Annotated in this window: 56 protein-coding genes and 1 tRNA gene (2 of these 57 only partly in view); 30 read left to right on the top strand and 27 right to left on the bottom strand. The window is 61.3% G+C overall.

Going from position 1 to position 57,235, the window contains the following annotated elements:
* Positions 1 to 169: the end of a TIGR02281 family clan AA aspartic protease gene (locus LB569_RS22610; RefSeq protein WP_140704240.1), read on the top strand. It extends 395 nt beyond the left edge of the window; only the last 169 of its 564 coding nucleotides appear in the window; its start codon lies beyond the left edge, outside the window; its stop codon occupies positions 167 to 169.
* Between the two features lie 108 nt (positions 170 to 277).
* Here LB569_RS22610 and deoA read toward each other — a convergent pair whose 3' ends face one another.
* The 6 genes from deoA to LB569_RS22580 are packed head-to-tail and all read right to left on the bottom strand — an operon-like array spanning position 278 to position 6,503.
* Positions 278 to 1,597, bottom strand: a complete 1,320-nt coding sequence (gene deoA, locus LB569_RS22605) for a thymidine phosphorylase (protein WP_224694156.1) — start codon at positions 1,595 to 1,597, stop codon at positions 278 to 280.
* Positions 1,597 to 2,406, bottom strand: a complete 810-nt coding sequence (locus LB569_RS22600; protein ID WP_224694155.1) for a purine-nucleoside phosphorylase — start codon at positions 2,404 to 2,406, stop codon at positions 1,597 to 1,599. Before LB569_RS22600 ends, deoA begins: the two co-directional genes overlap by 1 nt.
* 13 nt (positions 2,407 to 2,419) lie before the next feature.
* Entirely contained in the window at positions 2,420 to 2,812 is a 393-nt protein-coding gene (gene cdd, locus LB569_RS22595) for a cytidine deaminase (RefSeq protein ID WP_224694154.1), read from the bottom strand.
* 52 nt (positions 2,813 to 2,864) lie between these two features.
* Complete coding sequence (locus LB569_RS22590; protein WP_224542064.1) at positions 2,865 to 3,836, bottom strand: ABC transporter permease; 972 nt, start codon at positions 3,834 to 3,836, stop codon at positions 2,865 to 2,867.
* 1 nt (position 3,837) lies between these two features.
* Positions 3,838 to 4,977 (bottom strand): ABC transporter permease, encoded by a 1,140-nt coding sequence (locus LB569_RS22585; protein WP_140704249.1) that lies wholly within the window; start codon positions 4,975 to 4,977, stop codon positions 3,838 to 3,840.
* Complete coding sequence (locus LB569_RS22580; protein ID WP_224694163.1) at positions 4,974 to 6,503, bottom strand: ABC transporter ATP-binding protein; 1,530 nt, start codon at positions 6,501 to 6,503, stop codon at positions 4,974 to 4,976. The genes LB569_RS22585 and LB569_RS22580 overlap by 4 nt, the downstream gene beginning before the upstream one ends.
* A 233-nt stretch (positions 6,504 to 6,736) precedes the next feature.
* On the opposite strand from LB569_RS22580, the gene LB569_RS22575 reads away from it, so the two are divergent.
* Entirely contained in the window at positions 6,737 to 6,943 is a 207-nt protein-coding gene (locus LB569_RS22575) for a SlyX family protein (RefSeq protein ID WP_181173652.1), read from the top strand.
* A gap of 21 nt (positions 6,944 to 6,964) precedes the next feature.
* Positions 6,965 to 7,363, top strand: a complete 399-nt coding sequence (locus LB569_RS22570) for a hypothetical protein (protein WP_140704251.1) — start codon at positions 6,965 to 6,967, stop codon at positions 7,361 to 7,363.
* Here LB569_RS22570 and LB569_RS22565 read toward each other — a convergent pair.
* The 4 genes from LB569_RS22565 to LB569_RS22550 form a co-directional block, all read right to left on the bottom strand.
* Positions 7,342 to 7,818, bottom strand: a complete 477-nt coding sequence (locus LB569_RS22565) for a GNAT family N-acetyltransferase (protein WP_224694153.1) — start codon at positions 7,816 to 7,818, stop codon at positions 7,342 to 7,344. The two genes, LB569_RS22570 and LB569_RS22565, sit on opposite strands and share 22 nt — an antisense overlap.
* A gap of 100 nt (positions 7,819 to 7,918) precedes the next feature.
* Entirely contained in the window at positions 7,919 to 8,908 is a 990-nt protein-coding gene (locus LB569_RS22560) for a BMP family protein (protein WP_224694152.1), read from the bottom strand.
* Positions 8,909 to 9,159: 251 nt separating this feature from the next.
* A complete protein-coding gene (locus tag LB569_RS22555; protein ID WP_224694151.1) occupies positions 9,160 to 9,483 on the bottom strand; it encodes a hypothetical protein in 324 nt (107 codons plus the stop codon).
* A gap of 131 nt (positions 9,484 to 9,614) precedes the next feature.
* Entirely contained in the window at positions 9,615 to 10,334 is a 720-nt protein-coding gene (locus tag LB569_RS22550) for a DUF2569 domain-containing protein (protein ID WP_224694150.1), read from the bottom strand.
* A gap of 368 nt (positions 10,335 to 10,702) precedes the next feature.
* Between LB569_RS22550 and LB569_RS22545 the strand changes: the two genes are divergently transcribed.
* From LB569_RS22545 to LB569_RS22525, 5 genes are all read left to right on the top strand, one after another.
* Positions 10,703 to 10,792, top strand: a tRNA-Ser gene (locus LB569_RS22545).
* A 168-nt stretch (positions 10,793 to 10,960) separates the two neighbouring features.
* Positions 10,961 to 12,259 (top strand): tyrosine-type recombinase/integrase, encoded by a 1,299-nt coding sequence (locus LB569_RS22540; RefSeq protein WP_224694149.1) that lies wholly within the window; start codon positions 10,961 to 10,963, stop codon positions 12,257 to 12,259.
* A 122-nt stretch (positions 12,260 to 12,381) separates the two neighbouring features.
* Complete coding sequence (locus LB569_RS22535) at positions 12,382 to 12,555, top strand: hypothetical protein (RefSeq protein WP_224694148.1); 174 nt, start codon at positions 12,382 to 12,384, stop codon at positions 12,553 to 12,555.
* Positions 12,556 to 12,612: 57 nt separating this feature from the next.
* Complete coding sequence (locus LB569_RS22530; protein ID WP_224694147.1) at positions 12,613 to 12,930, top strand: hypothetical protein; 318 nt, start codon at positions 12,613 to 12,615, stop codon at positions 12,928 to 12,930.
* 14 nt (positions 12,931 to 12,944) lie between these two features.
* A complete protein-coding gene (locus LB569_RS22525) occupies positions 12,945 to 13,706 on the top strand; it encodes a hypothetical protein (protein WP_224694146.1) in 762 nt (253 codons plus the stop codon).
* A 2-nt stretch (positions 13,707 to 13,708) separates the two neighbouring features.
* Here LB569_RS22525 and LB569_RS22520 read toward each other — a convergent pair whose 3' ends face one another.
* The 9 genes from LB569_RS22520 to LB569_RS22480 form a co-directional block, all read right to left on the bottom strand.
* The gene (locus LB569_RS22520) at positions 13,709 to 17,968 is read right to left on the bottom strand and encodes a tape measure protein (RefSeq protein WP_224694145.1); all 4,260 of its coding nucleotides are present in this window, start codon (positions 17,966 to 17,968) and stop codon (positions 13,709 to 13,711) included.
* Between the two features lie 86 nt (positions 17,969 to 18,054).
* Positions 18,055 to 18,465, bottom strand: coding sequence for a hypothetical protein (locus LB569_RS22515; protein ID WP_224694144.1), 411 nt, complete (start codon positions 18,463 to 18,465; stop codon positions 18,055 to 18,057).
* A gap of 752 nt (positions 18,466 to 19,217) precedes the next feature.
* Complete coding sequence (locus tag LB569_RS22510) at positions 19,218 to 19,787, bottom strand: recombinase family protein (RefSeq protein WP_224694143.1); 570 nt, start codon at positions 19,785 to 19,787, stop codon at positions 19,218 to 19,220.
* A 405-nt stretch (positions 19,788 to 20,192) separates the two neighbouring features.
* Positions 20,193 to 21,590, bottom strand: coding sequence for a helix-turn-helix domain-containing protein (locus LB569_RS22505; protein ID WP_224694142.1), 1,398 nt, complete (start codon positions 21,588 to 21,590; stop codon positions 20,193 to 20,195).
* Positions 21,580 to 22,269: a hypothetical protein gene (locus tag LB569_RS22500; protein WP_224694141.1), complete on the bottom strand. Its 690-nt coding sequence runs from the start codon at positions 22,267 to 22,269 to the stop codon at positions 21,580 to 21,582. The genes LB569_RS22505 and LB569_RS22500 overlap by 11 nt, the downstream gene beginning before the upstream one ends.
* Before the next feature lie 83 nt (positions 22,270 to 22,352).
* Complete coding sequence (locus LB569_RS22495) at positions 22,353 to 23,210, bottom strand: RES family NAD+ phosphorylase (protein WP_224694140.1); 858 nt, start codon at positions 23,208 to 23,210, stop codon at positions 22,353 to 22,355.
* Positions 23,211 to 23,533: 323 nt separating this feature from the next.
* Entirely contained in the window at positions 23,534 to 26,626 is a 3,093-nt protein-coding gene (locus LB569_RS22490; RefSeq protein WP_224694139.1) for a primase-helicase family protein, read from the bottom strand.
* 363 nt (positions 26,627 to 26,989) lie between these two features.
* Positions 26,990 to 27,271: a hypothetical protein gene (locus tag LB569_RS22485; protein WP_224694138.1), complete on the bottom strand. Its 282-nt coding sequence runs from the start codon at positions 27,269 to 27,271 to the stop codon at positions 26,990 to 26,992.
* 77 nt (positions 27,272 to 27,348) lie between these two features.
* Positions 27,349 to 27,720 carry a hypothetical protein gene (locus LB569_RS22480; RefSeq protein ID WP_224694137.1) on the bottom strand — a complete coding sequence of 124 codons (372 nt, stop codon included), beginning with the start codon at positions 27,718 to 27,720 and terminating at the stop codon, positions 27,349 to 27,351.
* A gap of 367 nt (positions 27,721 to 28,087) precedes the next feature.
* Between LB569_RS22480 and LB569_RS22475 the strand changes: the two genes are divergently transcribed.
* The 7 genes from LB569_RS22475 (at position 28,088) to LB569_RS22445 (ending at position 34,746) form a co-directional block, all read left to right on the top strand.
* Complete coding sequence (locus LB569_RS22475; protein ID WP_224694136.1) at positions 28,088 to 28,291, top strand: hypothetical protein; 204 nt, start codon at positions 28,088 to 28,090, stop codon at positions 28,289 to 28,291.
* A 69-nt stretch (positions 28,292 to 28,360) separates the two neighbouring features.
* Positions 28,361 to 29,158, top strand: coding sequence for a hypothetical protein (locus tag LB569_RS22470; protein ID WP_224694135.1), 798 nt, complete (start codon positions 28,361 to 28,363; stop codon positions 29,156 to 29,158).
* Positions 29,151 to 30,500 (top strand): hypothetical protein, encoded by a 1,350-nt coding sequence (locus LB569_RS22465; protein WP_224694134.1) that lies wholly within the window; start codon positions 29,151 to 29,153, stop codon positions 30,498 to 30,500. Before LB569_RS22470 ends, LB569_RS22465 begins: the two co-directional genes overlap by 8 nt.
* A 10-nt stretch (positions 30,501 to 30,510) precedes the next feature.
* A complete protein-coding gene (locus tag LB569_RS22460; RefSeq protein ID WP_224694133.1) occupies positions 30,511 to 32,430 on the top strand; it encodes a competence protein CoiA family protein in 1,920 nt (639 codons plus the stop codon).
* A gap of 133 nt (positions 32,431 to 32,563) precedes the next feature.
* Positions 32,564 to 33,322 (top strand): nucleotidyltransferase, encoded by a 759-nt coding sequence (locus LB569_RS22455; protein ID WP_224694132.1) that lies wholly within the window; start codon positions 32,564 to 32,566, stop codon positions 33,320 to 33,322.
* A complete protein-coding gene (locus tag LB569_RS22450; RefSeq protein ID WP_224694131.1) occupies positions 33,319 to 34,041 on the top strand; it encodes a DUF6602 domain-containing protein in 723 nt (240 codons plus the stop codon). The genes LB569_RS22455 and LB569_RS22450 overlap by 4 nt, the downstream gene beginning before the upstream one ends.
* Positions 34,042 to 34,443: 402 nt before the next feature.
* Positions 34,444 to 34,746: a DUF982 domain-containing protein gene (locus LB569_RS22445; protein WP_140704254.1), complete on the top strand. Its 303-nt coding sequence runs from the start codon at positions 34,444 to 34,446 to the stop codon at positions 34,744 to 34,746.
* 112 nt (positions 34,747 to 34,858) lie between these two features.
* Here LB569_RS22445 and LB569_RS22440 read toward each other — a convergent pair whose 3' ends face one another.
* Complete coding sequence (locus LB569_RS22440; RefSeq protein WP_224694130.1) at positions 34,859 to 35,095, bottom strand: DUF6894 family protein; 237 nt, start codon at positions 35,093 to 35,095, stop codon at positions 34,859 to 34,861.
* Between the two features lie 211 nt (positions 35,096 to 35,306).
* Here LB569_RS22440 and LB569_RS22435 point away from each other — a divergent pair, with 211 nt between their 5' ends.
* The 8 genes from LB569_RS22435 (at position 35,307) to LB569_RS22400 (ending at position 44,577) form a co-directional block, all read left to right on the top strand.
* Positions 35,307 to 36,026 (top strand): Crp/Fnr family transcriptional regulator, encoded by a 720-nt coding sequence (locus LB569_RS22435; RefSeq protein ID WP_140704256.1) that lies wholly within the window; start codon positions 35,307 to 35,309, stop codon positions 36,024 to 36,026.
* Between the two features lie 369 nt (positions 36,027 to 36,395).
* On the top strand, positions 36,396 to 36,485 hold the full coding sequence (kdpF, locus tag LB569_RS22430) for a K(+)-transporting ATPase subunit F (protein WP_015315765.1): 90 nt from the start codon (positions 36,396 to 36,398) through the stop codon (positions 36,483 to 36,485).
* Between the two features lie 21 nt (positions 36,486 to 36,506).
* Positions 36,507 to 38,210: a potassium-transporting ATPase subunit KdpA gene (gene kdpA, locus LB569_RS22425; RefSeq protein WP_224694129.1), complete on the top strand. Its 1,704-nt coding sequence runs from the start codon at positions 36,507 to 36,509 to the stop codon at positions 38,208 to 38,210.
* Between the two features lie 7 nt (positions 38,211 to 38,217).
* Positions 38,218 to 38,433 (top strand): hypothetical protein, encoded by a 216-nt coding sequence (locus LB569_RS22420; RefSeq protein ID WP_224694128.1) that lies wholly within the window; start codon positions 38,218 to 38,220, stop codon positions 38,431 to 38,433.
* A complete protein-coding gene (gene kdpB / locus LB569_RS22415) occupies positions 38,430 to 40,523 on the top strand; it encodes a potassium-transporting ATPase subunit KdpB (protein ID WP_224694127.1) in 2,094 nt (697 codons plus the stop codon). Before LB569_RS22420 ends, kdpB begins: the two co-directional genes overlap by 4 nt.
* A gap of 11 nt (positions 40,524 to 40,534) precedes the next feature.
* On the top strand, positions 40,535 to 41,098 hold the full coding sequence (gene kdpC, locus LB569_RS22410; protein ID WP_224694126.1) for a potassium-transporting ATPase subunit KdpC: 564 nt from the start codon (positions 40,535 to 40,537) through the stop codon (positions 41,096 to 41,098).
* 57 nt (positions 41,099 to 41,155) lie between these two features.
* Complete coding sequence (locus LB569_RS22405) at positions 41,156 to 43,891, top strand: sensor histidine kinase (RefSeq protein ID WP_224694125.1); 2,736 nt, start codon at positions 41,156 to 41,158, stop codon at positions 43,889 to 43,891.
* Positions 43,888 to 44,577, top strand: coding sequence for a response regulator transcription factor (locus LB569_RS22400; RefSeq protein WP_224694124.1), 690 nt, complete (start codon positions 43,888 to 43,890; stop codon positions 44,575 to 44,577). Before LB569_RS22405 ends, LB569_RS22400 begins: the two co-directional genes overlap by 4 nt.
* A gap of 24 nt (positions 44,578 to 44,601) precedes the next feature.
* Here the strand turns inward: LB569_RS22400 and LB569_RS22395 are convergent, their stop codons facing one another.
* The 7 genes from LB569_RS22395 to LB569_RS22365 form a co-directional block, all read right to left on the bottom strand.
* On the bottom strand, positions 44,602 to 46,038 hold the full coding sequence (locus LB569_RS22395) for an MFS transporter (protein ID WP_224694123.1): 1,437 nt from the start codon (positions 46,036 to 46,038) through the stop codon (positions 44,602 to 44,604).
* 436 nt (positions 46,039 to 46,474) lie between these two features.
* Positions 46,475 to 46,957, bottom strand: coding sequence for a DUF992 domain-containing protein (locus LB569_RS22390; protein ID WP_224694122.1), 483 nt, complete (start codon positions 46,955 to 46,957; stop codon positions 46,475 to 46,477).
* Positions 46,958 to 47,047: 90 nt separating this feature from the next.
* Positions 47,048 to 47,524 carry a DUF992 domain-containing protein gene (locus tag LB569_RS22385; RefSeq protein ID WP_224539204.1) on the bottom strand — a complete coding sequence of 159 codons (477 nt, stop codon included), beginning with the start codon at positions 47,522 to 47,524 and terminating at the stop codon, positions 47,048 to 47,050.
* 208 nt (positions 47,525 to 47,732) lie between these two features.
* Positions 47,733 to 48,575 (bottom strand): tetratricopeptide repeat protein, encoded by an 843-nt coding sequence (locus LB569_RS22380; protein WP_140704270.1) that lies wholly within the window; start codon positions 48,573 to 48,575, stop codon positions 47,733 to 47,735.
* A 139-nt stretch (positions 48,576 to 48,714) separates the two neighbouring features.
* A complete protein-coding gene (gene rpsU, locus LB569_RS22375; RefSeq protein ID WP_010911429.1) occupies positions 48,715 to 48,981 on the bottom strand; it encodes a 30S ribosomal protein S21 in 267 nt (88 codons plus the stop codon).
* Between the two features lie 175 nt (positions 48,982 to 49,156).
* On the bottom strand, positions 49,157 to 49,543 hold the full coding sequence (locus LB569_RS22370; RefSeq protein WP_224539201.1) for an SET domain-containing protein: 387 nt from the start codon (positions 49,541 to 49,543) through the stop codon (positions 49,157 to 49,159).
* A gap of 128 nt (positions 49,544 to 49,671) precedes the next feature.
* Complete coding sequence (locus LB569_RS22365) at positions 49,672 to 50,430, bottom strand: SDR family oxidoreductase (RefSeq protein WP_224694121.1); 759 nt, start codon at positions 50,428 to 50,430, stop codon at positions 49,672 to 49,674.
* A gap of 247 nt (positions 50,431 to 50,677) precedes the next feature.
* Between LB569_RS22365 and LB569_RS22360 the strand changes: the two genes are divergently transcribed.
* The 7 genes from LB569_RS22360 to LB569_RS22330 all read left to right on the top strand — a co-directional run.
* Positions 50,678 to 51,931: a sarcosine oxidase subunit beta gene (locus LB569_RS22360; protein ID WP_224694120.1), complete on the top strand. Its 1,254-nt coding sequence runs from the start codon at positions 50,678 to 50,680 to the stop codon at positions 51,929 to 51,931.
* Positions 51,932 to 51,933: 2 nt separating this feature from the next.
* A complete protein-coding gene (locus LB569_RS22355; protein ID WP_140705023.1) occupies positions 51,934 to 52,356 on the top strand; it encodes a hypothetical protein in 423 nt (140 codons plus the stop codon).
* 11 nt (positions 52,357 to 52,367) lie between these two features.
* Positions 52,368 to 52,679 (top strand): sarcosine oxidase subunit delta, encoded by a 312-nt coding sequence (locus LB569_RS22350; RefSeq protein ID WP_224694119.1) that lies wholly within the window; start codon positions 52,368 to 52,370, stop codon positions 52,677 to 52,679.
* Entirely contained in the window at positions 52,676 to 55,669 is a 2,994-nt protein-coding gene (locus LB569_RS22345; protein ID WP_224694118.1) for a sarcosine oxidase subunit alpha, read from the top strand. The genes LB569_RS22350 and LB569_RS22345 overlap by 4 nt, the downstream gene beginning before the upstream one ends.
* The gene (locus tag LB569_RS22340; RefSeq protein WP_224694117.1) at positions 55,662 to 56,237 is read left to right on the top strand and encodes a sarcosine oxidase subunit gamma; all 576 of its coding nucleotides are present in this window, start codon (positions 55,662 to 55,664) and stop codon (positions 56,235 to 56,237) included. The genes LB569_RS22345 and LB569_RS22340 overlap by 8 nt, the downstream gene beginning before the upstream one ends.
* Positions 56,238 to 56,290: 53 nt before the next feature.
* Positions 56,291 to 56,515 carry a hypothetical protein gene (locus LB569_RS22335; protein ID WP_224694116.1) on the top strand — a complete coding sequence of 75 codons (225 nt, stop codon included), beginning with the start codon at positions 56,291 to 56,293 and terminating at the stop codon, positions 56,513 to 56,515.
* Between the two features lie 77 nt (positions 56,516 to 56,592).
* Positions 56,593 to 57,235 carry the 5' portion of a ThuA domain-containing protein gene (locus LB569_RS22330; protein ID WP_224694115.1) on the top strand. The gene runs 143 nt beyond the window's last position, so only the first 643 of its 786 coding nucleotides appear in the window; the start codon lies at positions 56,593 to 56,595; its stop codon lies beyond the right edge, outside the window.

Below are 57,235 nucleotides of genomic sequence, written 5' to 3'. Positions count from 1 at the left end.
AGCCGTGGTGACGATCGACCGCCTGCAGATCGGCAGCATAAGCGTCGAGGGCGTGCAGGCGATCGTGCTCGACGACAAGGCACTGCGCACCAATCTGATCGGCATGAGTTTTCTCAACCGGCTCGGCAAATACCAGGCCGAGAACGGCACATTGCTGCTGGTCCAGTAGGATGCCGCTGGCGCGGTTCAGTGTTAGATAGAATCGCTGATCCGCTCCAGCTCTTAGTTTCACGCAATTCCGGACGGAAAACCGTTACACACTTTTCCTGGAATTGCTCTAGCCCCGCGGCAGAATCCGGCGGATGACCGACTTGTCGGCGGCCGGCTTCGACGCACCGATCGCATAGGCTGAAAGCACGGTTGCGGCGGCTGCCTCCGCATGGGATGGCGAGCGCGAATGGATCAACGCCAGCGCATCGCCGGCGTTTACTTCCGCGCCTATGGGCAGCAGCCTGGTGATACCGACCGAGGGATCGATCTTGTCATCGGGCCGGGTGCGCCCGCCGCCCAGGCCGACCACGGCGAGGCCGATGTCGCGGGTGGCGATGCCAGTGACGAAACCCTGCGAAGTCGCCTTGACCGCGAATTCCGTTGCCGCCTCGGGCAGGTATTTCTCCGGCTTTTCGATGAAGTCCGCCGGGCCGCCGAGCACGGTCACCATGCGCGCGAAGGTGGCGGCGGCGCGGCCGCTGGCCAGCGTCTCGGTGGCGCGGCGCATGCCGTCCTGGTTGGACGATACCAGCCCCGCCGACTGGAGCATTTCGGCGGCAAGCGCCAGCGTCACGTCCTCCAGCCGCCGGTCACGCAAGCGGCCGGTCAGGAAATCGACGGCATTGCGCACCTCCACCGCATTGCCGGCGGCCGAGGCCAGCGGTTCGTTCATGCCGGTGATCAGCGCCGAGACCTTCAGCCCCGCACCGCTGGCGACCTCGACCAGGCTGTTGGCGAGCGCGGTCGCGTCGCGGGATTTCTCCATGAAGGCGCCGTTGCCGACCTTGACGTCGAGCACCAGCGATTGGAGGCCCGCCGCGAGCTTCTTCGACAGGATCGATGCGGTGATCAGCGGCACCGATTCCACGGTTCCGGTCACGTCGCGGATGGCGTAGAGCCGGCGATCGGCAGGCGCCAGATCGGCGGTCTGGCCGATGATGGCGCAGCCGGTTTCCAGCACCGCCTTGCGGAACAGCGCGATGTCGGGCTGGCTGGTATAGCCGGGAATGGCATCCATCTTGTCCAGCGTGCCGCCGGTATGGCCGAGACCGCGTCCCGAGATCATCGGCACATAGGCGCCGCAGGCGGCGACGATCGGCGCCAGCATCAGCGAGACATTGTCGCCGACACCGCCCGTCGAATGCTTGTCGGTGACGGGGCCTGGCAAATCCGACCAGTCGAGCACGTCGCCGGAATCGCGCATGGCAAGCGTCATCGCCACCGACTCGTCGCGGGTCATGCCGTTGAAGAACACCGCCATGGCGAAGGCCGCGACCTGGCCGTCAGTCACGGTGCCCGACGTCACGCCGTCGATGAAGGCGGCGATCTCGTGAGGCGCCAGCCTGTGGCCGTCGCGCTTGTGACGGATGATTTCCTGGGGAAGCATCAGCTCTCCAGCAGCCCGTCACGGAACACGCGCTGCAGCACCGTCGCCAGCCGCGATCCGCCAACCGGCGCCATGTCCTTGGTTTCCTGGTGCGAAAGCTCGGCTCCGGTCATGCCCGCGGCCAAATTGGTGATGATCGAGCAGGCGGCGACGCGCAGGCCGAGGAAGCGGGCGAGAATGACCTCCGGCACGGTCGACATGCCGACGGCGTCGGCGCCCATGATGCGCGCCATCCGGATCTCGGCCGGCGTCTCGAAGCAGGGGCCCGAGAACCACATATAGACGCCCTTGTGCAGCACCGTGCCGGTCGCCTTCGCCGCGCTTTCGATCGCCTGGCGGATGCCGGCATCATAGGCTTCGGTCAGGCCGACGAAACGGCGGTCGCTCGGCTCGCCGATCAGCGGATTGGTGCCGGAGAAGTTGATATGATCGGTGAGCAGCATCACCGAGCCCGGCGGCATGTCCGGATCGACCGAGCCGGCGGCGTTGGTGAGGATCAGTTTCCTGATGCCGATGCCGGCAAGTACTTCCAGCACCGGCCGCATCGCGGCCGCATTGCCATGCTCATAATAGTGGGCACGGCCTGACAACATCAGCACCGGGGTGCCGGCAAACAGCCCGGCGACCACTTCGCCGGCATGGCCGCTGACGCCGCTCCTGGGAAAGCCGGGGAGGTCGGCATAGGAGACACGGATCGGATTCTCGATCCGGTCGACCAGGCCGCCCAGGCCCGAACCCAGAACCAGCGCGGTCGACGGCGCGAGGCCGTCCAGTCTTTCGATAAGGTGGTCGACCGTTTTTTGCGTCATGGCAGCGAGCTTTTCATTTCAGGATGTCGCCCCGGAAGCCGTAAGGCAGCATGTCGCCCATGGTCACGATTTCGGCCACGCCCGAGGCGTCACAGAGATAGAGCTTGGTTTCCGGGCGGCAGAACTCGGCCAGCCGCTGGCGGCAGCCGCCGCAAGGCGAGCATTTTGCCATGCGTTCGGCAAGGACGGCGATTTCGACGATCTTGCCGCCGCCGCCCATGATGTAGTGGCCAAGCGCGGTGGTCTCGGCGCACCAGCCCTCCGGATAGGAGGCGACCTCGATGTTGGCGCCGGTGAAGATGCGTCCGTCCTCGGTGCGCAAGGCAGCGCCCACCGGGAATTTGGAATAGGGGGCATAGGCCTTGGCCATGGCGGCCTTGGCCGCTTCGAACAGATCATGCGACATTCAGTTGTTCTCTCCGATGATCGTGTCCAAAACCCGGCCTGTCGCGTGTTGCCTAGCGTTCCTTGACGTAGGGCACGCCGCCGGCGCGTGGCGGGATGGCCTTGCCGATGAAGCCGGCGAGCAGGATGACGGTGAGGATGTAGGGCAGCGCCTGCATGAACTGCACCGACACCTTGCCGACAATGGGCAGCGGTGTCCCCTGCAGGCGGATCGAAGCCGCGTCGAGGAAGCCGAACAAAAGGCAGGCGAACATGGCGTTGACCGGCTTCCATTTGGCGAAGATCAGCGCGGCCAGCGCGATATAGCCCTTGCCTGCCGTCATGTCCTTCACGAAGCCGCCATTCTGCACCATCGACAGATAGGCCCCGGCGACGCCGGTCAGGATGCCGGTGCAGATCAGCGCGCGATAGCGCAGCCAGGCGACCGAGATGCCGGCGGTATCGACGGCGGCCGGATTCTCGCCGACCGCGCGCAGCCTGAGGCCGAAGCGGGTGCGATAGAGCACCCACCAGGTGAAAGGCACCATCGCAAAGGCGAAATAGACGAGGATGGAATGGCCCGAGATCAGTTCGGCATAGATCGGCCCGATGATCGGCACTTGCCTGGCCGCGTCTGCGCCGGGCCAGATGATCGCCTCGAAGCGCTCGCCCGGCTGGAGCGCCGGCGTGCGGCCGCCCTGCTGGAACCAGGCCTGGCCAAGGATGATGGTCGATCCGGCGGCGACGAAGTTGATCGCCACGCCCGAGACGATCTGGTTGCCGCGATGGGTGATCGAGGCAAAGCCGTGCACCATGGCGAACGCGACCGAGATCAGGATCGCCATGCCGAGACCGATAAACGCCGAATGGAACACGGAAGCCGCGGCAGCCCCCGCGAAGGCGCCGACCAGCATCTTGCCTTCGAGGCCGATGTCGAAAATGCCGGCCCGCTCCGAATAGAGGCCGGCGAGGCAGGCAAGCAGCAGCGGCACGGACAGGCGGATGGTCGAGTCCAGCACCTGGATGATGGCGTTGAAGATATCCATCTCAGGCACCCTTCCCCTTGACCGCTTCCATACCGACCGATCTCGGACTGAACGAGGCGAACAGCGCCTGGATATAGGGCCTGAACATGTGCTCCAGCGCGCCGGCGAAGAGGATGACCAGGCCTTGAATGATGACGATCATGTCGCGGCTGATCGCCGGCATCTCGAAAGCGAGTTCGGCGCCACCCTGGTAGAGCATGCCGAACAGGATCGCGGCCAGCACGATGCCGACCGGATGCAGGCGGCCCATCAGCGCCACGGCGATGCCGACGAAGCCGGCGCCGGAGACGAAGTCGATCGCGACATTGTGCTGGTCGCCCATCACCGGGTTGAGCGCCATCATGCCGGCCAGCGCGCCCGAGATCATCATGGCGGTGATGATGATGCGGGTTTCAGAAATGCCGGCATAGCGGGCCGCCTTCGGGCTGTGGCCATAGGTGCGCATTTCGTAGCCGAGCCTGGTGCGCCAGATCAGCAGCCAGACCAGGAAGGCCATCGCCAGCGCCAGCAGGAAGCAGATGTTGAGTGGCGCCGAGCGGATCTTTGCGCCGAACAGTTCGATGATCCAGTTGAGCTTGGGCAGTTCGGCGCCGGCGAGGAAGTTGCGCGTCTGCGGCGCCTGCGACCCCGCCGGTTTCAGCGGACCGACCAGCAGGTAGACCATGATCGAGGCGGCGATGAAGTTGAACATGATCGTCGTGATGACGATGTGCGAGCCGCGCTTGGCCTGCAGATAGGCGGGGATCAGCGCCCACAATGCGCCGACGAGCGCCGAGGCCACGATGGCCAGTGGAAAGGTCAGCCACCAGGGCAGTGTGCTGTCGAAGGAAAGACAGACGATGGCGATGCCGAGGCCGGCGATGTAGGCCTGGCCCTCGGTGCCGATGTTGAACAGGCCGCAATGCGCGGCCACCGCCACCGAAAGCCCGGTGAATATGAAGGTGGTGGCATAGAACAGGGTGAAGGCGATGCCTGTGCCCTTGCCGAAGGCGCCTTCGACCAGGATGACGGCGGCGCGGAACGGGTTTTCGCCAACCAGCAGAACGACGAAGCCGGCGACGATGAAGGCGACCGACAGGTTGATCAGCGGGATCAGCCCATAGTCGGCCCAGGCCGGCAATTTGGCATAAGGCGTGCTCATGCGGCAGCCTCCTGCTCGACACCCGCCATCAGCAGGCCAAGCTCACCCTCTGTCGCCTCCGGGCCGCGCTCGCCGACGATGCGGCCGGCGAACATCACCAGGATGCGGTCGGACAGCGAGCGGATCTCGTCGAGTTCGACCGACACCACCAGCACCGCCTTGCCCTGGTCGCGCATGGCGATCAGGCGTTTGTGGATGAATTCGATGGCGCCGACATCGACGCCGCGCGTCGGCTGGCCGACGATGAGCACGCCGGGGTCCTGTTCGATCTCCCGCGCCAGCACGATCTTCTGCTGGTTGCCGCCGGAGAAGTTGGCGGTCTTCAGGCGCGGATTGCCGGGACGGATGTCGTATTTCTCGATCTTGTCCCTGGCATCGGCCATGATGGCGTCGACGTTGAGGAATGGCCCTTTGAGATAGCGAGGGTCGTCGTGGTAGCCGAGGATGGAATTCTCGTTCTCCTCGAAGGCCAGCACCAGCCCGACATGGTGGCGGTCTTCCGGCACGTGGGCCAGACCACGGTCGCGCAGTTCGCCGGGATCGGCCTTGCCGGTCAGATCGATCGGTTTACCGTCGAGCATCACGGACCCGGAAACGGCATGCCTGATGCCGGAAATCGCCTCGAGCAGCTCGGATTGCCCGTTGCCGGCGACGCCGGCGATGCCGACGATCTCACCGGCCTTGATATCGAAGGAGATGTCGTCGACCATGGTGACGCCGCGCGAATCCCTGACCGTCAGGTTCTTGACCGCGAGCTTGACGCCGCCGGCCTCCGCCTCGCCCTTTTCGACCCTGAGCAGGACGCGGCGCCCGACCATCAGTTCGGCCAATTCCTCGACGGTGGTCTTGGCTGTCTCCCGGGTCGCCACCATCGTGCCCTGGCGCATGACCGACACGGTGTCGGTGATGGCCATGATCTCGCGCAGCTTGTGGGTGATCAGCACCACCGTCTTTCCTTGGTCCTTCAATTGCCTGAGGATGCGGAACAGGTGGTCGGCCTCGGCCGGCGTCAAGACGCCGGTCGGCTCGTCGAGGATCAGGATTTCGGCGCCGCGATAGAGCGCCTTCAGGATTTCGACACGCTGCTGCAGGCCGACCGGCAACTCCTCGATGATCGCGTCTGGCTCGACTTCCAGGCCGTATTCGCGTTCCAGCCGGTCAAGCTCGGAGCGCGCCTTGGCAATGCTGCGCTTCAGCAGCGCGTCGCTCTCAGCGCCGAGGATGATGTTTTCCAGCACCGTGAAATTGTCGACCAGCATGAAATGCTGGTGCACCATGCCGATGCCGAGCGCGATCGCGTCGTTGGGCGTCTTGATCGATGCCGGCTTGCCGCCAACCCGGATCTCGCCGCTGTCGGCCTGGTAGAAGCCGTAAAGGATCGACATCAGCGTCGACTTGCCGGCGCCGTTCTCGCCGACGATGCCGTGGATGGTGCCGCGCGCGATCTCCAGGTTGATATCGCGGTTGGCGCGCACGGCGCCGAAACTCTTGTTGATGCCGATCAGTTCGATTGCGGCCGGTTCGATCGTGGCTTGCGCCATGCAGCCTGTCCCACTCTTATTTTTTTATCGCTTGGTCAAAATGCCTAGCATGACGCTCCGCCCATGCCAATTGGCCGGGGCAGCATCCACTCTCGACAAATCCCGGTGTGCTTGTCAATTTGCAACGTGGCTCGGGCTCGCACATTCGCTAATATGGCGAGGTCGAAATTCGCATCGCGATGCAAGGCATTGTGATGCAAGATCAGGGATTGCGAATGATCATGCCCGCCGACCGGCTGACGACGCTGGAAATCCGCGCCGCCGAGCAGGAGAAGACAATCGAGGAACTGTCGGGCCAGATCGCCGAACAGTGGACGGTGATCGAACGCATGCAGCGCAAGCTCGATGCGTTGACCGAGCGCTTCCTGGCATTGGAGGAGCAGGCGGCGCCGGATGTGCCGGTGACCAAGCCGCCGCACTGGTGAGGAAAAGGGGAGGGTCCTGGCATGGCCGGTGAAAGCGACCGCATCGCAAGGGCCGGCGATTATGTGCTCGGCCTGATGAGCGATGCCGAGCGCCAACGGGCCGAGCGCGATCTCGAGATCGACCCCGCCTTCCGCGACGCGGTGGTGCAACTCGCCGAACGCATGCATGTCTTCGATCGTGCCGAAAAACCAGCCGGCGCCAGTCATTGGGCGCTGGTCACGCAACGCCTCGCCGAATTGCCGCAGATGCGCAACGCCGGCCTGGGCGGCATCGAGGCCAAGTCGCCGACAGTGATCCGGGGCCTTTCCCGACGACCATACGGCATTGGCGTGCACGCGCTTGGCGGCCGGCGTGGACTTGTCGTTGCCATCGGGCTGATAGCGGCCTTCGCGCTGGGTTATCTCTTGGGGAAACTTTGAGCCAGCCGGCGCGACATCAGCATCATCGGTTCGCCGTCCTGCTCGCAAACCTCGACGGCTTCCCATCCGAGCGCTTTGTAGAACGTACGCGCTTCCCATGTGTAGAGGTAGAGAATCTCGACGCCGGCTGATGCCGCATGCGCTTCGATCGCCCTGACCAGCGCGGTGCCGGTTCCCTTGCCTCGATGGCAGGCATCGACGACAAGCCCGGCCAGCCACGGTGTCAGATCATGCGCCGGTTCCAGTTCATGGCGAACCAGCAGGCAGGTGCCGACGGGCACATCGTTCACGCGGGCGACCAGAGCCGTTTCAAGGCCGTCGCTGGTCAGCAGGTTGCGGATCCCTGCCGCATCCTCTTCCAGCGTCCTTCCCGTGCCCTCGAAGAAGGCGGCAATCCGCAGTCGCGCGACGACTTCGATGTCATGCCCGCGCATGGGGTCGATCGTTGGCTGCATTCCTCGCTCCATGCCATTTGCAAGCTTCGTTCGATTGCCAAAGCAAAACCGCCAGGCTTGCGCCCGGCGGTTGCAGATCATGGCTGTATGTCGCCGCCGATCAGTATGGGCAGGCGTTGTCGGCTGTGTAGTCGTGCACCTGTATCTTGCCGGAGATGATGTCGGCCTTGGCCTTTTCGACGGCGGCCTTCATCTCGTCGGTCACCAGCGCCTTGTTGTTGTCGTCCATGGCGTAGTCGACGCCGCCTTCCTTGAGGCCGAGGTTCTCGACGCCACCCTTGAAGGTGCCGTTTTTGCCATCCATGAAAGTGGTGTAGACGGCAACGTCGACGCGCTTCATCATCGAGGTCAGCACCTTGCCGGGCTGCAGGCCGTTCTGGTTGGAATCGACGCCGATACCAAGCTTGCCGGCATCAGCCGCCGCCTGCAGCACGCCGACGCCGGTGCCGCCGGCCGCGGCGTAGACCACGTCGGAGCCCTGGTCGATCTGCGTCTTGGCGATCTCGCCGCCCTTGGCCGGGTCGTTCCAGGCAGCCGGCGTGTCGCCGGTCATGTTCTGGATCACGTCGGTCGCGCCGGCGGCCTTGGCGCCGCCGACATAGCCGCATTCGAACTTGCGGATCAGCGGGATGTCCATGCCGCCGATGAAGGAGACCTTCTTCGACTTCGAGGCCATGCCTGCCAGGATGCCGACAAGATAGGAGCCTTCATTTTCCTTGAAGACCAGCGAGCGGACATTGGGCATATCGACGGCATCGTCGATGATGGCGAAGTTGAGGTCGGGATAATCTTTCGCGACCGCTTTCAGCGCATCTTCCCAGGCAAAGCCCGCCATGACGATCGGGTTGCGGCCGTCCTCGGCGAAGCGGCGCAGAGCCTGCTCGCGCTGCGAGGCGTTGGACACTTCGAACTCGACATAAGGCGTGCCGGTCTCGGTCTTGAACTTCTCGGCGCCATGATAGGCAGCCTCGTTGAAGGATTTGTCGAACTTGCCGCCCAGATCATAGAGGATGGCCGGCTGGACGTCCGCGGCGAAAGCCGGAAGAACCATTGCGGTTGCGGCCAGGAGGCCGAGAACGATAAGTTTCATGTGATCCACACCCTGTCGGTTATTTTTTCCGTTACGCACCGTCTGTCTGCCCGGTTCTCCGGCAGGCAAACGACGTTAGCCAGGAGTGTATTCCCCTCCCGCTTGCGGGCAATCTGGCACGACCCGAAACAAAATTCACGTGGAATTTTGACCTTTTGGAAAAGCGTGCCACGGGCAAGCCACGCCGCGATCCGATCGTTGCGTGCAAGCCGTCGGGAGGCAGCTGGAACGGTGCGGGCGATATCGATGGATCAGTTAGCCGCGAACTGGCCCGTGCGTCGCTGCCGCCGGTAGCCGATGGCGTAAAGCAGGAAGGCCAGCACCGCGAAGACGGCAAAGCCCGGCTGATTGAGCACCCAGGCGATGGCGCCGTCCCACAGCAGCGGACCGGCCTTGGTACGGACATAGGTTTCGAAGGCCGCCCGCGTATCGGGCGAGACGGCAAGCCAACTGGCGTTGAGCGGGGTCAGCACAAGGGCCGAAGCCGCCACGGTGCGCGTCGTGTCGAGCACCGCCATGATGACGGAAACCGACAGCGCGACCATGGCCGCGAGACGAAAAATGAAGCGAAACATCGAGGCTCTCCAAGGCTGATCCTGGACACTGACCAGGAGACCGCCGGCACTTGTCCCTAAACCAGAAATAGAATGCGTGCGGCTCGTCCGCAATCGCGATACGCGAATCTGAAAGACCGCGCCTTGTGAACCTATGCGACTGGCTTGCGTCCGCGGCGATGAACCAGCCAGACGGCAAGAATGCCGCCGGCGATCGCGCCGACCACCAGCCCGGCCAGTCCGATGAAGGCGGCGAAATAGCCGCAGCCGCCCTCGAAGCAACTGACCTCGGCGACATCGGCGATCACCGAGCCGGCCAGGAAGCCGCCAACGGCCCCGATGACCGCGCCCAGGATGATGCCGAGCAAGGCGGCGACGATGGAAACGAAGACCGATGGCGCCTCGGGCCGCGGCCTGGAATAGACGTCCTCGGCGCCGGAACCGCGGCGCAGCAGATAGATGCAGAGCAGGCCGATGGCGATTTCGGCGCCGCCGATGAGCAGGCTCCTGGCGGAGAAGACGAAATCGGGTATGGCAAGCGCATAGGCCTGCCTCGCCAGCACCCACGCGATGGTCGCTGCCTGCCAGATGATGAACTGGCGCGGGAAGCGTGCCGAACGTCCAAAGGCAAGGCCGAGCAGGTAAAGGCCCCACAGGATGGTTATGATGTCGACGGCGAGCCCGCCTAGGAGGAAATAGAAGATCCTGTCCGGCAGGCCGGAATTGCCGGTCAACCACCAGGCCGAGGCCAGGCCATAGACCGACCACGCCATGACGAAGATGAGCCAGCCCACAGGGACATAAGACAGGTCGCTGCCTGGGCGCCCGACTGGCGCCTGCCCACTGCCCGGTTGTTCACTGCTTGATGTCACGTCGCGACGATGCCCCCGCAAAGCCTCCGTCACTCGACAGGTGGCCAGCGGCGAAGTCAAGCGCGGCCGGCCTGACGGCCCTGGCTGTGCACATCATTCGGCGACGGCGGCCCAAAACGGGTGCGGCTGCGGCCTGGCCGAACAGTGTGTGGCCGGCAAAGCGAATAGACTGTCGTTATGGCTTGGCATTCGGCGCGGGATCGACTAGATGAGCCCCGCGCCTGTTGCTTTGACGGCTCCGGTGCGAAGGGAAGGTGTTTGCTGGTTGGCGGCACCCACGGCGCTGATATCGCGTGCCGGCTCCCTGAAGGGACCGCATTGTCCCCAACCCGCGCGGCGAAACCGGCCATCGCGAACAATGCAAGGACGGAGAGGTGGCCGAGTGGTTGAAGGCGCACGCCTGGAAAGTGTGTTTACGGGAGACCGTAACGCGGGTTCGAATCCCGCTCTCTCCGCCAATTTCTAGCCATCCAATCTGCACTCAACTATTTGTTTTTACTATAATTTTCGCCGCAACGCTGAACATCGTCCGGTAACCATTGCCTGAATTTGCTCTGGTTTCTGCTCCTGTTTCTGCTATGGTTTGTGGCGGATGCCTAAGCGTCGGCGCTTGGAGTCATGGTGCGGTGGGTAAGCAAATCAAACTCAGAAGGCGCGGCAAGGGCGGTATGCTCTACATGGTTCGGGACGTACCGGTGCGGTATCGATCGGTTGAGTCCAGAGCTGAGATATGGGTCAATCTCAACACCGACGTGTCTACCTTGGCGCAACAGAAAGCGCCCGGCGTCTGGAGCGATCTCATTGCAGGATGGGAAGCAAAGCTGGATGGCAACACCGCCGATGCTGAGAAGGCGTTCGATGCCGCGCAACGGCTGGCCAAGGCGCGCGGCTATCGCTGGTTGACGGCCGGTGACGTTGCCGGGCTGCCAAGGCACGAGCTTCTGGAACGCGTCGAAGCGGTACGGAAGCCAAACGGCAATCTGGACACAAAGGAGGCCGCTGCCTTGCTAGGTGGAGCCAAGGAGCCGGAAATCACAGTGAACCGGGCTCTCGAATTGTTCTGGGAGTACGCCACGACCGAGTCCACACGCGGCGCATCCGAAGATCAGATACGACGTTGGAAGAATCCTCGAATTAAAGCCATACGCAACTTCATCGGTGTCGTCGGTGACAAGGTTCTCGCAGCTATCACACGGGACGACATGCTGGACTTCCGAGACTGGTGGAGCAAGCGAATCGAAAACGAAGATATGTCGCCGGGGTCCGCAAACAAGGACATCGGGTATGTCGAGAACACCTTGCGACTCGTTAATGAAAAGAAGCGCCTTGGGCTGAACCTGCCGTTCGGCAAACTGACGTTCAAGGAAGATGACGATGAAGATAGCAAGCGCCATCCGTTCTCCGAAAAGTGGATCGCGGAAAAGTTGATGGCACAGGACGCTATGTCGGGGATGAATGACGAAGCCCGCGACGTGGTGTTGGCGATGGTCAACACCGGCATGCGTCCTTCCGAAATCGTCGGCCTCCTTCCGCAACACATCCATCTCGACGGGCCAGTTCCCTACGTCGAGATCAAGGCTGAAGGAAAGAAGACGAAAAACAAGCCGTCGCGCCGCTTTGTGCCGCTTGTCGGCGTGTCGCTCGCGGCGATGAAGCGACATCCTGAGGGTTTCCCGACGTACCGGTTCAAAGATCGGATTAGCGACACAGCCAACAAATTTCTACGCGAGAACGGCTTGCTGGAAACCGAAGTGCATACGCTTTACGGCCTTCGGCACGCGTTTGAGGACCGGATGCTGGCGGCGAAGATCGATGAAAGAATCCGCCGCGACCTAATGGGCCATTCGCTCGGTGGCAGGCAGCGGTATGGCGATGGCGCGCCGCTTGCGACCGTGCGGAAGCTGCTGGCGAAGATCGCCCACTAATTGGCCGTTCCTAACTTCTTGCTGACACCCACAAAGTTATCCCCTAGATGGGCCGGGTGCTTGAAACGAACGCGCCCTCTCTCAAACTACCTCCACCCTCGACGCGAGCGTGCGACCGGACTTTGAAGCGGCTGCGCGCTGCGCTTAAGACCGTCGCAGAGCTTGTTTCTGAGGATGTCATTTACCTGCCGATCTTTGAGCGGCTCGAACGGGAAGTCGCGCTTGCGGAAGTGCAGGCCGGGACGCTTGATCCAGTTGAGAAGGCGAGAGCCATCGCACGTGCCGTCAGGCATTGACCCGATACGGTTGAGTGCAGACTGATGATCACACTACACAGGAAGGATGTTAGCGTAATGTCAAAGCCGATTCACCGGGAAACGTTCTTGTCCGTTCGCAGCCTTTTGGATCGAGGCTGGACGCTGCCATTGATCGATGATCTGCTTTCCGAACCGGACCTTTTGACCCCATATCCGCCCGACCCGCGTCGGTCGTTGGAAGGATATCAGCTTGAACGGGTGGAAGCAGCCGAGAGGTTCCTGAAAAGCGTCCATACATGGGGCGCTTTGCAAGACGCGAAGAGGGAGGTCGCCGAGCGCGAGAAGGAAATCACGGCTATGGTGGCCGAACTCAACAGTGGCGATGCATTTGCTCGGGCGCTGGCAACCGGTTGATCGCAGGGAGCGGCATGCGGAACAATTCGACAATCGTGGTGTTTGCCGCAGGCTACATATTCGTATTCGTGCTGCTCATGACCATGAAGGCGATGGTCGTGCCCTCGGATGCGGCAGCGATTTGCAACGTGGGATGCCTCATCTATCGCGTCATGAGCGAGTTCCAGACGTTGCTCGCGGCGGGTGTCGCACTAATTGCGGCGATACCGGTATGGGAGCAAATTAAGAAGATGAATGTCCAACAGGACATCATGGCGCGCGAGATCATCGAACGGCGGCTCGATTCCATCGAAACCAAATGCCGCTATCTCGACATAAACACGACGAAGCTGTTGCAGGATATTTGGGGGACGGTCATCGATTTTTCCGATGACGAGTACGTCCCGTCTTTGGTGAAGCCGCAATGGGTCTTCAACATCAGGCACCACGCCGACCAGATAGCGTCTGAGCTTGGAAGGCACCAGGTCGCAAAGACTGATAGTGTGCGGATTGAGGCAGCGCGCGCGGAAGTAATCGACGCGCTTGCGGCACTTTCCAACTGTGCGGCCACCATCAGCGCTCCGGCAGAATATGCTGGTGATCCGATGGTGTCCGATGATGATATGCAGCGGATGGAAGCGGCTGTGCCGGACGCTCTGGATAGGTTCCCCGAATGTGCCGGCGCAGTAGACGACGCTCGAAAGGATTTCGTCGCAGTCGCAGCCGTCGAAAGTTCATCCGTGCGTGAGCGACTCCGGGGCATCGCGGAACAGTTGATCCGCAATCACAACGATTAAGACTATCCGTTGCGCATAGCTGAACGGTGCATCGCGCCCAGCATCTGGGATTGAATCTGCTGTTTCGACTGGCGGAAAGAGTCTGCGTCCTTGACCCCGTTGAAGATGAAATTATTGGTGCCCGCGCCGCGAGCGCGTCCAGCGCCCGTGCCGTGCAACGGTTCCCGGTTGTCGTTATTCATTTCAACCGGAATCTTCCGGCCGCGTGACAGCGGGATAACCGCTTCATTGTCGTGTAAAACCGCAGGCATGCCACCGCCAGAGGTATTTGCGGTACCCTCACGGAAATGTGGTGCGCCAGCCCATGCAGAGATCGGAAGCGCGGCCCGCGCTACAGACGAGTTGCTATAGCCCCCCTCAGAGAACAAGCCCCCAAGCAGCCCGCCTCCCATGCCGCCGCCCGAGAGCAGCGACGATACGAGCGACATGATCTGCGATCCGAACGCGCCAAGACCGGGAATGGCGGACGACAGCGGCCCGAGCAACTGAGAGATGCCCTGACCAAAGCCACCAAGGCCCGGCGTGGCTGTCTGCGCAGACTGCGCAGCCGTAGAAGCGCTCTGGCCAGCGGAGGCCAGCGCCTGACCCGCTGTAGTGAACTGCGGTCCTGCCGTGGTCGCCATAGCCCCTGCCGACGCGACGTTGGTCCCGGCCAAAGTGGATGCCGTGGCAAGATTCTGGTTTGCGGCTCGGAACTGATCGAGCGGCGCGCTTGCTGCCTGTGCCGCCTGCCCGATGCTGGACATCTTGGCGTCCAGCGCGTCAATGCTCTGTGTCGTCGTCGGATCGATGCCCGCTGGAATCGTCTGCTTCGGACGACCAACACCGAAGTCAGCATTCGGCCCGGAAATTAGAGTTTCCCTGCCAGCGCGGAAGCCTTCGACGGCCTCCTGCTTCATCATGAGAGCGCGGCGCTGCTGCTCGGTCATGGTCGACATGATCGTGTTCTTCGACACGCCAGCGGCAGCGGCAAGCTGATCCGTGTAACTCTTGGTGTTGTTCTCGAACGGCGGAGCATATTTCGCGATTGCCTGCTCCAAGGTCTTGTTCTTGTAGCCCGGCGAATTGAACAGAAGGTTTTCGCGAGCGGCACGGCCGTGCTCCAAGGTGTCGAACGCAGCGAAGCGTCCGCCGCCCGGCAGGTAACCCGGCTGCGATGCGGTATACTTCCCGGCTTCGATGTTGCCGGGATTGTTGTTGCGCCAAGCGAACGTTCCCATGCGCTTCATGACAGAACCGTCCGACTGCTGGAAAGCGGTGAAGCCGGGTCCAGCGCTCACGACCTTCTGGAAGCCAGTACCCATGGCCTCACCTACCTTGGTCATGGCAGCGGCCGGCGCAATCGTTCCACGCAAGCCTAGATCGGCAGCGGAGCCGAATGCACCCGTTGCCCCAAGGCTGCCGCGAAGGCCCAGACCGGCCGCGCTGCCTTCGATCGGGATACGGGCGTTCGCATCCGAAAGCCGTCCAGCCACGTTGGTGCCCGGAATGTCCGCCAGCGGCGCGCGCGTGATCTGGTTCAGGTTGGCAGGTGCCACGGCCTCAACCGCACGGCGGGTGCGCTCGGCATTGCCCGCCACCTCAGGCGAGTTGGCGAAGCTGCCCGCACCGACAGGCAGGCCATTGATGGACAGGCCGGACGTGTAGACGTTCGTCATTGCAGTGGTAATGTTTTCGCCGATGTTGGCGAGCTTGGCCAGCGCGTCTTCGGCCTGCGATTGACCGTTCTTAGCGCCGTCCATACCGATCGAGCCGAACATGTCCTTCAACATGGAGTCGAGGCTGATCTTGACGAAGCTGGCGAGGATCGAGCGTGCCAGAACGGCGAAGTCGGCATTGGCACCCGTTACAAAATTGGCGATCTGGTCGGACAGGCCACCGATGCCATCTGCGATGGCGTTCTGCATCTGGTCGTTGAAGTCGCCGACCTTGGCGGTCCATCGTTCGATGCCGTTGCCGATGTCGCCGTTCATCTTGGCAAGGCCAAACTGCAACTGTTTGAGGGATTCGAACTGCGAATCCGTCAGGTCGACGCCCTGCTTGAGAAGGTCGTTGCGGTCTTCGATCGCCTTGTTGATTGCCTGCTGCGCACTGCTTACCGCACCAGCGGCGGCAACCTGCTGGCGATAATCACGAATCAACGCGCCAACCGGATTGCCGTCGTCCAACGTCTGCGCAGCCAGAACACGCTTGGCGCTGGCGGTCTGGTCCGGCGACATGCTGCGCTTGCGGCCAATCTCATCAATGAGCTTCAACCGATCGAGATATTCGGAATTGGCCTTGCCGACCGCGTCGACTTTATCCCAGAGCTTGGATTCCTCAGCCGTGAGAGCGGACAAGCGAGCCGTTGCCGCGTCCGCTTCATGAGCGGCGTTCCGCTTCATCAAATCGTCATTTAGAAGATCGGCGTTCTGAATCTGGCGTGCGAAGTCGTCGGTCTGCTTGATGGCATCGCCGAACACATCGGACAAATCCTTCGACAGGCCAGCGCCGAAAGACGCAAAGACTCCGGCCATCGCGGCGAATGCATTGCCGATGCCGTCGACAAGGGCCTTGGTCGCGCGCGACCCGTTAAAGGCGGCATCCATGCCGGCAGCAACCAACACCAGCGCAGCGCCGACAGCCATCACCTTGCCCGTGAGGCCGGTCATGGCCTTGCCGATCGAGGCAACGGACTTGAGCGCTTCGCCGGCAGCAAGCCAGAGCAGCGCCGTCCGCAGCGCACCGAATGCGGTCGCGGCAGCGGTTGCAAGCGGTGCCAGCAAGATGATCGGGGAGGCAAGCAACCGCAGTGCGGTCACGGCCGAAGCGACGGCCACGTACCCCGCGAAGGCTTTAAAGAAGACCGCTACCTTGTCGGCGTTGTCGGAAAGAACCTTGGCCGTCGCACCCACGGCTTTGAATACGTCGCCAAGGGCCGCGCCAACGTCAGCGGCGAACTGCTTCGCAGCATCGGAATTGAGTACCTGGGCGAACTGCTTCGCCATCGCACCAAGGCCGGCATTGAAGCCGCTGTCGAAAACGATTCGCTGGAATCCAGTCCAAGCATTACCAAGGCTGACGATCTGTGCCTGCGACGAGTTCATTGCGGCTGCCAGCGCCGGGCCGAAACGCCCCTGCACAGTGTCCGCCATCTTGATCAGGGAATCGGATGTAATCGTCCCCTGCTGCATCATCTTCATGAGCTTTGCAGTCGGGACGCCAAGACTGTCGGCAAGGAGATTGAGAGCGCCCGGAAGATGGTCACCCAGCTGCTGCCGGAGTTCTTCGGCCTGCACAGTGCCCTTCGAAAAAATCTGCTCCAATGCTACGAAGGCGTATTTCTGGTTTTCAGCGCCGACGCCCATGGCGGCAAACGCGGTCGAGAAGCCGGCAAAGACCTTCTGGGTATCGGCAGCGGACACGCCGGACAGACGGGCTGCAACGGCAAACTTGCCGTAGGCTTCCGACGCGGTCGAAAGCGAGACAGGCATTTTCCCGGTCAGGTCGGACAGGAACTTGAGATGGTCCGCGACTTCGTCGGACGAGGTAGCAACCGCGCCAAGGGTGCGCTGGAGCGTGACGAAGCTGTTGCCGGTCTCATTGATCCCGCGCGCGACCGCGACGACGCTGACGCCCGCCAGCGCGGTTCGCAGCTTGTTGGCCACGGACGTGGTGGCCATAAGATTCGAGCGGAGGGAAGAGAGGCCGGAACTTGCGGCGCCAAAATTCGGGAGCGATGCCCGGCTGCGCAGGTTAAGGCCGTTCAGGCGCTGGAGAGCAGCGGCAGCGGCGGTGATCTTGGCGGGATTGACGGTGTTAAGGCTGGTGGCGAGTGCCGAGAGGTTGCGGACGGCAGCGGCGGGAGGGGACTTCCACCCGATCATCGCGGCACGAAGCTGAGTCAGAGTCGTGATCACGTGCGGATCGACCTTGATCCGCGACAGTGCCGCCATTGCCTCCGGCACTCGCTTGAGAGCGTCCGTGTTGAAGCGGAAGTTCGCAAGGGTGCGCTGGAGCATCTGGAGGTTGTTGACGAGAGACTTGGAAAGCTTGACGCGGTTCAGAGCTTCGATCGCCTGAGCCGTCCCACGAAACGAGCGGTTCAGGTTGTTTGTGTCGATTGCACTCAGCTTCTTAAGGCCGTCAAACACGCCGCGAGAGGCTTTATCAAACGCTCGAAGTGCCTTCATGGCGTCCGAAATCGAGGACGTAAATGCCTTGACCCCGCGCTCAGCAGCGCTGCCGTCCACACCGATTTTGATATTGTACTGATCGGCCATAGGGCGCACTCCTACGCGCGTGCTATCGCGCGGCTGGGGTCAAAGACTGTCGGGGATGATGAGCCGGGTCGGGGTGGGCGAAAGGATTAGGCGCGGCCCGCCGCCACCAGAAGTCGGTCGATCGTCAGTCGAGTGTATTCGTTGACGTGCGGACGCATGGCAGAGAACTCGGCGTAATAAGCATCGTCGGACATGGTGCCCCGGCCGGAGTTGCGGGCTAGACGCTCCGAGGCCAGGTGCTCAAAGCGATCGTTGATCTCGGCACGGGTACGAGGATCGCGGGCAGTCTCCCACAATTTCGCGCCGTCGATTGCAAATCGCCCAGCATCGGCGGGGACGTTTGCGGCCGTATTCGTAAACGCTTCCGTCGCTCTCGACGCGGCACGGACGGCCTCGTCGGATGGGGCATTGGCCCAAGCCAAGCGAGCCCCCAATGGGAGGTCGGCCGGATCGCGGACGTTGTGTTGTTCGAGAATCTGTCGCTGTTCATCGGTCATGCGGCTTCTGCCTCTGGAAGGCGGAGGTACTGCACCAGAGCCTTACGAATGATTGTTGAAATTGAAGTCTGCTCTTCGCGGGCGCGTTTCTCTGCGCGGATTGCGAGGAAGACAGAGCAACGGCAAGACAGAGACGCGTCCTGTTCGAACTTCTGCATTTCATTTACTCTTGATTTTTTGGGAAGTGAACTGCGCCCCGCGCTATCGATCATTTGGAAGACTAGCACATTTGTACGCAAAAGTCGAACAGAACCACATAGGTGGCTCACTAAACCCAACCGTCAGGCCTTCTTTGCCCATCTGAGGCTTTGGCCTTCCGCGCGGGTCTGCACTCAACCTGCATGCCTTGATATGGAGGATCGGCCCGGCCCCGTCCGATCGGGGCATCGCGGTGCGCCGCCGAGTGGTTCCATGCCGATGGGTTCTCCGAAAAGAGGGATGAGTGCAGAAATAAACCTCCGGACTCATGTTTATCCGGCAGCCCAAGACACCCTATAGCCACAACTATGCCGGGTACACGTATACCCATTGGGTCCCTCGGGGGGTGTATTGATGAGAAAAGCGAGCGGCAACAAAAAGTCGAGACAGACTCGACCTTTTGAACTCAATCCTAATTCGATCGGGATGCTCTAGCCTTCGCCATGCGGCACGCCCGGCACACCGCGCGGACGACGCGGGCGTGGGGCGTTGCCTAAAAGAGAAGGCCGGGACAATGGCCCGGCCTTCTGCACGCAACGTAAGATGCTTGGAGCTTATGCGGCTCGCGTCGTCGAGAGCGCCCGATACACGCTGCGCTCTGACACGCCAAGCTTGGCGGCAATGGCCGGCCGCGTGAGGCCATCCGCGTCCAGCTTCACGATCTGGTCGGCCTTATCCATCGCGGTCGGCTTTCGGCCCTTGTACTTGCCATCGACCTTGGCCTTGGCAATGCCAACCTTTTGCCTCTCTAGCATGACAGCCCGCTCAAACTCTGAAACGCCACCCATGACCGTTATGAGAAGTTTTCCCATCGGCGTCCGCGTGTTCAGGCTGTCACCTTTGTTGAAGTCAAGGATGATGAGGCCGATGTCACGGGACTCAAGCTCTTCGATGAGCGTGAGCAACTTGCTGACTGAACGGGCAAGTCGCGTCATCGTAGTGACCACCAACGTGTCACCTTCCTCCAGCCGCTCCATGAGCCTATCGAACTGCTCCCGGTAGCCAACGGCCGACGCATGTTCCTGATAGACCTTCTTACATCCCACGGCCTTCAGCGCCGCCACCTGTGCCTCCAAGCCGGCCACCTGTTCATCGGTGGAGGTGCGAGCGTATCCGAATTGCATAACCCCTACTCCTTTACTGCCAATTGGGTATCTGCCAAATTGGTATCATGCCAAAATTCTAAGTCAACCCTATTGGCAGGGATTCAGACCCATTTTCTCCACATTTTCAACATGCAACGAGGGCAGGCCCTATTGGCAGAAGGGTGGCATTTGAATCTCATTTTAATGATCGAGGAATCCTGCTATCGGGCGGCGAAACGGTCGCTGAGCGCGGCGCGAGCAATTAACCTTGGTGCGGGAGGGTTAAGAGGCGTTGGGGTTGTGTGCAGACAGCCGCGCTTTTTCTCGTCAAAGGTCGCGCTTATACAGCTAGGGCCATATTCCTATGAGCGAGTTCACGAACTACGTGCCGTGATACAAGCGGCCCGCGCGCCCGCTGGTATCAAAACTTTGCAGAATCGCGTCTCAGGACAGGCGAGAACGATTCTTCTGGACCTCGATTGTGCGAACGCCTGCATTCAGGAAATCGCCTATAGAATCTTTTACATCGGAGCCATCACCGTCCGGATCGATGCCGAGGGGCACACCCATCGCGATTGCGATGTTGACAAACAAGCTCGTAGCCATGATCACCCGATCGCGTTCGCTATCATCGTTGTCCTCTGGGCCGGATAGTTCGATGAAACTGCCCTGCTCTTTACCAGGATGCAGAAGGACCTTGTTTCTTTGACCCAGCGCAATACCGTGCCGCTCATATTCATCGAGGACATGAGGCGCGTCAAAGAAAGGGATTGTTCTCCAAACACCTGAAATTTCTATCTTGGCGAAGATAGAATCTTTCCATCCGAACTCTTTCGCCAGCGCAACTTGAATGCGCGTAAGCCCCAACAGAGCGTGTAGAAGGAGGTTCAAATCGACTACGGTAGGATTTTTATAGCGTTGCTCTTTGCAGATTTTCAAAAATCGATCTTTATGGTGATATCCATTGAGCCACGGTTCAAGATCGTCAAGGCTATTACTACGGAACTTTGAGAGTGGTATTACAATTTCACTGTGAAAATTGTGGCCCAGCTTCCACGTGAGTCCCAACATCTCCGGGTCGTTGTCCGCAGTCTGGCGGCATATAAAGCCACCAGAAGTCTGATAGATATTGTCGAATGGAATTGCGTAGCTCCCATTTCCGTCTGACATAATCTCCCGAACTTTTTGAAGCGAAACGGCGTTAATAGTGTCGTGATCACGCCAGAAGTCAGCAATAAGGAAGAGTCTGGCATACGCCGAGTTCTCTTCTGCCTCGGACGTTTCCAGTTCACGTCCGATCCAGTCCGCATAACCTTGTGTGATTTTCGAAGACCGGCTCCAAAGCTGGTCGAGAATGAATCTGTCATTCTCGGATTTGGGCTCGGACCCGTCCCCAACACGTCTATAGATGCGTCCATCCTTGTGGATGTACGGGGCCTCCGGTCCCCACGGAACTTGAATCATGATCACGCATCGATCTTCTGCAAGCCCGATCGTCTCCACCGGGCCGAAGAGGGCTTTGGACCGAAAATATGGAGAAGGCTGACAATGATTGGCAACGGACTGGCGTGTGCGTTGCAAGACGGCATCCGCTTCGTCTTTCGCAATACCGGGGAATGCACCAGCTACAGCGTCATCTTTTGACTTCTCGGTGACGCCGTAGAAAACCCACCCGCCGTAGGTGTTCGCAAACGCGGTTATGGACTTTGCAACTGCGCCCGCGTTTGGCACTTCGCGCTTGTACTCGACGTACCAGCCCTCGGCTACCGATGAGAGAATTGATAAGTCGTCAGCGCTTACATCATCAAAATCTTTGGAGAATGGGTTGTAATCAGTTCTCATCGAGGTCACCGCGCGCTTGGCGTTCGATCCAACTCGGCGGTGCCCCGCTCGGGAAGGTCCATTCGTATCCGGTCCTGTCCCTTAGCCTCTCCAGTAGCTTAGCGAGCCGTTCGAACATCAATTCGTTGAGGAAGGCCACCAATTCTCCCCACTCGTTTGCACCCCTGACATAGTAACCCAGCCGCATGGTGGCGCTTAGGTCAAAGCGGCCATCGCCGAAGCCGACTTCAATCGTTCCATCGATCGAATGGTGGCCGGCATTGTGGGCAAATCGCTTGTTCCGCAGTTCGATGAGTTCGTCATGGGCTTGGCGAAGATGCGCAGGAATAGCTTTCTGGGAGACACCACTTCCAATGCCGCCGTCAATCAGCCGAACATACGCAACAACGAAAGCGGACGTGAGCATGTCGTGCTCTAGGATCGCCTCAATGGTCGGCTGGAAGTCCGCCGTCGCGAGGCGCTGATGAATGTAGCTGACGCTCGTCATCACTTGAGAGGCACCGATAAGTCGGACCAGACTTTTGATGTCGCTATCGACGGCCTCCAAAATCGCTCGACCGTCGTCCAGCTTAGTTCGCAGCGCATCGCGCCATTCGGGAGGGAGGAACCGAATCGCCGCTTCGGGCACCACGACGTATTCGGTGCCTTCCGCGTCTTGCTCTTCGGCGGTGGTTTCCATGGCCCGTGATAAGACCTCAACCACTGTGCAAAATCAACGGACGGGCGCTGTTGGCCAGTTCGGCTGCCGCCCGGCGAACCGCGTTACTTTCCAGCCTTCCGGCTTGGCCCAGTCCCTCCCCGTTTGGGCTTGGAGCTTCTTTTTCGCTTGGGAGTAAACCAACGGTTTCCTATTAGCTCGAAGGACACGTCAAAACCCGTCACGCTATATGGTGCGCAGTTCATAACGATTGCGTCATCTGGATTGAAAAGCGCGATATTATATCCTTTTTGGCCAAACTGACTTTTGTATATAATTCCATCGTACCCAGCGTGCCTGAAAACCTCTGCTAATATTTGAGTTGGCACATAATCAGCCGTATCGTCAGCAAGGGTGACTGGCTTTGAGAAGGCATTGTCTATGTCAATCCATACTGCCGTTTCTTTCTGTTCAAGGGTTGGTGGTATGCCCTCCAAAAAATGACCCAACGGGATAGAGCCAAAAGCCGACAGACCGTGACCACGCGATAGGTTCACCACCTTCAACTTTCGCTTTAGTTTAAGCTGCGCAACTGAGATGTCTGCGCCGACCCAGGGTCGAACTTCGGAGATGACTGTTTGCTCGGTGTTGCCGAGATACAGGACCGGAACTCCCGACGCATTCGCCCGACCCTCCATTGCTCGATTTGGTCTCGGCTTCATTCGCGCAGCAGAGTAGCCAACCGGTTCCTCCGGATCATGTTTGCGGAATTGCGCATACTCAATACCCCGCTGCGCTCTGAAGAATACCGCACCCCTGCGGAAAAACACGTCCCGATCCTTCAGTGTCGCAAGTACGGTTGCGATAAATGCCTTAACATGCTCGTCCCAGACATATCGCTGTTGGAAGCGAACGCGCTTCGCAAAGTCCCAATAGCTTCTATAAGATGCAAATTCAGGCTTCTCAGGATTATCAGTATCCATTTCCCCACCGCTCTGCACACAACGCCAGTTTGGGGACAAGGTCCGATGAGTGCAAGTGAAAGCGTCTGCGCTCGACCTTCAATGCGCCGACATGCGGGGAGAATGCGGCCAATGGGGTTGAGTGCAGATTGGGTCAAACACTGACGTTTGACTCCACGGACTCCACGGACTCCAGGGTGTTTTGAAGTTACACGTGAGAACAGAAATTCTCCCCACCGCCAGTACAGAGCCAGCGACAACGTTCGGCAATGAAAATTCCGAATCCTATAGAGATTGCGATTCACCGTGGAGTCCGTGGAGTCCGTGGAGTCGATGTGCCCTGATCACCGCATGAAGAGAGCATTGATGAAGTCGTCGGCGTCCTTCGCGACCTGTCTGCACTCATCCGGGTCATTCTTGTCGACTACGCGGATGAAATCGCGTTCATCTTCCGCAGTGTCGGGATCGAGAGGAGTCCACTTGCGTTCATAAGCAGCGACCATATCCGGCAGCGGCGGCAATACGTATTCGCGCTTGCCGCGTCCCGGCCGAGTGTCGTCGATCTCGGCTTCGGTGTCTTTGAACTTGTCCACGAAGAATTTGCCGATCTCGCCGGGACCGACCTGCCCGCCGCCGTAGGGTTTGACCGCCGATTGGTAGCTCTCCCGGACCATTTCCTTGGTAACCTGAATAGACTCGGTCAACCACATCTCCGAGGTGCGTTCGTCCAGAAGGTCCATGCTGGCCGCGCCGGTGAAGGATCCGGACTGGAGCACACCGCGAATCCATCGCTCATCGGCCGGAAGTGCGTTAATAATCTGCCCGATCAGAGCCGCCGTCTTCGGCGGACGGCGGAGGTCAATGTCGGAGATATCCAGTTCAAGCAGATCATGCAGCATCGCAGATGCGGTTTTGCCGCCATAGATGTCAGCCGCTAGCGCGTCGAAATATGCCGCGTCACCGATCCGCGCATCACTGACGACCGTAGCCGCGTATCGCCGTTCATCCGGCGTAGCGCGAACTACGCTTTTCGCGTTCGAAATGATGATGAACCTGCGACTGTCTCGCGTAGGCACCGGGTCCGCGAACTTGTTTTCCAGCAGCACCACCTCGCTGGTGATCTGGTCTTTGAGGGAGCTGTCCGCTTCCTTGTCACCACCCCAAAAAGACTCTTCGGCAGTCACCAGCAGCTTACCAGCCATATGGGCATTAAAGTTGCCCGTGAGATGCTTGCGATTGTTCACCTTCACACTGTTTCCAAGCCCGAGAATCTGGTGAAGTGGCACCGTGAACAGGCTCTTTCCCGTCCCCTTCAATCCGTGCAGGAGCAGAGCAGTGCCCGGCTTCGTGGCAGGGCTCTGAAACAGGTCCGCCATCCATCCCATAAAGAACCGAAACAGCCGCATGTCACCATTGCAGATCACGTGGAAGACGTGCCGCTGGAACGACATCCAATCTCCGGCGACGGGCTCAACTGCGAGTCCCTTATACAGATTGTAGTGTTCACCCGGCGTCGGGTCTGCCGTGCCATATCGATAGGGGGTGCAAACCACGTCGGTTCGATAGTCCCGAAGGTGCGAGCCCTTCCACAGTGGAAACAACGGTTCCATGTCCGACCCCGCGCCGACCTTCCATGGCGCAAAGACCGTTTCGGCGGCGCGGATGGTTTTCCATCCGTCCGCCTCATCGCGCTTCTGAACGATCATTACATCGGTGCCGCGCTCGACCATGGCGATTTCCTTGTTCAGCGCTGCGATACCCGCGTCCAAGGTCTCGAAATGATACGGCGACTTAGGGTTATGACTAGCCTTCGCGCAAAGGTCCTCGAAATCGTGCCGAAGCGACCCAATGGGCGTTCCGGTCTTCGACTTGATAACCGCGAGTACGCGCTCCGCTTCACGCTCAGACAGCACCACAAGGGTCTTTAGAAGCGCCTGCACGTCCTCGTCCAAGGTCAGCTTGGTCATCTGATCAACCGTTTCGAAGGCCTTGGCCAACACCATGCCCTGAGCCTGCTTGCTTCCGAAACGGGCAGCTTCGATAGTGCCGCCATTATCGGCAGGCCCGGCGTCCCCGCTCTCAACCAGATAGATACCTTTTGTCAGCGCGGCAGAAGGAAACCAGCCGGCATTAATGGCCGCGCAAAGCATCTTCAAACGGTCGCGGCCATGTGCCTGACAACCGTTGTGGGAGCAGCCGAAGGCGAAGTCTTCTGCACTCATCCCGGCAGACTGGACGTAGCAGCCCAAGTCATCCGGCTTGCCCGGCTCCGAATGTAGGTGCTCGGTTGGACATGCGATGGAGAGCTTGTCGTTGCCCTGATCCTGCCGAATGCGTTCAGGTGCCAGATCGTTGAAAAGTTGGGCAATGTCGAACTCGTGTCCGTGCTTCGCGCACCACGTGTTGAGGTCGAAGCCGTCTGCCGTAACAATGCGCTCGCGGGAGCCCATGCCGTTCCCGGCCGAAGCGAAGGGATCGGAATCCGACGTGCTTACAGGAATTTCCTCGTAAGGAAGCAAACGGCCGCAATTCAATACGATGCGAAAGTTCTCAGCCCCCTCCGGGTGACGGGGAAGGAAAAATACTCGGCTCGGGTCGACTGCCGCACGATCGACGGTGACTCCAAGCTTCTGACCAAGGCCGATAACCTTGTGCGACCATTCCCGCAGTACCGCCGCCTGCATCTGCGCCTGCTCCCGGATGACCAGCGGCGCTGCGAGCGGAAACAGGACTCGAAACTTGTCGAACGGCGTCGTGCTGCAAACGAAGTTGACCGCGCCGTCGTGTGCCGTCGTGATCTCAAAAATCCCGTCGATCACAAAGTCTTCGTAGCGACCAAGGAACCGAAGATAGGCCTGTGCATCGACAATCGAAGGCTCACCGTGCAGTCGGTCGAGTTTGGCCCATCGCATGTAGTCGTCGCGCTTGATTTCAACGGTGCCCTTCCCATTGCTATGGGTTGAATACAGGATCGCGGTGTAGCCAAGCTCTCCAATGCGCTCGGCCGTCGCGGCAAAGCGTGCGCCATTATCGATGTCGAGACCCATCATATACAGCGCAGTGACATTGCTCTTCGAACGCTTCCCGCCGGAGCCGAGCGCACCCATGACGAGACAACGGCCAGCCTTTTCACCAACCTTATGAGTAGAAAATTGATTGGTAAAAACAGTTCCGAACGGGGTCGGGAGAGTGGTCTTCCAAGAGGTTGCGGTGTGCTTACTCGCGCCTGAAACAACGATCGGCAGGTTAGCGATCTCGTCGGTCAACACGCCCCAAATTTCGGCATCGTTGATCCAATCATCAGCGGCCCATTCCCAAAGCCCTTTCGCCCCCGCGTCGAAAGGGTTGTCATTGTCGGCAGCGCGATCGTTCGCGGGATGGAGCGGCTCGATAACGGGGTGGCGAGCGGGCGTGTTGATGGCGGGCGCGGATTTCATATTTCACCGAGTCTAACGGCCCATGGAGTGGGCGCAAGCGACCGTTCGCGCGAAAGATAGCGCGTCGGACTGTCTAATGGCGTCGGTGATATTTGCGGACACCGGGCCAGATGATTTTGAGCGGACTTCGCCGGAGGCGGAAAAAGACAACCGCCTCCGGCGACGCCAAGCGATCAAATGTGATCACTCTACTTGGTGTCCGCGTCTAATAGTTATTCACGACCCATTGAATAAACAAGTGAAACTTAGGAACGGCTCTATTGTTGCATCATGCATGAATATACGGTCGCCGATGACACCCAAAGCCAAGATCATCGGCGACCGCAACATGGCGCGAGGCGTCCGACCCTCGCGCCAATCCAATCAACCGAGCCAGTAGCTACGCGTCACCCGGTGCTCGATCTCGTTCACTGTGTCGGCAACGTCTTCGGTGCGGTCGAGACCGGCTGATACCAGCTTCTCGCGGCTAAGCGCGAACAGCACCTCGCCAACAACCGGCCGAGGGTTCAAGAGCAAGTCGTCGGTGCAGTGGTCATAGCAGGTCCCGGAATAGTGCACAGCGAATTGAAACCCTTCCCGCGTCCCCTGTCGGTAGCGACCAGCGAAGCGGATATGATGGTCGAGGTAGAGTCCAAACTCGCTCAAACGCGCGATTCCGTGGCCAATAGCTTCGATCCAACCGTGGCGTCGCAAGAGCGTCGTTTCCAGAGTAGGTGCGGGTTTCATGCGTGTACCCGCGCGCTTGGACCGGTTGCCAGAGCAGAAGCCATCATGCTCCGGTCGGCGACGATGGCCTCAAAAAGACCTGCGGCAAAGTCCCGGATTGCGACCGGCAGCGTGTGGCGGACAACCGAGCGCAAAAACGTACCAGACGAAACGGTCGCATCGGCTACCCGGTAGCTAACTTCGGCAGCGAACTCGACCGAGGACCCGCAAAGGGTGATCGAACGTGCGTGGACATCAATCGTAGCGGGGCTTCCGAGGGCGCGAAAGCGAAGCTCGGCACGGTGCGCCGTAGCAGGAAAGTCATATTTCTTTTCGAAGGCGAAGGCCTCTTCCGCCGTCAAACGGCGGGTGCTGGTATCGGTCAACATATTGTCTCTCTCATTCACGCGGCCGAGTGGTGCGCGGACTGGGGTTTTGGGGAGTGGGATGATTGCCGCGCACCGCGCGAGAGAGGCCAAGCCTCTAGACGCTCGCTCACCGAGAGGGCGGTGCTGGCCCCGCCAGCTTGGATGTCGGGAAGGTCGAGGCGGCGTTTGCCAGCATCAATTTCGCATTATGGTCGAATCGCGATGGCTTTTTTGAGGCAAACGACAACTCCGGCTCAAGTATATTTCGGAGGCGCTAGACTCCTGTGTAGTCCGAAACGTCCAGAAATTCTTAACAAAATCAGTATATTGACGAAACTTGCAAGACAAACCATTATCGGCGTTCTCAGCAATATTGCAGAAGGCAAGGATGCAGGTGGAAAATTTCGACGACCTAGAGGACCTCACCGCCACAGCCTTGCGATTGAGAGACGTACTGGACGATATCTGCACTCAACCCATTCCTACCAGAGAAGCCGCCATCGAAATTGGCTTGCGTCTGCAACTGCTCGCCTCGGCAATCGACGACGCTGGGCAGGAGTTGGTGACCGGCGCGTTTGTCCTGCCTAACTAATCGCCCCTGATTGTTTTTGTTTTGTTCCGCGTCTACTCTCGCATTTACGAGTCAACGTGATAGCCGCCGATGAACGATCTCAAAGATTACACGCTCGCTGAATTTCTCGCTGACCAAAGCACCAATTTTCGATCAGCCTTGCCGCTAGTTCACTCGTCGGAATCGAAGAACCTGATCACCATCATCCGGGAAGGGAAGATCTCGGTCACACGCTGTGACACCTTCACGGACGAAAATCTGGCCTATTTTTTCCATGGGCGGCCTTCATATAGGAAGACCTACGACAAGCCGAAGGATTGGCAACTGCCCTTTGTGCTGCTCCTTAAAAATGCTTGTGTGGTGAATATGCGGCGGATTTTCCCTTTCGATTCCGGCGCGTTTTTCTCTGGGCGGTTTCCTAACTACCTGTCCGACTTCAAGCCCGAGGGGTACGAATTGGCCCCGCAAGGCAATGCAGCCATTGATCTTCTGATCGATATCTTTTTCGGAAACGACTCCGATTACCTCCACGGAAAGGCGAAACCGGTCGCTGAAGTGAAGCAGCGGCGAAGACTAGGCATTGCCCACTCCGAGATTGAAGCTCTGTGCACAATGTACAATCGGGATCAGGTGACAGCGGATGATCGTTCACTGGCTATCGAGGTCCAGAGCGCAAGCGATGTTTCGCTCAGCGATCACCTCATTGGAATAGTGATGCCCAGACCTTATTTCGATGACAAAGCTTTAAAAAAGCGCCTGCGCACAATCAACAAGGGACTCCATATACGGCACTACGATATCTATGCGCTAAGTACTGAAAGCTACATGGCAACGATCTATGGGCTTGTGAAAGATATCTATCGCAAGATAGGGCTTATCGATGCATGATCGCTACGACCTGTTTGCGTGCATCGATTTCGGAACGGATTCATTCGCCATATCCATTCCCATTTTGAAGCGGCAAGGCTCGAACTATAACTACATCCCGAAAACCGATAATTTTTTTATTGTGCTTGATTTCTACGAGGTCGCCGATCTCGGCTACTCACTCAAGTATGTGGGTGCGGGTGACGAGCGGCTCGTTCAAATTGGCCACAAGGCTCCGGTCCCTATAATTGAGAATGGCCATGTCTATGTTGTCGATCCCGAATGGACTGAGGTTGAAATCCGTTCACGGCTTCCACGCTTAGGCAACGAAGCCGTCAAGGCATTTCTATCACTTCGATCGCGGATAGGCAGCGCCGGGTTTACTCCTGCGGACCACACGGACATCAACGCGGCAATGGACGATCTGCTAAGCCAGCCCGTTCGCTCCCGGTATTGGATTTCAAAATTCTCTGCTCTCGTTCGATCGGCATTCGAGCGAGGCAAACCACCGTCTGACCTACTTGAAAAAGTAGAGGCTGCCCGGCTCAACTGGCTCGAAAAGTTTTCCGCGAAATCGTCGCTCAAGCTGGTACAGGGGATTCTTGAGATACCTCATCTCAAGCTGCAACCGACTTCCGCCAACCGCGTGATGTTGCATCGTTTTGAAGGCATGCTGCTTACGAAAGGCATCTTCGTTTCGAGAACGGAATTGCGTGCCTATGAGGGAATGTTCCCAGACGGCATCTTCGAAGCGATCAAGCAAGAGACAGGAGGCCAATACGACTTCTGGAGCAGGCGGAGCGCCATCTCGGAGTTCATCGCTCAACAAACATACGAACATGTGTACCCCACCGACAGCACACAAGGGCGTATACATGAGCCCGACCGATGGACTGTCGGGGAGTTGTCGGCACTCCTACTGTTTTTTGATGTCGTAGCGGGTGAAGACACTGGCCTCGATAATTCGCGCCAATACTTCCATCCCCTCTTCGATAAGTGCCTTGAGCAAGTCCAGATGGTCCTCGGTGATCGATATCGGCTTACGAATGTCGTGTTTCGAACTCAACCGCCTCCGCCTTGGTTTTTGCGTGACCTAATGGAGGTATTGCAGATAGTAGCGTCTCAATTCCCTTCCAATCCCGACCAATGGCTGGACAACCTACGCAATGTTATCGAGCTTCATCGTAAACTGGTTGTCGTTTCCAAGATCGTTCGCCCGAATACGAGCACGCTTGACGATGCCGACGTTGTCTTTGACGGTATCGATTACTCGCTGCTCGCCGCCGTCAACAATGCGGTATCAACTAGGAATGTCTCCGCGCTAAGAGCCGTTCTTAAACCCGATCCTCAATCGGTGCTGTAGAGGCAGCGTGATGGCGGAACGCGAGGCTAAGGAGTCATACGGTTCCGATCGTGCCAAACTAATTTACGGTCGCAGCACTAACGGCAGTTTGCTTCATATTAGCGAGGTCCTGCGAGGCTTGGCCTGTGGGTGCATATGCCCCGCATGCGATGGGCAATTGGTTGCTCGGACCAAGGCTGACCACAAGGTTCCGCACTTCGCGCACTACAGCGGCGAGGCGTGCGGTGGTGGTCCAGAGACGGCTATCCATTTGCTGGCCAAGGAGGCGTTCCGGAACAACCCGAAGATGTTGCTGCCGGAGCGACTTGGGCTAGATGAGCGAAGGCAGGTGGTGATGAAGCCGGGGCAGGAAGTCACCACAGAGTTCCTTCGGCTAGAATACACGGACCCGAAGGGGATCGTGCCGGACCTGTATGTTCGCGCCCTCGGCTACGATCTTTTTGTTGAGGTCGCGGTGACTCATTTCTGCGACGGCACCAAACTTCAACGCCTGCGCGATCACCGCACGCCGGCCGTCGAAATCGATCTTTCCAGACTCCCGCGAGACTCGACGCGAGAGGCAATCGCGGACGCCGTCCTGCGGTCGGCGCTACGCCATTGGCTTTTTCATCCCGGCATTGAAGCTGCGAAGGCGATGCGTAAGAAGGAAGAGGAAGCTTGGCAGAAGCAGCAGGACGAACGTCAGGCTAACGCGGCGAACAAGCACAGGAAACGCGTTGGTGACCTAGTGCGCGCCTATGCTGACGGACTGAAAGAGTTGGCGGGAGCCAAGGGAGACGTACCTCGCCACGCGGAACTTGCGACGGTTGGACTCGCCGATCATGTGGGGATTGAGGTTGCAGGCTTTGGCTGCTTTACGGTGCCACCAGCGGTTTGGCAGGCTATCATCTTAGCCGAGGTCCTTCATGACCGTTGTCTTGGGAACGGCCCGTGCAAGGCCGTACCGATCACCAAGCATCTGGAGAAAGGCCATCTCATACGGCCGCAGTTTCAGCGCGTGTCTCGCGAAGTGGCAGACGACACAGCGTTGGTCGAAACTCAGTTCGCGCCGGCTTGGAAAGCCATCGACACTTATCTGAACTATCTACTTGGCAAGGGTGTTCTGTTCCAACAAGGCTACGGCGTAGCCCTCGCAAAGGCATTCGCTGATCCTTGGACCGCGAGGACATTGGCCGAAACCAAAAGGACCGCCTCCCTGCACGCGAGCGTGCAACTGGTGGACTGGATTCTTAGCGAGCTTCCTGACGACGAGCGTTGCGGTATGAACGGCGAGTCGTGGCTTCAATCAATCCATCAAGAATCCGGCTTGAGCTACCGGGAGGCGCTACAGTCCAACGTCGAGTCGGCAAAGATCGTCGGGCAGATCGAGAACATCGCTGCCATGATGGAGAAGAACGGGCGGCTGCCATACGGAAATGTTGGATTACCCATTGAACGAGCTATCGAGCGCCGGAGGGCGCAGATAGCGAAGCACGCCGAAGAGCTACGGGAGAAGCAACTTCAAGCAGCGGAGCGCCTACGCCATTCGCGGCGTGACCGGCTTTGTGTTGATGCAGAGAAAGAGCTAACCGGGCCAGGCTTAGATGCATTCTTGAACACCAGACTTGCCAACATGAACAACATGACCCCGCTTGAGATGGCGGAGGATAGCGAGTCTGGCCTGACCCGCGCGCGGGAGGCACTTTCCGAATTGGTCAGGCAGCGTCTTATCGAGTCGGAAGCTGCGGCCGAGCGGGAAGAGTATCGCCGGATGATCACCGATGATGCCCGGCAGTGTTTGTCGGAAAAGGACTCCGAAAGCTTTCTGAACGGCCGCGACGACGATCTTAACCGCACAACGCCGCTGCTGTTCGTGAAGGATGCCGAAACTTATCGAAAGGCTCGTGGGAAACTTACACAATGGCAGGATCAGTTTGGTGCGCCGTTCTGAGATGCAATGCCGATACGTCGGCTCTGTCGCACAAGCGGCTCGTGCGGCCTGCTTGTTCTGTTCCTTCTGACGTTACGCTAGACTTACTCCGGGTGTTCGCGATTCGAAGACTTAATCGCGGCGAGGGGCCAAGATGACTGCCGATGAATATCTAGGTGGCATTCTCATGCGCGAGGCCGTGGATCGGAGCGTCAACTCTCCAGTCCGAGGCGTTGCACAGACGCTCGCGCCAGTCATTCAAACTTGGAGTGCGGGATATCTGAACAGTGTCAGCGCAAGCGGCTCCTTCGCGAAAGGAACGGCTAACAGGAGCGGCACTGACATCGACCTGTTCATTTCTCTTGGGACCAACACACCGTCCACTCTGAAAGAGATTTACGACACTCTCTTCAATGCCATGACGAAAGCCGGTTACACACCCAAACGGCAAAACGTTTCCATCAACATTCGGGTCGGTGGATATGATGTCGATCTTGTTCCGGCCAAGCGGCAGGACATTAATAGTTCCGATCACAGCCTATACCGCCGAAAGGCCGACACATGGACGAAGACGAACGTGGATCGCCACATCGCCGTCGTGACCGGTGCCGGGCGTGAACTGGAAACTCGAATCTTGAAGCTATGGCGAAATCAGAAGGGTTTGGACTTTCTTTCGTTCTATCTGGAGCTAACGGTGATCGAAGCTCTTCGCGGGTCTGGCGGCACGTTGTCCACTAGAGTGTGGCGCGTGTTCGAATATTTGCGGGACAGCTTCTCCGCCGCAAGGGTGATCGATCCGGCAAACACAAACAACATCATCTCCGACGACCTCACCGCCAATGAGAAGGCCGCGATCAAGCGAGCTGCTGAAACTGCTTTGGCCGCGAAGACGTGGGGAGAAATTGTTCGATGAGTGATTGGTCGCTGCAAGTCCTCCTTTCCGCTTTGCATGATGATATCGAGCGGCGTCTGGACCGAGCGCGAAAGGTCTTCAGTCATCCAACGGTCAAGGGTGATGCTAGCGAAAGGGTGTGGCGCGATCTTTTGGAGTCGTACCTGCCGAAGCGGTATCAGGTTTCGACCGCGCATGTGGTGGACAGCACGGGCGCATTCAGCGACCAAATTGATGTCGTTGTGTTCGATCGGCAGTATTCGCCGTTCGTCTTCCACTACGAGGGGCAGGTGATCATCCCCGCTGAAAGCGTGTACGCCGCGTTCGAAGCCAAGCAAATCATCAATGGTGCGATGATGGCCTACGCTCAAAAGAAAATTGCGACCGTACGCGCGCTGAAGCGTACCAGTTTGCCGGTCCCAACGATCGGCGGGGAAATGCCGCCAAAGCCTCTGCAACATATCTGGGGCGGCATCCTGTCATTTGACAGTGAATGGACACCCGCCTTTGGCACGCCGTTCTATGCTGCCCTCGAAAAGGGTGATCCCGATGGGAGTCTCGACATCGGATGCTGCGCTGCGCAGGGCGCGTTCTGGAAAGATGCGCAGGGAGCCTACCACGTGCCGCAAGGAGGCAAGGCGGCCACAGCGTTCCTTCTAGAATTGATTGCGAAGTTGCAGTCGAGCGCGACGGTACCCATGATCGATGTTCGTGCCTACGCCAAGTGGCTAGCGAAGTAGTTTTACCCGAAGCTGCTCTGGTTTTTGCTCTGGAAAATGCTCTTTCGGTTTATTCTAAATCATTGATCTTAAAGAGTTATTTGTTGCGACTGGCGGCCGCTCTCTCCGCCATCCTGCCTCGCTCTTCGAGCTTCGCAGGATTTGCGTGATCCTTTGGACGAAGCAGGATGTCCTCCAAAGCTTTAGCGCAGGAGGGCGAATTCGAAGCGTCTTCCTTTCAGTAAATCATTCCGGTTGACCGCTATACACGGGAAAGCATCCTCCGCTCCGGAGTTCACTCGTGCGTTCCGCAAAGTGTCCGGCTTGCTCGGGAACCTCTCGCCGCTCCGCGCGTTTCCCGGCGTCTCATCAGTCGATCCCGCCAGGATTTTCTCCGACTGCGACCAATCAGGAGCCTATTTCATGCATGACAAGCTGTTTCATTCGCCCGTCGCGTTGACCGTCGGCCTTGGCTTCAAGCGCGAAATCGCCTCGCTGGCCGAAATGCACGATTTCCTGACGAACTGGACGACCTCCCGGCGTGGTCCGCTTTATCGCAATGCCGTCGAGGCCTGCGGCCTGGCGCTGGAAGGTTGCATCACCAGGGACGAGGCACGCCATGCGCTCGTTGAATTCGCGCAAGCCACCGGCATTCTCTGGCCCGAGATCGAACCCGTCATCGTGGCGCGCGCCGTCGCGCGCGGTTATGGCGGCTACGCCGCCTGATCGTTCGTGCCAATGATCGTGGCGGCCAGTTCGTACGGCCACCACCGAAAGCCCGGCTTGACCCTCCAAGCCGGGTTTTCGATTTCTTGCAGCGGGTTCGCGCGGACAGCGGTCAATCACACCAGCTGGACGAGATGACGAGCGATGCCTCGAAGATATGGCGCCCATTCTCGTCCCGCACCTTCACGGTTATGGCCGTCCGGTCGTTCTCGATCATCTCGTCGCGAATGATGTCGGGCAGGATGAGGATTGCCTCGCGCCGCAGACGCTCACGCGAGTCGAAGACCTGACCGTGGTCATCCACCGTCAGGCCATCACCATTGTAAAGGTCGAGAAAGTATCTGGGCATGATGCGGCCGAATCCCGATTTGCAAAAGAGACTGATCGACAATTCGCGGGCTAAGCCGTTGTTCCATCAGAGATGATCTTCGCTGGCGAATAAGAGCCTTCTAACAAATGTTAATGCCCGCCAGCGTCCGAGGACCTAGTGCTTCGGCAGCCGCCCTTGCTTCGACAGAACAGCTGGCGATCGGCTCTGAGCCCTTTCGCTGGAGATAGCGGTGCTGGAATCCCTGTATCTGAATCTTGCCCAGCACGACGCCCTTTCCGACGCCGAAAAGGCGCTGCTGGCGGAAGCCATGACGTTCGAGCGGCATTTCGCGGTCGGCCAGGATATCGTCGCCTCGGGCGCGCGGCCGACCCATTCGACCCTGATCCTCGACGGCCTGGCGGCGCGCTACAAAGTGCTGGAGAATGGCGGCCGGCAGTTCACCTCCCTGCAGGTGCCCGGCGATTTCGTCGATCTGCACGCGTTCCTGCTGAAGACCATGGATCACGGCATCGTTGCCATGTCGCCCTGCCATGTCATGTTCGCCGATCACAGCCGGCTTCGCGCGATCACCGAGGAAGCGCCGCATCTGACGCGGCTGCTGTGGCTGGACACGCTGGTCGACGGCGCCATCCATCGCGAATGGATCGTGGCGATGGGCCGCCGCTCCAAGACCTCGCATCTGGCCCATCTTCTCTGTGAGCTTTTCGTGCGGCTGCAGGTGGTGCAGCGCACCAACGGCATGAGTTTCCATCTGCCGCTCTCGCAAGCCGAACTGGCCGATGTGCTTGGTCTTTCCGTGGTGCACATGAACCGCGTCATCGGTGCCTTGCGCAAAATCGGCGTCGTCAATTGGGCAAACCACACGGTGACCATCCTGGACTGGCACAGGCTCCAGGAAATCGCCGAGTTCGATCCGACCTATCTCAGCCTGACGCGGGAGCCGCGCTAGCGTAAGTTCAGCAAGGCCGCAAGGCGGTTGGGCGTCCAGACCGACAATGGCGTCGAGAGTCGTTCTTCGACGCTGAGTGGCGTCCGGAAATCTTTATAGAATTCCTATTTCTTTGCGCCTCGCCCCGTCTCGAAACTTTATGGCGATCGGGTCCATATCCACACAACCAAGTTTTTGACGTCACGTCGATGAACATGCGACGGGCGTTTTCACGGTATTGCGCGCCTTTCCAGGAAAGGCACGAAGTACAAGGCACAAAGGAACGGGCAAGATGGATATTATCGTTCTCGGCATAGGGGTTTTGTTTTTTGCTTTGTCCCTCGCCTACGTCAAAGTCTGCGACAAAATTTAAGCGGAAGGGTCGAAACCATGCTCGTCGACTACATCCTCGGTGGAGGCGTGACCTTGTTCCTGCTCGCTTACCTCACCTACGCCCTCATTCGCCCTGAACGTTTCTGACCAGCGCACGGAAAGCCCGTCATGACCATTAACGGATGGATTCAGATCCTCGTCTATTGCGGGATCATCGTTTTGCTGGTGAAGCCGCTCGGCGGCTACATGCACCGCGTCTTCAATGGCGATCACACGCTGCTTTCACCGATCTTCGGTCCGCTCGAGCGGGGGCTCTACCGCATTTGCGGAACCAGCGACCGGGAAGAACAACACTGGGCCACCTATGCGGTGGCCATGCTGCTCTTCAACCTGGCGGGCTTCCTGGTGCTCTACTTCCTGCAGCGCCTGCAGGGCAGCCTGCCCTACAATCCGGCAGGGATGAGCGCGGTCGATCCGGCGCTCGCCTTCAACACCGCCGCCAGCTTCATAACCAACACCAACTGGCAGAATTACGGTGGTGAAAGCACGATGTCCTACCTCGTGCAGATGGCCGGGCTGACGGTCCAGAATTTCGTTTCCGCGGCCAGCGGCATCGCCATCGCGATCGCGCTGATCCGTGGCTTTGCTCGCGCTTCCGGAAAATCGATCGGCAATTTCTGGGTCGACCTGACCCGCTGCACGCTCTACGTGCTGCTGCCGCTCTGCATCGTGCTCACGCTGGTGTATGTCTGGCTCGGCATGCCGCAGACGCTTGGGCCCTACATCGACGCCACAACGCTCGAGGGCGCCAAGCAGACCATCGCTCTCGGCCCGGTCGCCTCGCAGGTGGCCATCAAGATGCTGGGCACCAATGGCGGCGGTTTCTTCAATGCCAATGCCACGCATCCCTTCGAGAATCCCGATGCCATCTCCAACCTGATCCAGATGGTGACGATCTTCGCGCTGGGTGCCGCGCTGACCAATGTCTTCGGCCGCATGGTCGGCAACCAGCGCCAGGGCTGGGCAATCCTAGCCTCGATGGGCGTGCTGTTCATTGTTGGCGTCGCCGTCTGCTACTGGGCGGAAGCCGCGGGCAATCCGCTGGTCCATGCGCTGGGCATCGACGGCGGCAACATGGAAGGCAAGGAGAGCCGTTTCGGCATCGCCCTCTCGGCGCTGTTCGCGGTCATCACCACGGCCGCCTCCTGCGGCGCGGTCAACGCCATGCATGACTCATTCACCGCGCTCGGCGGCATGATCCCGCTCATCAACATGCAACTCGGCGAGGTCATCGTCGGCGGTGTCGGCGCCGGGTTCTACGGCATGCTGATGTTCATCCTGATCGCCGTCTTCGTCGCCGGCCTGATGGTCGGCCGCACGCCCGAATATCTGGGCAAGAAGATCGAGGCCAAAGAGGTGAAGATGGCGATGCTGGCCATCCTGTGCCTGCCGCTGGCGATGCTGGTCTTCACGGCCATCGCGGTGGTGCTGCCGAGCGCGGTGGCATCGATCGCCAATGGCGGGCCGCACGGCTTCTCCGAAATCCTCTATGCCTACACTTCGGCGGCGGCCAACAACGGCTCGGCCTTCGGCGGCCTCACCGGCAACACGCCCTGGTACAACATCACCATCGGCATCGGCATGTTGATGGGCCGCTTCCTGGTCATCATCCCGGCGCTCGCCATTGCCGGCGCGCTGGCGGCGAAGAAGACCGTACCCGCCTCGGCCGGCACCTTCCCGACCGACGGTCCGCTGTTCGTCGGGCTGCTGGTCGGCGTCATCGTCATCGTCGGTGGCCTGACCTTCTTCCCGGCGCTCGCCGTCGGACCTGTTGTCGAGCACCTGGCGATGATCCATGGACAGACATTCTGAGGCCGACATGTCCTGGTTCAGCAACAAGCGCCGCAATGCCGGGCATCGGCCCGATCCGGAGAAGGAGGGGCTGCCGCCTCCTTTCCCGACCATGTCGACATTTCTTGGACTTGCCGGCGCCATGATCGCGCTTTGGCTGCTGGCCTACGGGCTTCCCCACCTCTTTTCGGCATCCGATCACCCGGTGCCGCACACCAACACTGAAGCCGGAGCTTCAAAATGAGCCAGTTAAAATCAGCCAGCATCATGGATGCTCGCATCCTGTGGCCCGCCATTGGCGGCGCCTTCCGCAAACTCGATCCGCGCACGCTGGCCCGCAATCCGGTGATGTTCGTCGTCGCCGTCGTGTCGGCGCTGACATCGGTGCTGTTCGTCAAGGACCTCGTCACCGGCGGCGGCGATCTGCGCTTCACGCTGCAGATCATCATCTGGTTGTGGTTCACGGTGCTGTTCGCCAATTTCGCCGAAGCCGTCGCCGAAGGGCGCGGCAAGGCGCAGGCGGATTCGCTGCGCAAGGCGCGCACCGAGACCCAGGCCAAGCTCCTGGCCGGCGAGGATCGCACCAAATTCAAGCTGGTGCCTGGTACCAGCCTGAAGGTCGGTGACACCGTGCTCGTCGAGGCCGGCGACATCATCCCGTCCGACGGCGAGGTGGTGGAAGGCGTCGCCTCAGTCAACGAGGCGGCGATAACGGGCGAGTCCGCGCCGGTCATCCGCGAATCCGGCGGCGACCGCTCAGCGGTCACCGGCGGCACGCAGGTGCTGTCCGACTGGATCCGCGTGCGTATCACGGCGGCGTCCGGACACACGTTCCTCGATCGCATGATCTCGCTGGTCGAAGGCGCCGAGCGCCAGAAGACACCCAACGAGATCGCGCTCAACATCCTGCTCGTCGGCATGACGCTGATCTTCGTGCTGGCCACCGCGACGATCCCGAGCTTTGCCGCCTATTCGGGCGGCTATATCTCGGTGACCGTGCTCGTCGCGCTGTTCGTGACGCTCATCCCGACCACGATCGGCGCGCTGCTGTCGGCCATCGGCATCGCCGGCATGGACCGCCTGGTGCGCTTCAATGTGCTGGCCATGTCCGGCCGCGCCGTCGAGGCTGCCGGCGATGTCGACACGCTGCTCCTCGACAAGACCGGCACGATCACGCTCGGCAACCGCCAGGCGACGGAATTCCGCCCGGTCAAGGGTGTCACCGAGCAGGAACTGGCCGACGCGGCACAGCTTGCATCGCTTGCCGACGAGACGCCGGAAGGCCGCTCGATCGTGGTGCTGGCCAAGGAGAAATACGCCATCCGGGCCCGCGATATGGCGACATTGCACGCGACTTTCGTGCCTTTCACCGCACAGACCCGAATGAGCGGCGTCGACATAGACGGCTCCTCGGTGCGCAAGGGCGCGGTCGATTCGATCCTGACCTATGTCAGCCAGCCGACTTCGGCCACGCACGGCACACGGCCGGGCAGCGATACCGTGCGCGACCTGCAGGCGATCGCCGACGAGGTCGCCAAGTCGGGCGGTACGCCGCTGGCGGTCGAGCGGGACGGGCGGCTGCTCGGCGTCGTCCACCTGAAGGACATCGTCAAAGGCGGTATCCGCGAGCGCTTCGCCGAATTGCGCAGCATGGGCATCCGCACGGTGATGATCACCGGCGACAATCCGATGACGGCCGCAGCCATCGCGGCGGAAGCCGGCGTCGACGACTTCCTCGCCCAGGCGACGCCGGAGGACAAGCTGAAGCTGATCCGCGACGAGCAGGCCAAGGGAAAGCTGGTCGCCATGTGCGGCGACGGCACCAACGATGCGCCGGCACTCGCGCAGGCCGATGTCGGCGTGGCCATGAACACCGGCACGGTCGCCGCCCGCGAGGCCGGCAACATGGTCGACCTCGACAGCGATCCGACCAAGCTGATCGAGATCGTCGAGATCGGCAAGGCGCTGTTGATGACGCGCGGTTCGCTGACGACCTTCTCCATCGCCAATGACGTCGCCAAGTACTTCGCCATCATCCCGGCCATGTTCGCCGTCTTCTACGTCGCGCCCGGCCAGACGACCGGCCCGTTGCAGGCGCTCAACATCATGCATCTGGCGACACCGCAGAGCGCCATCCTGTCGGCCATCATCTTCAACGCGCTGATCATCATCGCGCTGATCCCGCTGTCGCTGCGCGGCGTGAAGTATCGGGCGATCGGCGCCGGCGCGCTGCTCAGCCGCAACCTTCTCGTCTACGGCCTCGGCGGCATCGTCGTGCCGTTCGTCGGCATCAAGATAATCGACATGGCCGTCACGGCCCTCGGCCTTGCATAAGGATCATTCCGATGCTCAAGCAAATCAGACCCGCGATCATCATGATCGTCTTCTTCACCGTGCTGACCGGGCTCGTCTATCCCATCGGCATGACCGGCATCGCGCAGGCGCTGTTCCCGCGCCAGGCCAATGGCAGCCTGATCGAGAAGGACGGCAAGGTGATCGGCTCCGAACTGATCGGCCAGGCCTTTGCCAGCGACAAATATTTCCACGGCCGGCCTTCGGCCGCCGGCAACGGCTATGACGCCGGCGCCTCCGGCGGCTCCAATCTCGGCCCGAGCAACCCGAAGCTCATCGAGCGCATCAAAGGCGATGCCGAAAAGCTGAAGGCCGAGAATCCGAACGCGGCGGTGCCGATGGACCTGGTGACCACGTCCGGCAGCGGTCTTGATCCGCAGATCAGTCCGGATGCCGCTTATTTCCAGGTTCCGCGCGTGGCCAAGGCCAGGGGCGTCGACGAAGCCAAGGTCAAGGCGCTGGTCGACAGCCAGGTCGAGGATCGGGAATTGGGCGTGCTCGGCGAGCCGGTGGTCAATGTGCTGGCGCTAAACCTGGCGCTGGATGCCGCGAAATAGTTGACGGTCGGCGCCGGGGATCGACACGGTCCCCGGCGCCATTCATGATCGGACCCGATGCCGGACGACAGAAGCAACGTCGAAAACAGACCATCCCCCGACGCGCTGCTCGAGCATGCCGAGCGGGAAGGGCGCGGGCGTCTGCGCATATTCCTGGGCGCGGCACCGGGTGTCGGCAAGACTTACGAGATGCTGATGTCGGGCCGTGCCAGGCTGGCCGACGGCATCGACGTTGTGATCGGCGTGGTCGAGACGCATGGCCGCAAGGAAACCCTAGCCCTTGTGGAGGGCTATGAGGTCATTGCCCGGCGCAAGGTCGACTACAAGGGGCGTGTCCTCGACGAGATGGACATCGACGCCATCCTTGCCCGGCGTCCGGCGCTGGTCCTGGTCGACGAGCTCGCCCACACCAACGCGCCGGGCAGCCGCCACCCCAAGCGCTACCTCGATGTTCAGGAGATCCTGGCGCGAGGCATCGACGTCTACACGACGCTCAACGTCCAGCATGTCGAAAGCCTGAACGACGTCGTCGCGCAGATCACCCGGGTCAGGGTGCGCGAGACGGTTCCCGATTCCGTCATCGACCAGGCCGATGATGTCGAAATCATCGATCTGACGCCCGACGACCTGATCAAGCGGCTGGAGGAAGGCAAGGTCTATTTCCCCAACACGGCGCAACGTGCCGTCGAGAACTATTTTTCGCCAGGCAATCTGACGGCGTTGCGGGAACTGGCGCTGCGGCGCACCGCCCAGCGCGTCGACGAGCAGTTGCTCAACCACATGCAGTCCCACGCCATCCAAGGGCCGTGGGCGGCGGGCGAAAGGGTGCTCGTCTGCGTCGACGCGCGCCCGGGCGGGGCAGCCCGCATTCGCTACGCGCGCAGGTTGGCCGACCGGCTTCGTGCGCCATGGACGGCGCTTCATGTCGATACGCCGGGCGCGGCCGGCATGTCCGAGGACGACAAGGACCGGCTCGCCACAGTCCTGCGCCTCGCCGAGCAGCTCGGCGCCGAGGTGACGACCATTCCGGGCCAGAGCGTCGCGCAGGACATTGTGCGCCATGCGACAGCCAACAACTTCACCCACATCGTGGTCGGCAGGCCGACCCGGTCGCGCTGGCGCGAACTGATCGAAGGGTCGCTCACCTACGATCTGATCCGCAATGCCGGCGACATCAGCGTCCACGTCATTTCCGGGACCGAGCGCAACGCCGATGCGCCCTCAAGAGCTGTCAAAGCGGCGACCGAGCGCAAGCCGTTTCAGATCTGGCCCTATCTGTTCGCCACCGGCTATGTCGCGGGCTCGTTGGCGGTCAGTACGGTTCTCGACCAGTTTCTCGACGTTCGTAACCTGGCGATCGTCTTCCTGCTCTCCGTGTTGACGTCGGCGGTGGCCGGCGGTCTCTGGCCGGCGCTTTATGCCTGTTTCCTCAGCGTCCTTGCCTTCAACTATTTTTTCCTCGAACCGCGCTACACGCTGACCATCCGCGATCCCGAGAGCATCGTCGCGATCGCCGTCTTCGTCGCCGTCGCCGTCATCGCCAGCAACCTGACGGCGCGCGTGCAGCGTCAGGCCGCGGCCGCCCGCTCGCGGGCGCGGGCAACGGAGGATATCTATCTCTTTTCCAAGAAGCTCGCCGGCGCCGGCACGCTCGATGATGTGCTCTGGGCCACTGCTTTCCAGATCGCCTCTATGCTGAAGCTGCGCGTGGTGCTGCTGCTGCCCGAAGACGGCACGATTACGGTCAAGGCAGGGTATCCGCCCGACGACACGCTGGCCGAGGCCGACATCGCCGCCGCGCGCTGGGCCTGGGAGCACAACCGTGCCGCCGGACGCGGCGCCGACACGCTTCCCGGCGCCAAGCGCCTCTATCTCCCCTTGCGGACAGGGCGAACCGCGATCGGCGTCGTCGGTCTCGACAACGACAAGCAGGGCCCGCTGTTGACGCCCGAGCAACAGCGGCTGCTCGACGCGCTGGCCGACCAGGCCGCGGTGGCGATCGAACGCATCCAGCTCGTCGCCGACGTCGACCGCGCCAAGCTCGCCGCCGAAGCCGACCGACTGCGCTCGGCGCTGCTGACCTCGATTTCGCATGACCTGAAAACGCCGCTCGCGGCCATCATGGGGGCAGCGGGCACGCTCAAGGAATTCGCACCCGATCTGCCCGAGCAGGACCGGGCGGAGCTTCTGTCGACGGTGATCGACGAATCGGAACGGCTGAACCGCTTCATCGCCAACCTGCTCGACATGACCAAGATCGAGTCCGGGGCGATGGAGCCGAATTACGCCCTCCATTATGTCGGCGATGTCGTCGGTACGGCGCTCGACCGTGCCCGCAAGATCACCAGCGAGCACAAGATCGAGGTCGACATTCCGACCGACCTGCCGATGCTGCGGCTCGATCCCGTGCTGTTCGAACAGGTCCTGTTCAACCTTCTCGACAATGCCTCGAAATATTCGCCGCCCGGCTCGACCATCCGCGCCCAGGCCTGGGCCGACAATGGCTCCGTCATCGTTCAGGTCATGGACGAGGGGCCGGGGATTCCGGCGCACGACCTGGAGCGCGTGTTCGACACCTTCTACCGGGTGCGCAAGGGCGACCAGGTGCGCGCCGGCACCGGGCTGGGCTTGTCGATCTGCCGTGGCTTCGTCGAGGCGATGGGCGGCACGATCGCGGCCGCCAACCGGACCGATCGCCCCGGTGCGGCCTTCGCCATCAGGATGCCGGTGCCGGCGCAATCGCGTGCGATCGGCACCCGTGGCGACGAGCCCGGTACGGACCAGCCCCGATGACCAATTCGAATGTCAGCATACTGGTTGTCGATGACGAGCCGCCGATCCGCAAGCTGCTGCGGGTCGGCCTGGCCAGCCAGGGCTATGCGATCAGCGAGGCGCCGAATGCCAAGGTGGCGATCGAGTTAATGGAACAGGAAAAGCCCGACCTCGTGCTGCTCGATCTCGGCCTGCCCGGCATGGGCGGCCATGACCTCTTGCGCAAATGGCGTGACGAGGGCCTCGACGTGCCGGTGGTCATTCTCTCCAGCCGCACCGACGAAGCCGGCATCGTCAGCGCGCTGGAACTCGGCGCCGACGATTATGTCACCAAGCCCTTCGGCATGAACGAATTGGTGGCGCGCATTCGCGTCGCGCTGCGGCACAAATTCCAGCAGCAAGGCGAGAAGCCGGTTTTCCAGAGCGGCAACCTCAGCGTCGATCTGGTCAAGCGCATCGTCAAGGTCGAGGGCAGGGAGGTGAAGCTCTCGCCGAAGGAATACGACATACTGCGCATCCTGGTGCAGCACGCCGGCAAGGTGCTCACCCACCACTTCATCCTGAAGCAGATCTGGGACGATTCGACCGACGTGCAGTATCTCAGGGTCTATGTGCGCCAGCTCAGGCAGAAGATCGAAAAAACCCCCGACCAGCCGCGCTACATCACCACCGAGACCGGTGTCGGCTACCGCCTGCGCGTCGAGTGAAACAATCCTGCGCTGGAACCCGCGTCAGCCGATGATCGCAAGCGGCCGATTTGCCGCCGCCGATGTCCGCAAGGCGGCGAGACAGCCGAGAATGCCGAGCGGCACGAAGGCGAGGAACAGCCAGCTCGCGACATTGGCCGCCGCGTCATGGTTCAGGCCTTGCGAAAAACCGCTGGCATTGGCGACGATGCCGGCAAGGGCGGCGCCCACGGCGTAGCCGATGCGCTGCATGGTCGGCACCGCGGCCGAGGCGATGGTCTGTTCGTCGTCCGGGGCGGAGGCGACGATGACGCGGGTCAGGAACGGCCAGGCGATGCCGAACCCACCGCCCTGCAACAGGGCGCAGACCAGGATCAACGGGATCGAGCCTTGGGGTATCGTGTAGGCGAAGCCGGCGATGCCCGCCGCGATCATCAGTGCGCCGCAGACGATGATCAGCCGCTCGCGCCGCGGCGGCGCGTTGGCGACGAGGATCGACAGGATCGACCAGGCGATCGATTCGGCGGCGATGATGTAGCCGGTGGTCAGCAGAGGAATGTCGTGCAGGCTGGTCAAGAGCAGCGGTCCGTAGACGCCGAAGGAGCAGGTCGCGATGGAAAAGGCGGCGACCATGGTCATGCCGGCGCCGACCGGCGTGCGCCATGAAAACAGCCGCGCCGGGAACAGCCGGGAGCGCGGCTTCAGCGCGTCGATGTAGAAGAACAGCGCCAGCCCGGCGAGGCCCAGCACGATCAGCAGCGAGGAACGCAACAGGGCGATGTCGACGCCGGCCGAGGCAATCAGCACCACGGCAATGGCAAGGCAGGCAAGCGCCATGAACGGGAAAGGCGGCGCCTTGCCCGCGCCTGTGCTGGGTCTCTTCGCCTCCGGCGTGTCGAGCACGACGAAGCTTGCCAGTGCCATTGCGGTGCCGCCCAGGGTGAAGACGCCGAAGGCCCAGCGCCATGACAGCAACTCGGTCATAACAGCGCCGAGCAGGGGACCGCTGAAGGCAGCGACGCCCCAGATCGCCGACATGATGCCGAAAAGCTGCGGCCAGATGGCACGCGAAAACAGCCGCTCCACCGAGACAAAGGCCAGCGACACCAGCGCGCCGCCGCCAAGCCCCTCGATCAGCCGGCCGGCCAGGAACAGTTGCATGGACGGCGAAGTGGCGCAGATCAGCGCCCCGGCAGCGTAAAGAAGCGCCGCGACCACCATGTTGGTGCGCAGCGCCACGTAGCTCACCAGCCGTCCGGCCGCGGCGCCGGCGACGATGGCGCCGAGTTCGTAGATCGCCAGCGACCAGCCGACGAGCTGCACGCCGGCCAGTTCGCCGACCATGGCCGGCATCACCGTCGCCACCATTGTCTCATTGGTGGCGTGCAGCAGGATGCCGAGGCTGATGAAGCAGAAGCGCGCCAGGTCGCCGCTTGCCCACAATGCCCGCCAGTCGACCCTGTTCGTGCTGATCTCGGTCATGTCCATCCCTGCCTCTGCATATCGCGATGCCGGCGCACGGCACCAGAAGCCAGCAAGGGTTTCCGGCAGGACCATGCGTGTCGATAGCGCCGGATAACGCGCCAGTAGGGGGCGCCGGTCCGGTCGGGGTGGGCTTGTAGGACCTCAACCGCAGTTGAGCTCAAGCGGTTTGTTTCAGTGGACCATCGCAACGTTCGAGATTGGCCGAAGCCTTCCCAACTTCGTCATCCACGGGCGGAGCAGCCGCGTAGCGGCGTCGCGAAGACCCGAGGATCCATGCCGCGACCTCTGCCGAAGGGTGCAGCGGAGCAGTACTCTGCACCGTTGCAGCGCTCAGGAGTCCCGGCATGGATCCTGGGGTCTGCGCCGCGTCGCTTCGCTCCTTGCTACGCCCCAGGATGACGAAGCGGTGAGTGGCCGCCTTCGGTCTCACCAGTCAGTTCTCGGTGCTGCGCAGCTGGAACTGGCTGACGCCGATGGCTAGGTTGACGCCGGTTTGCGTCTGCAGGCTGAGCGGCTGCAAGGTGAAGGCTTGCGAGGAGCCGCCGACCAGGAGATTGGCGCCAGCGCCGACGGCCGCGGTCACTTCGGCGCTGGCGCCGATATAGTCACCCGCCAAGGCGCCCGGCGCGTAGATGTTCTTCAGCGGCGTCAGCACCAGCCAACGCATCGCCGCCTGCTTGGTCGTGCCGATGTCGAGGCCGTATTTGTTGACGGCGCCGAAATAGGCTTCCGGGGCGAAGGTCTTGTCGGCCGGAGTGAAGGTGCAGCTCAGATCCTTGCTCGAACCGAAAATGAAACCGGTGCCGCCCGATATGGCGCATTCAAGCGTGCCGAGTTCGATGCCCTGATCTTGCGCTCGTGCCGGGCCGGCAAGCACGGTTGCGATTACGGCAACGGCAATGGCTGTCCTCGGCATGGCGTCCCCCAAAATCAAAAACGGCGCGGAACCATCCTATCGGGTTCCGCGCCGCGAAGTGAAGGGCCTGGAGCCGAGGCTCCAATCCGCTTATTTGAGCGAGTGGATCAGTTCCAGCGACGTCACGGCCACGGCGAGGTTGACGCCGGTCTGCGCCTGGACGCTGAGCGGCTCCAGCATGAAGGCGCTGTCGAAGCCGCCGACCAGCAGGTTGGCGCCGCCGCCGGTCACGACGCTCGCCTCGGCGTTGACGCCGTAATAGCTGCCGGCAAGGTCGCCAGCGTCACGATCGCGGGTCGCGGCAAAAACGGCCCAGACGAGCTGGCCCTGATGCGTCTTGCCGAGATCGACGCCGATCTTGGAGATGACGCCGGTGTAAATTTCCGACGGACCGTGATGGTAGGGGCGGAAAACGCAGGACACACCCTTGTTGGAGGCGACGATATAGCCGGTGCCGCCATCGATGGTGCAGTCGAGGGTGCCGAGCTGCAGCTTGCCGGCGCTGGCCGGAGCGGCGGCGAACACGGTCGTTGCAAGGGCGGCGGCGCAGACGAGTTTCTTGATCATGGGAGGGTCCTTTCGCAGTCAGTCTTCGGTAACGTCTCGGGTCCCGCGACCGTTCCGCTGAAAACTTGGCGCGAACAAGGCAAGGGTCAACGGCTTGCCGCCGGGGTTAACGCGGGGTTGCCGGTTTGAGGGCGATATGCCTCGCCGCGTGCCCTTTTGGACACGCACAATGTAACTGGCGCTTGCGCGGGCTTTGCAGAGGCCGATGTCAGCTGACGCGGGCGAGGCCGTCCTTGGCCGGCTGGTAGCTTGGGTTGAGGCGCACGGCCTCGCGATAGGACTTCGCCGCCTTGGCCTTGTCGCCGCGCCGTTCGTAGATCAGCGCCTGGTTGGCCCAGGCCTCGGCGTTCTGGCCGTCGAGCTTGATGGCCATGTTGAAATCGGAGAAGGCGTTGTCCTCGTCGCCCGTCGCCAGATAGGAGAGGCCACGGCCGTTATAGGGCTCGGCCGCGTCGGGGGCCAGGGAGATGGCTGTCGAGAAATCCTCGATGGCGAATTTGTGCTGGCCCTGGCTCTGATAGATCAGACCGCGATTGTGGTAGGCGCGGGCGTCCGTCGTGTCGAGCTGGATCGCCTTCTGGAAGTCGGTGAAGGCATCCTGGGTGCGGCCGGCCTTACGGTAGAGATTGCCGCGGCCGATATAGGCGGCGTCGTAATTGCCGTTGATCTGGATCGAGCGGTTGTAGTCCGCAAGCGCTGCTTCCTGGTTGCCGAGGAAGCGCTGGATGAGGGCCCGGTTCGAATAGGCCTGGTAGAAATTCGGATTGAGCTGGATGGCCTGGTTGAAGTCCTTGAGCGCCGCCTGGTACTGGCCGCCGCGGCCATAGGCCGAGCCGCGCACATTGTAGCCCTCGGGATCCTGGGGATTGCGCTGGATCACCGCCGACAGCGAGGAGATGTTCTCGCTCGACCCTTGCGCCTTGTCGATGTTGTTGAACTCGCCAGCCGGGCCCGATGTCTGGCAGCCGGCAAGCACCAATCCGGAAAGCAGGGCCGCTGTCAGGGCGAAACCACGCAATGCGGTCCCGCGCTCCACGCTCGTTGCGTTCATGTCTGCCCTGTCCTCACTTGCGCCGTCGTTCGGGTCCGGTTCCCCCCTCCGGGCCGGTCATATCAAAATAAAAGGGTGGCGGCGATTCCGCATCGCGCCACCCTGGTATCCTTCGAAAAGGACGAAATATTGGCGATAATCAGCGCGGCGGACGCGCTGCACCGGCGGCACCGCCAGCAGCGACCGGACGCGGGGTCATCGGCAGCAGGCCTTCGCGCTGTGCGCGCTTGCGGGCCAGCTTGCGGGCACGGCGAACGGCTTCGGCCTTTTCACGGGCGCGCTTCTCGGAAGGCTTCTCGTAGTGGCCGCGCATCTTCATTTCGCGGAAAATGCCTTCGCGCTGCATCTTCTTCTTGAGCGCGCGAAGCGCCTGATCAACGTTATTGTCGCGGACGAGTACCTGCACGGGCAATCCTGTCTTTCGGGTTTGATATCAACAGGCAAGTAGCCATAGCCACAAGCCTCCGCGGCGCTCGACACCACGAATTGTGGCGGCTGATAGCAGAATCAAGCCTCGCTGTCCACAGTCGAAATGAGAGACGGCAGCCAAATTGCCACGGTCGCCTGGAGATAGGGCGCCGTTACGCCGTGGCCAGGTGCAGCCGCTCGAAATCCTCGAAGAACTCTCCGTAATCGCAGGTGATCTCCTCGCCGACGGCGATATCGCGGGTCGCGGTCGCGCCGCCATAGTGCGAGAAGTCGGTGTTCGGCGTGGCCGAATGGTTCATGAAGCGGCCGTTGTCGACCTCGTAGACCATGAAACCGGGCTTGTCCGGGCTCGGATAGGCGTAGCGGTCGAGCAATTCCTTCAGGGGCGGCGAGGCCGTCTCGTATTTGTCCATCGGGATCAGCCGGTCGAAATCCGGGTCCAGCCGCCAGATCGAGGCGCCTTTCGCGACCGGCTCGGCGGCGAACATGCCGACGCCTTCGATGGCGCTCTGGGCGACATAGGTTCGGATCAGCATCATGGCTTCAAGACCCGTTTTGGTAGAAGGACCCGTTTCGACAGGAAACGAAATCGCCAAATCGGGCGCAAAAAGCAAGACCGGCGGCCTGCGTCACAACGACGAACAGGCCTGTTCCCCGTAAAAATCCTTCACGTCCGGTTGATCGACACGCCGCCATCGGCAAACAGCGCGGTTCCCGTGGTGAAGCTCGAGGCGTCGGAGGCGAGGTACAGCGCGGAGCGGGCGATCTCTCGCGGTTGCGCCATGCGCTTCAGGGCATGGAGGCCCTCGACAAAGGCGCGGGCCTCGGGCGTGGTCGTGGTCGCGCCTGGCGTCTCGGTGCCGCCCGGCAGCAGCGCGTTGACGCGCAGTCCCTTCGGTCCGTATTCGGCGGCCAACACCTGCGTCAAGCCGATCAGGCCTGCCTTGGCGGCGGCGTAGGCGGCCATGCCCGGCATGCCGGCGGTGTAACCGACAAAGCTCGACGTGAAGATCAGCGAGCCGCCGCCGCGCTCCAGCATGGCCGGTATCTGATACTTCGCGCCGAGAAAGGCGCTGGTCAAATTGGTGTCCATCGTCCCGTGCCATGTCCGTGCCGACATGTCGGGGACTGGTCCCATCAGTCCGACGGAGCCGGCATTGTTCAACGCGATGTCGAGTCCTCCGAAGCTGCCGACCGCCAGCTCGACGAGGGCTTTCGCGTAGGTCTCGTCGGTGACGTCCCCCGCGAGGGCGACGGCCGTGCCGCCGGCGTCCTCGATTTCGGCGGCGAGCGCATCAAGCTCCGTTTGGCGGCGGGCGGAAATGACGAGCCTGGCGCCCTCCTCGGCGAACAGCTTTGCGGTGGCGCGGCCAATGCCGGAACTGGCGCCGGTGACGATGGCGATCTTGTTGGTGAGTGCGAGCATCTTTTGCATCCCTGTCCTTCGCGCCGGTCTCGCCGGCAATCGGGATGCTTGGTCACAGATCGGGCCGGGCAGAGCCACCCGATACGTGCCAATGTGCGATGCCTCGCTTGCGTCTTTTTCAGCACGGCGCAAAACGGCAAGCGCCGTCGCAAACAGCGCAAGGATGGCAGCGCGGTTTCGCTAGTGATACACCTCGCGCGCCGGGGCTTGATGATGAACGCCCGGCTGCCATTTGCGAGGCTGGACCGTGAAGAAATACTCTGTATTCGCCATCGCCCGCGAGGCCATGCGCGGCCACAAGGGCTGGGAGGAGCAATGGTCCTCGCCCGAGCCGAAGAAGGAATACGACGTCATCATCGTCGGCGCCGGCGGCCATGGCCTGGCCACCGCCTATTATCTCGCCACGGTGCACGGCATCACCAATGTCGCGGTGCTGGAAAAGGGCTGGCTCGGCGGCGGCAACACCGGCCGCAACACCACCATCATCCGTTCGAACTATCTCTATGACGAGAGCGCCGGCATTTATGACCATGCCCTGAAGCTGTGGGATGGGCTCAGTCAGGAACTCAACTACAACGTCATGTATTCGGCGCGCGGCGTCATGATGCTGGCCCACAATGTGCACGACATCCAGGTGCTGAAGCGCCACGTGCATGCCAACCGGCTCAACGGCATCGACAATGAATGGCTGACGCCTGAGCAGGCAAAGGAATTCTGCCCGCCGCTCAACACCTCGAAGGAGGCGCGCTATCCGGTCGTCGGAGCCGCCTTGCAGCGCCGCGGCGGCACGGCGCGCCACGACGCTGTCGCCTGGGGCTATGCGCGCGGCGCCTCGGCGCGCGGCGTGCACATCATCCAGAACTGCGAGGTTACCGGCGTCAAGCGCGCCGCCAATGGCGCGGTGACAGGCGTCGACACGACGCGCGGCTTCATCGGCGCGAAGAAGGTCGGCGTCGTCGCCGCCGGCCATTCCTCGGTCATCATGAATATGGCCGGCGTGCGCATGCCGCTGGAAAGCTATCCGCTGCAGGCGCTGGTGTCGGAGCCGATCAAGCCGGTCGTGCCTTGCGTTGTGATGTCGAACACGGTGCACGCCTATATCTCGCAGTCCGACAAGGGCGAACTCGTGATCGGCGCCGGCACCGATCAGTATGTCTCCTATTCGCAGACCGGTGGGCTGCACATCTTGCAGCATACGCTCGACGCCATCTGCGAGATGTTCCCGATCTTCACGCGCATGAAAATGCTGCGCTCGTGGGGCGGCATCGTCGACGTGACGCCCGACCGCTCGCCGATCCTGGCGAAGACGCCGGTGCCCGGCCTCTATGTCAATTGCGGCTGGGGCACGGGCGGCTTCAAGGCGACGCCCGGTTCGGGCCATGTCTTTGCCCACACCATCGCCAAGGACGATCCGCATCCGATCAACGCGCCCTTCACCATCGAGCGCTTCCGCACCGGCCGCCTCATCGACGAAGCGGCGGCGGCGGCGGTGGCGCACTGATGATGATGGCGCAGATGGCTGTCGCCATGCCGCTGATGCTGGCGGGGGAACAGGGCATGTTCCATTTTCCTTCGGCGGACGAATTCCGCACGCAGCCGATCAGCCGCGCTGGAAACGAGGCCAACTGGCCATTTACCGTCGACGACGGCGTCCTGGCCTGCGTGTGGAGTGGCGGCCAGAGAGTGGTCATGTTCGTGGAGAACAGACCCGCCGATCTCGACGAGGACGAACCGTTCGAGCCACGTCGCGTCATCGTCACGACCGATCCGATGCAACTCACCATCGGCAACATGGCGTATCGCGATCTGTTTCGCCCGGCCGCAAGCGTGGAGGAGCGCATCCGGCTCGTCGCGCCATTTGCGGCTATGGGCCAAAGGCTTTGCGACCAACCGGCCGGCGCCCACGTCGGTCACGGCGAATTGTAGGAACAAACACGATGCTTCTCATCCGCTGCCCCTATTGCGAGGAAGAGCGCCCGGAACTCGAATTCCGCAACGCCGGCGAGGCGCATATCGCGCGCTCGGCCAACATAGCAGGCGAGAGCGACGACGACTTCGAGAAGTTCTTCTTCATCCGCTCCAATCCCAAGGGCATCATTTATGAGCGCTGGCGGCACATGCATGGCTGCGCGCGCTTCTTCAACGCGGTGCGCGACACCGTGACCGACAAATTCGTCATGACCTACAAGGCCGGCGAGCCCAAACCCTCCAAGCTGCCCAAAAACTCCACCGAAGGAGTTGCAAAATGAGCGGCGCGTTGCGCATTTCCGGCGCCGGGCGCCTCAGCCAGGCCAAGACAGCCCGTTTCAGCTTCGATGGCCAGTCCTATACCGGCATCGAGGGCGACACGCTGGCCTCGGCGCTGCTTGCCAATGGCGTGCATCTGGTCGGCCGCTCGTTCAAATATCACCGCCCGCGCGGCATCCTGTCGGCCGGCGCGGAAGAGCCCAACGCGCTGGTGCAGATCGTGCGCGACGATGCGCGAAAGACGCCGAACGTGCGTGCGACCGTGCAGGAGCTCTATGACGGGCTCGCCGCCAACTCGCAGAACCGCTGGCCGTCGCTATCCTTCGACGTCGGCGCGGTCAACGACCTAGCCTCGCCGCTGTTTTCGGCCGGCTTCTACTACAAGACCTTCATGTGGCCGAAGGCGGCCTGGAAGAGCCTTTACGAGCCCAAGATCCGCGAAGCCGCCGGCCTCGGCGTTTCGCCCGACAAGCCCGATCCCGACCATTATTCCTCGCGCTACGCCCATTGCGACGTTCTGGTGCTGGGCGGCGGTGCGGCCGGTATCGCGGCGGCGTTAGCGGCGGCGGAGACCGGCGTTCGCGTCATCCTCGCCGACGAGCAGGCCGCGTTCGGCGGCAGCCTGCGATTCGAGTCTGGTGCGAAGATCGACGGTCAGGACGGCTTTGCCTGGGCGCAAGCGGCGATCGCCAGGTTGAGTTCAATGGACAATGTCCGCGTGCTCTCGCGCACCACGGCGTTCGGCTATTACGCGCAGAATTTCATCGGCCTGGTCGAGCGCGTCAGCGATCACCTGAAGGCTCCCGGCCACGATCTGCCGCGCGAGCGGCTCTGGCAGGTTCGCGCCAAGCGCGTGGTGCTGGCCTCCGGCGCCATCGAGCGCCATATGGTGTTCGCCAACAACGACCGGCCGGGCGTCATGCTGGCGGGAGCGGCACGCACTTTCCTCAATCATTATGGCGTCGCGGTCGGCAGGAATGTCGGCGTCTACACCGCCAATGACTCGGCGTACGCGGCCGCGATCGATCTGAAGAAGGCCGGCGTCAGCGTGGCGGCGATCGTCGATCTGCGCGACAACCCGACCGGCCCGGTGATCGACGAGGCGAGGGCGCTCGGCATCGAGATCAATTTCGGCCGTGCGGTGATCCGCGCCGGCGGCAAGCTGCGGGTGTCGTCGATGACGGTGCAGCCGAAGAATGGCGGCGGCGAGCGCACCATTCCCGTCGACGCGATCCTGATGTCGGCCGGCTGGACACCGTCGGTGCATCTGTTCTCGCAGTCGCGCGGCAAGGTCGCCTTCAACGACGAGACCAAGCGTTTCGTGCCCGGCACCTACGCGCAGGACTGCGTCTCGGTCGGCGCCTGCAACGGCACCGACGGCCTGTCGGCCTCGGTCGACGAGGCCTCTGCGGCGGGTGCCAAGGCGGCAAAGGAAACAGGCGGCAAGGTGTCCAAGGGCACCAAGCCGAAGGTGGATGCCTCCGAGAGCTGGTCGCGCGGCATGCTGGGCGCGGCGCCGGGCGCCGGGCCGGATACGACGGTGAAAGCCTTCGTCGATTTCCAGAACGACGTGACCGCCAAGGACATTCGCCAGGCGGTGCATGAAGGCATGCGCTCGATCGAGCACGTCAAGCGCTTCACCACCAATGGCATGGCGACGGACCAGGGCAAGACCTCCAACATGCACGGGCTGGCGATCGCCGCCGAGACGCTGGGCAAGCCGATCCCCGAGGTCGGGCTGACTACCTTCCGGGCGCCCTATACGCCTGTCACGTTCGGCGCGATCGTCAGTCATGCGCGCGGGCCGCTGTTCGACCCGACCCGCAAAACCGCGATCCATCCCTGGGCCGAGGCGCAAGGCGCGGTATTCGAGGATGTCGGCCAGTGGAAGCGCGCCTGGTATTTCCCCAAACCCGGCGAGAACATGCATGCGGCGGTCGACCGCGAATGCGTTGCCGTGCGCAACCAGGCTGGCCTGTTCGATGCCTCGACGCTCGGCAAGATCGAAGTCGTCGGGCCGGATGCGGCCAAGTTCATGGAGCTGCTCTACACCAATCCGTGGGAGAAGCTGGAACCCGGCCGCTGCCGCTATGGCATCATGCTGCGCGAGGACGGCTTCATCTATGATGACGGCGTCGTTGGCAGGCTGGCGCCGGACCGTTTCCATGTGACGACGACGACGGGCGGCGCGCCGCGTGTCATGAACCACATGGAGGATTATCTCCAGACCGAGTTCCCGCACCTTAATGTCTGGCTGACCTCGATCACCGAACAGTGGGCGGTCATCGCCGTGCAGGGACCCAAGTCGCGTGACATCATCGCGCCGCTGGTCGAAGGCATCGACATGTCCGACGAGGCGCTGCCGCATATGTCGGTGCGCGAGGGCAAGATCTGCGGCGTGCCGACGAGGCTGTTCCGCATGTCGTTCACCGGCGAGCGCGGTTTCGAGGTCAATGTGCCTGCCGACCATGGCCAGGCCGTCTGGGAAGCGTTGTGGGCGGAAGGCCAGAAGCATGGTGCCACCGCCTACGGCACCGAGGCGATGCACGTGCTGCGCGCCGAAAAGGGCTACATCATCGTCGGCCAGGACACGGACGGCACGGTGACGCCTAATGATGCCGGTCTCGACTGGGCGGTCGGCAAGAAGAAGACCGACTTTGTCGGCATTCGTGGCTTGAAGCGGCCGGATCTGGTGGCCAAGGGCCGCAAGCAATTGGTCGGCCTCAAGACCAAGGACCCCAAGGTGGTGCTGGAAGAAGGCGCGCAGATCGTCGAGGACCCAAAACAGGCCATCCCGATGAAGATGATTGGTCATGTCACATCGAGCTACTGGTCGCAAAATTGCGGCCGCTCCATCGCGCTGGCGCTGGTCGCCGGCGGGCGCGACCGAATGGGCGACACGCTCTACGTGCCGATGCCTGATGGGGTGATCGAGGTGGAGGTTACCGGCATGGTGTTCTTCGACGAGACGGGAGGGCGCCTCAATGGCTAAGGCTGCTGCAAAGACGACGGCGTCGTCCTCGGTCGAGCGGCGTCCGGCATTGGCCGGGCGCGCCACATCGGCGGCCGGCGTCAAGGTCGAGGTGCTGCCCCCGGCGGAGCGCATGTCGCTGCGGGCGCCGGAGGCTTCGCTTGCGGCGCTTTCGAAGGCGCTCGGCGTGACCTTGCCGAAGAAGCCGAAAACATCCGCGTCCAAGGCGGGGCGTACCGCACTGTGGCTTGGCCCGGACGAATGGCTTGTCATCGATGAAGCCGGCAAGGACCCGCTTGCCGATTGCGCGAAAGTTTCCGTCCTGCACTCGTCGGTCGGTATCTCGCACCGCAACATCGCGATTTCAGTTGCCGGCCCAGAGGCCGAGGCCACGGTCAATTCGGGCTGCCCGCAGGACCTGTCGCTCGAAGCCTTCCCGGTGGGAGCCGCTTCGCGCACCATCCTGGGCAAGGTCGAGATCGTGCTGTTGCGCACGGCCGAGGACGCCTTCAGGGTCGAGTGCTGGCGTTCCTTCTCGGACTATGTCTTTACTTTCCTGTCCGAGGGAGCCCGCGACGCCGCCGGCTGACCCGGAACGTTTGCCGCCCGCGTCCGTTGTGCGGCGACAGGTTCGAGGGAGAAGTGCCGATGCCGTCCGCGCCGAAATCGCCGAAAACCGCGGCAGTCCGCTCGCTTGAGCAGGAGCGGCATCAAGAAGCCAATGCTGAAGAGGAACTCGAGGAGGGCCTCGAGGACACGTTTCCAGCCAGCGATCCGGTGTCGATCACCGGGTCGGCCATTCCAGGCGCTCCGGCGAAACCCGGCGAGGCCAAGACCGTCCCCGGTCGCAAGTCCCGCAAGCCTTGATTTCCAAAAATTTTGGTTGAAGGCATCTTCCCAAGACCTCTATCGATGCGATATTCAAAGCGCTTTGGAGAGGAAAAATGCCTGTCAAAGCCGTAGTCTGGGGCGAAAACGTCCATGAACAGACCAATGCCGCCGTGCGCGACCTCTATCTCCTGACCATGCATGGCACGATTGCCGCCGCGCTCAACCAGGACAAGGGCATCGAGGCGACCACCGCCACCTTGCAGGAACCCGAGCACGGCCTGAGCGAGGCGCGCCTTGCCGCCACCGATGTCTTGCTGTGGTGGGGCCACGCCGCGCATGGCGAGGTCAAGGACGAGATCGTCGAGCGCGTGCAGAAGCGGGTCTGGGAAGGGATGGGTCTGATCGTGCTCCATTCCGGCCATTACTCGAAGATTTTCAAGCGGTTGATGGGCACGCCCTGTTCGCTGAAATGGCGCGAGGCGGGCGAGCGCGAGCGTGTCTGGGCGATCAACCGCGGCCACCCGATCGCGCAAGGCATCGGCGAGTGCCTGGAGATCGGCGAGACGGAAATGTATGGCGAGCCGTTCGCGGTGCCGGAGCCGCTGGAGACGGTGTTCATCTCCTGGTACGAGGGCGGCGAGGTGTTCCGCTCCGGCCTGACCTACCAGCGGGGCGCCGGAAAAATCTTCTACTTCTCACCGGGCCATGAGACCTATCCGATCTACCACAATGAAGGCGTTCAGCAGGTGCTGCGCA

The organism is Mesorhizobium sp. BH1-1-4, assembly GCF_020165665.1.
GTDB lineage: Bacteria > Pseudomonadota > Alphaproteobacteria > Rhizobiales > Rhizobiaceae > Mesorhizobium.
This window is presented reverse-complemented; position numbering and strand designations above follow the sequence as displayed.

Bases quoted from the DNA above. Each gene is read 5' to 3' on its own strand.
- deoA (WP_224694156.1), bottom strand. From the start codon at position 1,597: ATGCTTCCCCAGGAAATCATCCGTCACAAGCGCGACGGCCACAGGCTG.
- LB569_RS22600 (WP_224694155.1), bottom strand. From the start codon at position 2,406: ATGACGCAAAAAACGGTCGACCACCTTATCGAAAGACTGGACGGCCTC.
- cdd (WP_224694154.1), bottom strand. From the start codon at position 2,812: ATGTCGCATGATCTGTTCGAAGCGGCCAAGGCCGCCATGGCCAAGGCC.
- LB569_RS22590 (WP_224542064.1), bottom strand. From the start codon at position 3,836: ATGGATATCTTCAACGCCATCATCCAGGTGCTGGACTCGACCATCCGC.
- LB569_RS22585 (WP_140704249.1), bottom strand. From the start codon at position 4,977: ATGAGCACGCCTTATGCCAAATTGCCGGCCTGGGCCGACTATGGGCTG.
- LB569_RS22570 (WP_140704251.1), top strand. From the start codon at position 6,965: ATGGCCGGTGAAAGCGACCGCATCGCAAGGGCCGGCGATTATGTGCTC.
- LB569_RS22565 (WP_224694153.1), bottom strand. From the start codon at position 7,818: ATGCAGCCAACGATCGACCCCATGCGCGGGCATGACATCGAAGTCGTC.
- LB569_RS22560 (WP_224694152.1), bottom strand. From the start codon at position 8,908: ATGAAACTTATCGTTCTCGGCCTCCTGGCCGCAACCGCAATGGTTCTT.
- LB569_RS22555 (WP_224694151.1), bottom strand. From the start codon at position 9,483: ATGTTTCGCTTCATTTTTCGTCTCGCGGCCATGGTCGCGCTGTCGGTT.
- LB569_RS22530 (WP_224694147.1), top strand. From the start codon at position 12,613: ATGTCAAAGCCGATTCACCGGGAAACGTTCTTGTCCGTTCGCAGCCTT.
- LB569_RS22525 (WP_224694146.1), top strand. From the start codon at position 12,945: ATGCGGAACAATTCGACAATCGTGGTGTTTGCCGCAGGCTACATATTC.
- LB569_RS22520 (WP_224694145.1), bottom strand. From the start codon at position 17,968: ATGGCCGATCAGTACAATATCAAAATCGGTGTGGACGGCAGCGCTGCT.
- LB569_RS22515 (WP_224694144.1), bottom strand. From the start codon at position 18,465: ATGACCGATGAACAGCGACAGATTCTCGAACAACACAACGTCCGCGAT.
- LB569_RS22510 (WP_224694143.1), bottom strand. From the start codon at position 19,787: ATGCAATTCGGATACGCTCGCACCTCCACCGATGAACAGGTGGCCGGC.
- LB569_RS22505 (WP_224694142.1), bottom strand. From the start codon at position 21,590: ATGAGAACTGATTACAACCCATTCTCCAAAGATTTTGATGATGTAAGC.
- LB569_RS22500 (WP_224694141.1), bottom strand. From the start codon at position 22,269: ATGGAAACCACCGCCGAAGAGCAAGACGCGGAAGGCACCGAATACGTC.
- LB569_RS22495 (WP_224694140.1), bottom strand. From the start codon at position 23,210: ATGGATACTGATAATCCTGAGAAGCCTGAATTTGCATCTTATAGAAGC.
- LB569_RS22490 (WP_224694139.1), bottom strand. From the start codon at position 26,626: ATGAAATCCGCGCCCGCCATCAACACGCCCGCTCGCCACCCCGTTATC.
- LB569_RS22480 (WP_224694137.1), bottom strand. From the start codon at position 27,720: ATGTTGACCGATACCAGCACCCGCCGTTTGACGGCGGAAGAGGCCTTC.
- LB569_RS22475 (WP_224694136.1), top strand. From the start codon at position 28,088: ATGCAGGTGGAAAATTTCGACGACCTAGAGGACCTCACCGCCACAGCC.
- LB569_RS22470 (WP_224694135.1), top strand. From the start codon at position 28,361: ATGAACGATCTCAAAGATTACACGCTCGCTGAATTTCTCGCTGACCAA.
- LB569_RS22465 (WP_224694134.1), top strand. From the start codon at position 29,151: ATGCATGATCGCTACGACCTGTTTGCGTGCATCGATTTCGGAACGGAT.
- LB569_RS22460 (WP_224694133.1), top strand. From the start codon at position 30,511: ATGGCGGAACGCGAGGCTAAGGAGTCATACGGTTCCGATCGTGCCAAA.
- LB569_RS22455 (WP_224694132.1), top strand. From the start codon at position 32,564: ATGACTGCCGATGAATATCTAGGTGGCATTCTCATGCGCGAGGCCGTG.
- LB569_RS22450 (WP_224694131.1), top strand. From the start codon at position 33,319: ATGAGTGATTGGTCGCTGCAAGTCCTCCTTTCCGCTTTGCATGATGAT.
- LB569_RS22445 (WP_140704254.1), top strand. From the start codon at position 34,444: ATGCATGACAAGCTGTTTCATTCGCCCGTCGCGTTGACCGTCGGCCTT.
- LB569_RS22440 (WP_224694130.1), bottom strand. From the start codon at position 35,095: ATGCCCAGATACTTTCTCGACCTTTACAATGGTGATGGCCTGACGGTG.
- kdpF (WP_015315765.1), top strand. From the start codon at position 36,396: ATGCTCGTCGACTACATCCTCGGTGGAGGCGTGACCTTGTTCCTGCTC.
- kdpA (WP_224694129.1), top strand. From the start codon at position 36,507: ATGACCATTAACGGATGGATTCAGATCCTCGTCTATTGCGGGATCATC.
- LB569_RS22420 (WP_224694128.1), top strand. From the start codon at position 38,218: ATGTCCTGGTTCAGCAACAAGCGCCGCAATGCCGGGCATCGGCCCGAT.
- kdpB (WP_224694127.1), top strand. From the start codon at position 38,430: ATGAGCCAGTTAAAATCAGCCAGCATCATGGATGCTCGCATCCTGTGG.
- kdpC (WP_224694126.1), top strand. From the start codon at position 40,535: ATGCTCAAGCAAATCAGACCCGCGATCATCATGATCGTCTTCTTCACC.
- LB569_RS22405 (WP_224694125.1), top strand. From the start codon at position 41,156: ATGCCGGACGACAGAAGCAACGTCGAAAACAGACCATCCCCCGACGCG.
- LB569_RS22400 (WP_224694124.1), top strand. From the start codon at position 43,888: ATGACCAATTCGAATGTCAGCATACTGGTTGTCGATGACGAGCCGCCG.
- LB569_RS22395 (WP_224694123.1), bottom strand. From the start codon at position 46,038: ATGACCGAGATCAGCACGAACAGGGTCGACTGGCGGGCATTGTGGGCA.
- LB569_RS22390 (WP_224694122.1), bottom strand. From the start codon at position 46,957: ATGCCGAGGACAGCCATTGCCGTTGCCGTAATCGCAACCGTGCTTGCC.
- LB569_RS22385 (WP_224539204.1), bottom strand. From the start codon at position 47,524: ATGATCAAGAAACTCGTCTGCGCCGCCGCCCTTGCAACGACCGTGTTC.
- LB569_RS22380 (WP_140704270.1), bottom strand. From the start codon at position 48,575: ATGAACGCAACGAGCGTGGAGCGCGGGACCGCATTGCGTGGTTTCGCC.
- LB569_RS22370 (WP_224539201.1), bottom strand. From the start codon at position 49,543: ATGATGCTGATCCGAACCTATGTCGCCCAGAGCGCCATCGAAGGCGTC.
- LB569_RS22365 (WP_224694121.1), bottom strand. From the start codon at position 50,430: ATGCTCGCACTCACCAACAAGATCGCCATCGTCACCGGCGCCAGTTCC.
- LB569_RS22355 (WP_140705023.1), top strand. From the start codon at position 51,934: ATGATGGCGCAGATGGCTGTCGCCATGCCGCTGATGCTGGCGGGGGAA.
- LB569_RS22350 (WP_224694119.1), top strand. From the start codon at position 52,368: ATGCTTCTCATCCGCTGCCCCTATTGCGAGGAAGAGCGCCCGGAACTC.
- LB569_RS22345 (WP_224694118.1), top strand. From the start codon at position 52,676: ATGAGCGGCGCGTTGCGCATTTCCGGCGCCGGGCGCCTCAGCCAGGCC.
- LB569_RS22340 (WP_224694117.1), top strand. From the start codon at position 55,662: ATGGCTAAGGCTGCTGCAAAGACGACGGCGTCGTCCTCGGTCGAGCGG.